The organism is Rhodococcus sp. IEGM 27 (assembly GCF_033142305.1).
Classification (GTDB): domain Bacteria; phylum Actinomycetota; class Actinomycetes; order Mycobacteriales; family Mycobacteriaceae; genus Rhodococcus_F; species Rhodococcus_F oxybenzonivorans.
Genome location: NZ_JAWLSG010000005.1, coordinates 57672 through 110170, shown reverse-complemented (window position 1 = coordinate 110170; position 52499 = coordinate 57672). Strand labels below are relative to the sequence as shown.

Genomic DNA, 52499 nt, shown 5'->3' with positions numbered 1-52499 from the left:
GCCGCGGTGCCCGGACGGACCTGGTGAAGTAGCGCCACCCGACGACGATCGCCCCCGCCTCGCGAAGACGTGGGAGCTGTCGTGTCAGTCCCCGCTTGCATCGTCCTGCTGGCCCGGATCGGTCGGGAAGGGACGCCCCAGCCGGTCCACCAATCTTCGCCGGTACAGCTCCCAACGCACGAAGTCGTTGAGGTTCGGGTCGTCCGGCCGCGTCGTCATGTCCGGTTGGACGCTACAGGCAGCAGATGAGTCCCACCCTCTGAATGTTGCCCGTAACGAACCGGGCGGTCGGTGCGATTCCACAGGGAACTCTCAGCATTTCTTTACTCCAACCAAAGGATTCACGCTCGATGACGCAGCCCCCGCCCCCTCAGCAGCCCTATGGTCAGCAGCCGGGCCCCGGCCAGTACCCACAGCAACAGCCGCCCAAGAAGCGGAAGAAGTGGCCGTGGATTCTGCTGGCGATCGTCGTTCTATTCGTCATCATTGCGGTCGCGACGTCGGGCGGCGAGGACAAGGGCGAGACGACCGCAGGAACGTCCGCCTCTCCCGCGGCGCCGGGGGTTGCGCCGGCGGAAGGTGGGAACACGATTCCCCCGTTGGCACCGGCAGCCCCGAGCGGCGAGGGTAAGAGCATCGTCTACGAGGTCATCTCAGACTCTGGCGAGCTGAACAACGTCACCTGGTTCGATGAGAACTCGGCCATTCAGCAGCAGTCCACGGTCCCCGCGCCGTGGACGCTGACGGTCAACAACCCGTCGACGTTCGTCATCGCGGGAGTCGGAGCGCAGACGACAGGCACGTCGGTTACATGCCGCGTGATAGTCGACGGTGAGGTTGAGGACGAGCAGACCGCCACCGGCCAATATGCCGTCGTCAACTGCAACGCTGGGCTGTGAGCGGCAGCTGACACGCTAAAACGCCCCCACCTCACGAAGAGGTGGGGGCGTTGTCACGTAACGAGCTGGTCGGCGACGGCGACATCACCGGTACCGGGTCGAGGCCGAGGTGGTGATACCCGTGATCGGATTCGGGCCCGACGTGTACTTCTGGTTCCCGTTCCTGTGGCCGATAGTGCAGTGGTGGAACTCCTGGCACTGAAAGGACCGAATGATGCAACTGCAGATGTGGATCTGGCAGCAGCTCGGCGACCACGTTTGGTACATCCCGATCCCCGGCTTCCGGGAATGGATGGGTTTCGGATAGGTGGTATCACCCGGAGAGGAGATTGAGATCGACAGCTTCATTCATCTGGCCGGAGACAGCTGGAACTTCTGGTCCCCATTTCCACCCGCAGTAACTCGCTGGCTGATCGGGTAATGGACCAGCTTTTGCGTGCGGGAATCATCCCCGGCGGCAGCTGAGGAGCGAGCGAAACCGAGGTTGAATGCCAGCCTCCCGGGTTCACTCGCGCACCGTAGCTATTGGTCACCACCAGGCCCTTGCCAACCGGGTTGGACTGGCTGCCCTTTCGTGGGCATGAGAAAGCCGCGTCGACGGATGTGTCGACTCGGCAGAGGGGTATTTTGCTTACACCGGTGTGACGGTCAGATACGTCGCTGTGGTGACGGTCCGGTTCCCAGTCACAGACGACGCGCCCTGCGCTTCGACCGTGATCACGTCGCCGGTTGCGACTGCCAAGCTTCCGGTGATCGATGCGACAGTTGCCCCGGAACCGATCGTGACCGGGGTCAGTACCTCGACGCCGCTCTTGCAGACGTGGGCGGTGAAGTTCAGGGTCGAACCCGAACGCTCCACGTGCGCATCGATGGACACGTTGCCGGTGCCGTTCATAACGAGGCCGTCATTGACGATGGACGTGGCCGGGCGGTCAGCTCGAGCAGTCCATCCGACGATCTTCGTGTAGACGTTTTGTCCGACAACCTGGGTGCCGCTCTTATCCATGCCCATCGACTGGGGCGCGGCCGGTCGCATGTCGGCACTCGCCGAGCCCGAGCCAGAGAATGCAGCCGTGAGCGCGGGGCGCACCGTGGCCGATGCCGATCCGCTGCCGCTCAGTGCTGCGGTGATCTTCTCGACCTCGACAACCGTCGCGGACGCCGATCCGCTACCCGAGAAGGCCGCGATCGACGCGGATGCGAAGGGTGCGGCCAGCTGCCCGTCGCCGCTGAACTGAGCCGCGATGAACTCGACCGCCACGATGGCTGCCGACGCCGAGCCCTCGCCCGAGAAGTTCGCCGAGATCGGGAACTCCCCACCGACCACTCCGACGACCGCCGTTGCCGAACCCTCGCCAGTGAAGTCGGCCGGCACGCTCGCGATGGCGAAGACCTGGGCGACGAACTCGCCCTCGCCCGAGTACTGAGCAGCCAGTGCGGGACTCACGGCCGCCGCCAGCTGACCCTCTCCCGCGAAGCTCGCAGGAAGAACCGCAACCATGGTCGCGGACGCCGTACCCGACCCGGCGAAGTCTGCCGCGAAGGCCTTTACGCCGCCGAATGCGGACATTAGCGCCGTCGCCGTGCCGGAGCCGGTGAACGCGGCATGCACCCTCGCGATTGCGAACACTGCCATCGCGAGCTGGCCGGAGCCGCTGAACGCGGCGAACCCTGCAACGATCGGCGTCGGAGCAGGCGGAAACTCGACCACGGCCGAGTCGACGGCGGGGAAGTCGACTACGGCCGCGTCGGCGTGAGGGAAGACGGCTGCGCCCACATCCGGTGCAGGGAAGTCCTCCCTGCCGTCGATGAGCATCCGGGGCTCCCTATGTCTGGGTGTAGGTCGGGGTGATCTTCAGCTGGCCAGGCGCGCCGAGTTGAGTGCTGACCACGGCCACGGTGTCGATGAACGTGCCGCCGGTCGCAGCGGTCCAGAGTCCCGCCGCGGTGAATGATCCGGCCGGCGCGTCAATCGTCACCTCCGTGCCGGTGACCGTGCCACCTGAGGCGGTGCCCCAAGTGGTCTGCTTGCGGGCGTATCCGCCGCCCGAGGCCTCATTGGCACCCGTGGTGCCGGGCGCCCCGGTATGCACGCTGATCCATGCACCGAGCGCGGCGTACCTGTCCGCTAGTGCATTCTTGGTCGATGTAACAGCAATGGACACAACTTGCTCCTGTCATGAGAAATTCCCGCGCCGAATCGGCTGCGGGGCTAGAAGATTCGAGAGGGAACGGGTTAGACGCCTTACCGACGAGCAGAGCCTTCGTACCAGTTGAAGTTCACGAACTCGTCGCCGTTGTCGCCGTCCGGGTACTTGATCTTCATGACGTACCTCATGCCGTTCGGGATCAGGTCCGCGTCGGTGGATTCCACCTTGAACGACACCGTGTCCCCGAGAACGACGCCGTCCCAGGTGGTGCCGTTGTCCCATACGACGGAGACTTCCGTGCCGACATTGAGCGCGCCTTTGGTGTTGGTGCGCCGCCAGATCCAGTCCTGCCCCGTCGAGAGGAAAATGTAGTCGACCTTCGGTATCCATCCGAGGCTCATAGCCGCTTCCTTTCCGTGTGCTCTCGCTCCTGGATCTTCAGGAGCACGAGAATCCGGTACAGCACCGTGAGCACGAGGAGCAAGAGAACGACGTCGCGGATCTCGGTTCTGTACGGGTAGTTCCCGAGCCACCAGACACTCATGATCTGCGTGCCCAGTAGGGCGAGTGCCGCCGACGTGTACATCAGCGCCTTGCCCGCCTGTGTGACACGCCAGTTCGATCGGGTGGCATACAGAATCGAGAAGGTCCACGCGAGCACTGTCATGGAGGTGATGAGGATGCGCGCCTCGGTCTCCGCGTCATAGACCGAGATGACCACCAGGCCAAGCAGAAAGGCAAGAATCATGTTCACTCTCACGCGTGCCTCCTCTTCCGCATGGCGATGGCTCGTTCAGCAGATTCGCCGAAGCCGTTTACCGCCACCAGCACTCGATGCTTGCGGCCCAGCTCGGCGATTTCTGGGTCGCGGCTCTTGACTTCCTCGAGTGTTCGTTCCGCCTCTTCGCGACCAGCCTTGGCGTCGCGCTTCTGCTTCCACCACCCCCGCATCAGGTCTCGCCTCCCTCACCGAGACGTTTGATCTCCTCGCCGATGTGCAGACTCGTTTTCGACTGCTCGAGCAGCTCGGCGTTCTGATCGAGAGCCTTGTTCGCCGTAGACCGCCAAGCGTCGATCTCCTTGTTCTTGTCGTCGATGATCGACTTGTGCAGCCACCTGGGCATCAGGACCCCGAAGAGCACGAGACAAAAGGCCAGCCCGACCAGCGTCCACGGCGACGCGAGATCCTCGGGCTGGAACCCGGTCGGCACGCGCCTACTCCGCGCGGGGAGTAGCTGCCAGGATCGGCAGGTACTTGCGGAGTACGTCGTCGACGCCGGGGAGCGCGAGGAACCGCGTCACGCCGGCCACAATCGGAAGAGCCGCCGCGGCTGCGCCGGTCTGCGCCTCTGACGATGAGTCGCCCAGCCACGCTGCGACGTACGGGAGGATCGCAATCAGGAAAGCGACGACGGTGCGCAGGGTCGCGCGCCACGGGTACTGCGACTGAGTAGCCGTGTCCGGTGCGGAGTGCTGCCCCATCACTTGCCCCCTTCGATCCGTGCGAGGACAGCCTTCGCTCCGGCGTCACCCCGGGCGGCCTCGCGGCGGACGAGGTCGATCGCGGCCTTCACGCCGTTGAGCGCTTCACGCTCGGTCGACTCCTCGTGAATGCGGGCGTCGATGTTGAGAACCATTCCGGCCAAGGTGTCGACCGGCTCATCGTTGGTGCGGTACTTCGATCGCGATGGCAGCTTCTGCGTCAGTTCGGTGTAGATGCGTCGCTGCTCGGCATCGGAAAGTGCCATGAGAAAGCCCTCCTCGGGAGTGGTGTTTCCGGCAGCCTTGGCGAGCAAGACGTCCCAGGGGAATCCGGGGCCGGGGTCGGTGTGGTCAGTGGAGTGCCAGGCGTCGACGGTGTCGGCATGGCCGCCGACGCCCTTCTGCCCTGCTCGCATCTGCGCGCCGCTGAGCTTGACGAGCGGGATGCCGTAGCGGTCATGCCAGTCGCGGAGCACGCGGGCGCCTGCGTCGAGTTGGCGGCCCTGCGCGAGCCATTCGGCGCGGGTCTGTGATGCGCGGCCCTTGAAGCACAGGTGCAGGCCGCGCTCGTTCGCAGGTGACCCTGCTGCCCAAGGCACGTAGTTGTCGTCGTTCGACCGGCCGATCCGTCCGTCGCGGCCGACGACAAGGGTGTAGGACGCCTGCGCGCGTTCCTGTGCGAGCCACCCGAGGAGGTCCTCGACCTTCCCGTTGGGGTCGCCCTCGTCGGTGTGGACGATCGCGAGCGTGCAGTTCGCAGGGTTGCGTGGGCCTGAGTCGTTCGGTGAGAGCAGTGTGACGTCAGCCTGTAGCTGTCCCACTGGTGTACCTCCTGTTGCGGGTGGTGCCGAGCTGGCGAGCCACAGAACGGGGTCGAGGCGGTCGGGTCCCGGCTGGACCCAGATGTAGCGATGCACCTCGAAGTGCAGGTGCGGGGCAACGCCGCCGTTGGTGTTCGAGTCGGGATTGATTCGCGCGATGCGCTGCCCGGCCTCGACGCGCTGGCCCTGGCGGACCTCGGGGATCACGTGGCCGTAGACCGTCGTCCCGGATCCGTCTGCTGTCGGGTGATCGAGGACGACCCACTCGCCGAAGCCGGATGCCGGACCGACCATCACGACGGAGCCACCCTGCGCGGCGAAAACCGGGTGGCCGCCCGATCCGCCGTTGCGTCCGAAGTCTGTTCCCCAGTGGAAACCGCCAGCGCGGTTGCCGAATCCGCTGGTGACATAGAAGTCGGCAGCAACGGGACTGACACGCCGGGCCATCAGCCGGCCTCCTCGATGGGGCCGAGGAACCCAGCGATCTCCACCGGAGCGCCGCCCTCAGTGGTCGTTTCGATCGTCACGAACTGTTCGCCTGTACCGTCGGCGCCGCGGGTCGCGATGAACGTGACACCGGGCAACTCCGTAAAACTGAAATTGACTGACTCAGCCATAATTCGGGCTCCTATCCCATAAGTGCGCCAGAGAAGTTGGTGTTGTATCCGGCGGGGTTGCCGACGAGCGACATGCTGTTCGAGCTGGATTGTTTCCACCCGCACGGCTGCAGGTAGTAATTGGCGGGGCAGTACACCACCCAGCTCGCCCCGAAGTTCCTCGCAACGATCGACGTGCCAGATTCGTACGAATCGGTGTCGGGGCCGACCTGCCCGACCTTGATCATCGCCATCGCCCCGGGGTCGGTCCCACCGAGCAGACCGACCGAGGCATTCGCGGTGGCGGTGTTGGTGGTCGCGTGCACGGTCACCGTGTACCAACCAGCCTTGGTGGTCTTGATCCGCCCCAGACCCAAGTTGTCGACGATCACGTTCGCCTTGCGGTCCTCGACGTCGAACGTGTTGGACCCGAACGCGGTACCGCTGGAGGTCCACGAGGTGCCTGTCGAGCTTCCGGTGGCGTTGCGGTACAGGTTCCAGCCGGTGCCCAGGGTTTCCGGGACGGTGATGTCGGCCATCGCGAAGGAGCCGAGTGCGGGAGACCGACCGCCGACGAAGATGTTGTCGTCGTACTCGACGCGGAACCCGGTGCTGCGGTTCGACGCGCCGACGGGGTGGGAGACGGTGGCGTCGGTGTAGGCGGCGACCTGCTTGCCGCCGACGAACGCCCGGTATGTGGAGCCGGTGGCCCGGATTTCGACTTGGGTGCCGTTGGCGACGGTGATCCCGGAGGTCACCGATACCCAGTCGTTGAAGGTGATCGATCCACCCGAGCGGGTGGCGCGACCCAGATACACCTTGTTCTTGAACACGTTGAGGTACACCCAGGCGGTCTGCTCGGCGTTCATCCGCACGTGCAGGCCCAGCTCGTGGCCAGCGGCCTCGAGTAGGGAGCCGACGACGACGGCGACGGACATGTCGTTGCCGAGGGCGAGGGTGTTGCAGGCGGCCCACACACTGCCCGGCGCGGCTTGGCCGACGACGGCCTGGTTGTTCTCGATGCCGAGGCCGGTGCCGGCCGGGTCCACCACGGTCCAGTCGGTGCCCAGGGTGGTCGTGTTCGGGCGGTCGAAGGTGTCGACGAAGTAGACGCCGGTCCCGTTCTCGCCGCCGAGGGCGGCGTTGATCGCGGCGATCGCGGAGGCGTTCTCGATGCCGACGGTCTCCATGCCGAGGAGGTGGTCGAAGATGTCGGTGAATGCGCCGGTCCCGGGGTTGGTGCCGGTTACCGCCCCCTTGAGGCCGTCGAGGAACGAACCGAGGTTGGCGAATCCGCCGAACAGCAACCCCAGAATGCCCTCCGTGCCGAGCGCGTCGGCGAGATCGCCGACATCGTCCCAGCCGGTGTTCGGTCCGCCGGGAACAAAGTTGTCGGGCGAGGTCACGTGTACTCCTCCGGCGGCTCAGTGGTGCTGGGTTCCTCCATTGCTTCCCGGAGCAGGTCAACCTGAGCCGAGCCGGGGAGCGCGGCGAGCTGCGCACGGATATGCGAGTAGGGATCAGCGCGTTTCGGTTCGGGCATCTTCTTCGAGCGCCACTGCCCTGGGTTGTGTGGGTGGATCGGCCCGGTGGCCGGTGGGTCGTACCGGTCGAGTGACTCCTCGACGGGCCGGAACCCCAGCCGCTCGAGGTGCCGACAGAAGGAATTGATCTCGTCGGGCTCGAACGTGACGGGCGGGGATCCGGCACCGTTCATCGGCGGATGCATCAGCGCGTAGGCGTAGGGGTGCATGGTGGTCGGCAGCGCCGCCTGTAGTTCTTCGGGTGTCACAGATATCTCCTGGTCTAGACAGCGCTGCTGTGCTGGCGCAACGCGCTACTGACGGCTTCGAGTCCGCGCAGCGCGCGGGTGCCGGCCAATTCCTCGGAGCGGTAGTCGCCGACGTTGATCTCCCACGGCTGGTCGGGATTGGCGCGGTCCCACGACTGGCGGACGGATGCGATGTGTGAGAGCCAGATCCGGTCACCGATCTCGAATCCGCAGCGATGCCCGTCGTCGATATGCAGACCGACACGGTACGGTGCCGCGTCGTCGACCTCGGCGGCGAACGAGACGTAGCCGCGCGCCTTGTGCAGTCCGACTCGGATCGTCTGCAACCCGGACGGCGAGATGGCGACGCCGCCGCCGGCCTCGAACCCGCCCTTGTGCGAGTACGGCCCCATCCGCTCCTTGCGCTGATGGTCAATCCCGATGGCCCAGGCCAGAATGACGTCCTCGACGGCCTTGTCGAAGATGCCCAGCGTGAGCCATGGCAGGCCGATTGCGCTGCCGAGCAACCCCAGGAGGATGTTCGACACGAGCTTTGCACCCTGGTTGATGGCGTCGGGTGAGCGTCCACCCGTCATGATCGAGTGCTCAATCGGCTTGTGGATCACCATCTTCGACTTCAGCCCGCGGTGCTGGCCGCGGCGGAAGATGGCGAATGGTCCGTTCGGGTCGGTGTTGTTCGGGTCGTCGTTCGGGTCGGCGATCGTGACGGTATCCGAGGTGCCGTCGGAGCCGAAGATCCGCAGCAGGTCGAGGATCGGGTCGAGGATCGTTCCGGTGACGCCGGGGATCATGGCCCGCTTCTTGACGTCGAACACGAACGTCGGCCGATCGAGGATGAAGTGGGTCGGGCACGGCTGCGGATCTCCGGGTTCCCACAGGTCGCCGGTGAGTTGCAGTCCGCCGTCCTCGAGCGTCGGGTGGACCAGATCCCAGAAGTCGTCCATCCGTGCGCCAAGCGCGGTCCACGGTCCGACACCATCGCGTGACTCGATGTACGGGATCATCACCATCGGCCACTTCGCGTTGTCGAAGTTCGCCTGCCAGTTCGCCGCGTCCCAGATATCGAAGAACGGAATCCACAGCGGTTGCTGCTGTCGCAGCAGGTTCCGATGCGCGTAACCCTTGATCACCTTGATCGAGTTGCCCGCCTGGAAGTCGATCTTCGGCGCCTGGACACTCAGCGGCGCGAACGTGTTTGGCCAGCACTGCCAGTGTTTCGCCTCGTCGAGGATATGTCGGGCCAGCGGCCGCACGATCGCCTCGCCGTGCTCGTCCTCGTCGTACTCGATGTCGTAGACCTTGAAGCAGGCCTTCTTCCACGGAGAGCGGAACACCAGGAACATGTCGTGATCGAGGGACAGTCCGTCGATCAGCCACGCCGCGAGGTCGTCGCGGCCGTCGATGCCGACCGACGCCTCACCGACCTCGTTGCACATGGTCTCCCACGAGCCGTCGTATTCGCCCTCGACTTCGCCGACGAGGGCAAGATACTTGTCGTGGATCGTGACCCGGGTCCGCAGGAGCGCGAGCGCCGCCTCCTCGTACTCCTGGGCGTCGATCGTCGCAAGGTCAGCGTCGAGGTTGTAGCTCACAGGCGATCACCCCCAGGGCATCTCGTGGTAGCGCGGCAGGTGGATGCGAAGCTCGGCGGGAACCGCAGAACCCTGCACCTCGACCGGGATCTCGGTGGGCGGGGTCCGCGGTGGGATCTCGTGCATGAAGTTCACGCCACGCATGGCCTTCCACACCTCGAATCCGGCGCCGGCCGCCCTGATGGTTTGGAAGTCCTGTCGGGTTTGGACCCGCCAGCCCGTTGTCTGCGGCTTGAGTGGCACCGTGCGGTCCGAGATGCCGTCCGGCAGGATCCACTTCGTGGCCGGTGTGCCTTCGAACTTCATCCACAACGGCACATCGGTCGGGTTGTCGACGACCACCGTGCCCGTGTGCGACCCAACACCAGGTTCCCACTTGATCACGTCGGTCTTCGACGTCAAGTACGGCCAGCACGCGACCACGACCATCTCGATGCTGATGCGGGTGGTCTGCATCGACATCCGGCCAACGATCTTCGGGTCCCGGTCGAGCCGGAGCCTGATCGACCGGGGACCGGAACCGGTCTTGGTGATGACCTCGTTGTCGTAGTCGAACGACCACACCGCCATCCAGTCGGCGAACGCCATCTCGAAGTCAGAGCGGGTGCGGCCCTCGATCCTCACCTGGAAGTCGAGGAGGCGCTCCTCGATCTTCGTGACCTTCGGTGTAGAACCGTGCTGGTACGCCCGGGAGGTGCGGGTCGGGGTGCGGGGTGCCGGGACCCAGAGGCCTGCCAGGCCGTCCTCGATCCACACATCCCGCGCCCTCCCCCGCGTCGGACCGCCGAGCGTGTACGGCGGCGTCCCGTTCCACCCGACCATGATGATCGAGTCGTTCACCAACGCCTCCTGGACTCGGGGGCCTTGCCGTGGCCGCGGTCACGCTGGTTGATCATGATCTGGATCTCCCGTCTCGTTTCCGGGTCAAGGCGACCGTGGACATTCCAGGTGTCACCGCCCACACCGACCGGTGCGTACTCGAGCGCTCCCCGGTCCGCACCGGTGAGCACGTCACCCGGTGCGGTCGCCGCCGACTGGACCCGGTCGAGCATCGGGACCAGCGACTCGAACGCCTCGGTCTGCCGCGGTGAGAGAACCCGCTCGGGCCGGATGACGTCCTTGAGCAGGTAGCCCTTGCCCGAGGCGATTCCGCCCTGGTCGTAGTAACCGTTCTTCTCCCAGAACGTCTTCGCGCGGATCGGGTCGCCGTACCGGTCGCGGATGTACTTCGCTCCCGCGACGCCCTGGGTGTACGGGTCTTCGCTCTCGTCAGGCAGGTACTCGTCCTTCGTCGAGCCGAGGAACTGGAAGAACCCGAAAGCCCCAGATGATGGGTTACGCGCATCCTTCCGCCACCCCGATTCCTTCTGGACGATCCAGTCGGTCGCTGCCCACTGCTCGCCCTCGTTCCAGCCGTACGGCGCGAACGCACGCTTCACGGCGTCGACGACGGACTCCGGTTCGGCCTGCACCTCGACCGCGGGCGGAGCTTCCACCCCGGCCGGGGCGGCCGGGGCAGACCCGGCTGTGCCAGAATCGACAGCCGGGGCCTCGGCAGGCTTCTCGTCGTACGTGGCCTCGTCCCGTGGCGCCGCCGCATCCGAGCGGCTGCGGCCCGTCTCGTCGACGAGCTGCATCCCCTCGAACTGTGACGAGAACCCCGCCATGCCGAGCAGGTCGTTGCCCCACTCTGCGACCAGCGAGGTCCCGATCTGCGCACCGACACCGCCCCAGTCGATCTCACCGGCGTACTTACCCGCTTCGGCGAGATTCGCCTGCATGAACTGCATCAGGTCCTCAACAGTGCGGACCTGATCCCAGTTCAGTACGGCCTCGGGCTTGCCGGTTTCGTTGCGGACGATGGAGAGCCCATTCGGGATCCATCCGCCCTGATCGCGGAACAGTCCGCCGATGCCCTTGGCCTTGTCCCAGACCGACCCGAGCAGATCGCCCAGGCCGGTGACCTTGTCGGCCAGGAACGACGACGTCATGTCGCGGCCCTTGTCGAGGAACGCAGGAGGGACACCACGCGACTCGGGCGGAGGTGTCCCGATCGCGGCACCGATACCGGCCTTGATCGGGTTCAGGAAGAAGTCGAAGATGTCCGAGATCTTCGACTGCACGAACGACTTCTTCCCGTCCGGGGACGGTCCGCCACCGCCGCCACCGGGGCCCGCCGGCTTGAATGCGCCGTCGGCTCCGATAGCGAGGTGGAACAGGCCCGGGTGTTTGCCGGCGAACTGCGGGTCGTCGGCGCCTGCCGCGGGTCCGCCGTAGGCGACGTACCCGTGAGAGCCACCGGATTCGACGTTGACCGTCGAGTACCCGCCGACACCGGTCAGGGTGCCCGCGGTGTGTCCACCGCCCGGGCCGCCCGGGTTGTCGTGCACACCGACCGAGAAGCCCTCGCCGAGACCGGGCGCCCACGGCTGGCCGCCGGGGAACGACCCGGTCGCCCACTTCCGCGATCCGTCGCCACCGTTGATGATGGCGTCGGCGATCATCGACATGAAGCCCGAGCAGTCCTCGAACCCCCACGTGTACGGGTTGCCGTTGCGCATCTTCGCCGCGCGGTGGCCGTTCTCGAGCTGCGTCTGCCACATCGGGCGGATCTCGCCGCCGTCCTTGTAGGCCGGGAGTAGCCAGTCGAACATGCCCTGCGGGTCGACGTTGCCATACCCCTGCGCCGCCACGCTGGCGCCGTAGGCGTTGAGGTTGTCGCGGCCGACCTGCCGAACGATCTGCCCGCCATCCCATTCGAACGGGATGCCGCGCAGGATCATGTCGCGGATCGCGTAGATCGCGTTGTGGCCGCCCGCCGCCTGAACCTCCTTGGTGGTGACCATGTGCTCGCCGTTCGAGCCCCACATCAGCACGTCGTCTGACGTGCCGCTGCCGGGTCCGAAGATCGGTCCACCGGTCGCCCGTTCAGGGATGCCGGCGAGCGGTTGGGCTGCGTCGAGGCCGAGGAGGCCTGCGGCCTTGTTCCAGGCCTTGAGGATGCCCTCGTTCCAGACCGTGTTGATCATGAAGTTGATCGGCTTCGCGAGGATGCCTTTGAGGCTGTCCCACTTGTCGCTGATACCCCTCACGACCTCCGAGAAGAAGTCCCCGACCCTGCCGAGTGCGCCCTTCATCGCCTCCCACGCGGGACTGATGACGTTCTCCCACACCCACGCGATTCCGGCGCCGAGGGCGTCCCAGGTGGGCTTGATCAGCGAGGTCCACACCCAGGCGAAGAAGTCGCCGAGCGCCCGCAGGCCGACCTTCATGGCCTCCCAGACGGGCTGGGCGACGGTGTTCCACAGCCAGTTCAGGACTGCGCCGACCATGTCGATGTAGAGCTTGATGCCCTCCCACAGCAGCAGGAACGCGGCGATCACGACGGCGATGGCGATCTTGATGCCGCCAAAGATCGGCTTCACCACGTTCTCGTACAGCCACACGAAGATCGCACCGATTGCCTGGAAGATCGGCTGGATGAACGCCCACGCCGCGGAGATCGCGGCCTTGATCGCGTTCCATACCGTCTCCCAGATCCGCTTACCGGTCTCGGTCTGGGTGAAGAAGTAGATCAGCGCCCCGACGAGTGCGGCGATCGCGATCACGATGAGCGCTATGGGGTTTGCGCTCATCGCCGCGTTGAATGCCCACTGCGCCGCGGTGCCGATAGCCAGCGCTACTCGGTGCGCTGCCAGGGCGACCGTGTTGCGGCGGATGCTGGCGGTCGAGCGCCCGGTCGCAGCGATGAACACGCCCTGCGCGACCGAGGAGATGAACATGATCGCGTTCCACGCGGTGACCGCCGCCATGATGACCTTCACCGCCATGACGGTCGCCAGAAGCAGCGGCGCGAACGGGACCAGCTTCTCGATGATGGTCGCCAGGTGCGGCGCCGCCGCCGCGAGGACGTCCGCCCACGGCCGGAACGCCTCCACGAGGCCGGGCAGCACGGGAGCCAGGTCGGCCAGGGCCTGCCCCAGCGCGGGCATCAATACCCGCGCCATGTCCATCAGCCCGGGAATGGAGTCCCGGATCGCCTGCCCCAACGCCGAGAACCCGGGTGCCAGCCCGGTCGCGGCTTCCGCACCGAACCCACGCAACAGCGAGAACAGTGGACCGGCAACGCTGCCGATGTTCTCGAACGTCTGCCGGATCCCGTCGAACGTCGATCTGAGGTCCTCGGCGCTGATGTTCCGCAGCTTCTCGCCGAGGTCCAGCAGCCACTCGTTGATTCCAGCTCCGCTACTGGCGAAGGTCTGCGCCGCGGTTCCGAGCACACTGATCAGCCCGGAGAACACGGAACCCAAACCGTTCTCGCCCTGAGCGAGACTTCCGAAGAAGCGGTTCGATCCGTCGATCATTCGCTCCCAGCCCGCCACGGCGGCCGGGCTGGAGATCGACGTCGCGATCTGCGACCCGATGTTGCCCAGGGTGGTAGCGAGTCCACCGAGGCTCGGCGTGAGCCGGGTGATCAGTCCGCCGAGAATGCCGAACGAGCCGATCATCGCGCCGCTGAAACGGTCGGTGACTTCTTCGCGCAGGTCCTTGAACGCCTGCAGAAGCGGTGCGAGCCGCTGCCCGATCATCGCGGCGAACGGGTCATCTCCCGACGCTGCCGACTGCTGCGCGTCCGCCATGCTCTGGTAGGCGTCCGCCACAGCCTCCGCGGCGTCGATGTTGGCCTGCGCCACATCCCTCTGCGTCTGCGCGGCATCGGCCTGGGCCTCGCGCAACTGCTCCTGGGCGTCGACCTCGCGGCCCTTGGCTTCGACGACCTTGTCAGAGCCTTCGATGCCCTTGGCCTGCGCTTCGGCGATCTCGGCGCGCTGCTCCTTGTTCGAGGCCTTGATTTCCTCGAGAGCCTGCTCCGCCTCTTCAACGCCGAGCTCCGCCCGCCAGATATCGAGGGGATCCGAGTCACGATTGCCCTTGGTTTCGGCGAGGTTCTTCCTGGCCTCGGCCAGGGATAGGGTTGCGCTCTTCTCGTCGAGGGCCAGGCCCTTGAGGGTCCGCGCGTAGCCGTCGGCGTCGCGCTTGGCCTCCTTCCGCGCCCGGTTCACGTCGTCCTGCGCGTCCTTGACCGCCTTCTGCGCGTCGACGACGCGCTTCTCTGCGTCGACGATCTGGCGGGCGCCCTGCTCGGCGGTGCGGGCCTGCGACTTCTTGGCGCTTTCGACGGCCTTCATCGCCGATGCGCCCTGCGAGGACGCGGTGTTGGCAGCCTTCTGCGCCTTGTCCCACGCCTTGGCGCCATCGGACAGTCCGGCGAACGCCATCTTCGCCACGCCGATGGCCGGGCCCAGGATGCCCGCCGCTGCTGCAGCGACGGTTCCCATCGCTGCAGCGACGGCCGTCAGGCCCGCTACCAGCGGACCGGTGGCGAACGATGCGACGACGGAACCGAGCGCCGAGATCGCACCCAATGCGACTGCGGACCCGACGGTCACCATTCCCAGCGCCTTGCCGATGCGCGTTAGGGTGCCGATCAGCTTCGACACTGCGGCCATGACCAGCAGCGCCGAGGTGACCCGGCCGATATCCCGGGCGAGGATGTTCGCGGCCGCGGCGGCCAGTCTCAGCAGACCAGCGAGCTTGGCGACGCCCGCACCGGTCATCACCTTCAGCAGCGACGAGCTGACGAGCAGGCCCGCGCTGAAAGACTTCAGTACCCGTGCGGCCAAACCGATACCGGCGGCCGCCATCCCCACATTCCGGATGACCGACCGTGCCGCGTCGTTGGCGACCGTGAAACCCACTGCCGCCATCCGCATTCCAGTGCCAATAGCGGAGACGAACCCCGCCGCGAAACTGCGGCCCTCTTCGCTGCCGCGGGCGTTCGAGTTCATCGTGGCGCTCATGCCGTCGACGAACCGGGAGCCGACCGTGCGGCCGCCCTCCTCGAAACCTGCAGAGAGGCGCTGCAGCAGCGATGCGCTGTCGGCCTCGGCGCGCTTGCTGTCGATCCGAGCCTCGATGCGTGCAACGCGGGTGCCCGCCGTCGAACGCTTCGACTCCGCAGCATGCAACGCATCGGCCGCGGACTGACTGTTGCGCTTGGCCTTGGCGACCTTGCCTTCGGCAGCGGCGAGTCTGCCCGCGTCGGTGACGCCTCGATTACGGAGGGCCTGCAGTTCCCGCTCGGCCGCGACGACGTCCTTGGTCGCCGCAACCTCGCGGCGGCGTGCGTCGGCCGCGCCTTTGGCGGCGCGATCGAGATCCGACTTCGCCTTCGCGAGCTGGCGCTGGTCGACCCGAACATCGATCTCGTGGCTGACCGGGTTGCGCTTGATCGCGGTCCGGACCCGTTTGAAGTATCCGCTCATCGACGGAAGAACGTTGACGAAGGCCTGCCCACCCTGCACGTCAGCCACTGATCACACCTCCTGAGGTTGAATGCGCCGCGTGTAACGGCTGCCGAGCAGCTGCGACGAGATGTCGTCGTGCTCGACGAGCGCCTGGTATTCCTCAGCGCGGTCACGCGCGGTCTGCGGCCGCGGACGACGCGCCGGCGGTTTACCGCCCTTGCCTTTGAACTTCGGGCTCGCGCCCCACACGCCGTGCACGATCTGCGCCATCGCCTCGACCGCCTCGGTGAGAAGCTCACGATCGTGGGTCCACCCCACGAGAGAGGGCCGTTTCGATGGCTTGGGCAGCTCGCCGCGCTGCTCCATCTCGAGTCGCTGCATGGCACGCTCGTCGTCGTCGGCGATCGCGGCGTAGTACCAGCCGCCCTCCGGCAGTGCGGGCAACAGCCGGAGCAGCCGATTCCAGGGGTTGCTCAGATGATCGCGGACCCAGTCGTAGAGCCGTTCATCGCCGGGCATGGCGAACAGGTCCTTCTCGATCGCCTCGCCGTAGCGGTCGATCTCGTGGACCAGGTACGCCCATCCGGCGTCCGGTGGGATGAGGATCCCGAAGTGCTCGCGGATGTCGTCGACAAGGTCGGCGAGTTCGGAGATCGGCCGGCGCGCGTAGTGGTCGGCAATGGTATCGGCCAGTTCATCGCCGACGAGGAGGTCGAGCTGGTCGTGGACGGAGGCAGTGGTGTCGAGGTCGGCGATGTCAGCCGCTTCGGGAGCCTCGATGACGAGCTCGGGCCCGTCGTCGTCCAGGTGCACGACGAACGGGCCGGCGGCCTCATCGAGGAGGGTCTCGAAGTAGGAGGCCGCCGACCCGTTGTCATCGGTCATCGGTCAGCGACGACGCCCGGCGCGGCGCCGATCGCGACTACGCCGGTCGGCCCGGTTCACCGCCTGCTCCGTGTCGAACAGTCCGAAGTGCCGGGACAGGTCACGCGCGAGGTCGATCAGCGTGTCCGGGTGCTGCGGCCCGAGGAAGTCGGCGACGTCGTCGAACTGGTCACCGAGGAACAGCTTGAGGACACGCCGGGACGTGTTGGCCTCCTCGATGTCCATAACAGTGTCGGAGTCCGGCTCCGGAACAAGGAAGGTCGGCGATTCGCCGATCTGGAACTTGAACGGCTCCTTGGGCTCACGCTGCTCGCCGCCGTATCTACGGACGTTCGGGTCGTCGAACTGGGTCACGTTGTCGAGGTCCTTGCTCACTGTGCGCCTCCGGTGGTACGTCGGGTGATCTTGGTCTTGGGCGCCTCGGCGGGTGCGTCGTCAGTCGGCTTCTCACTCGACTCCGCAGCGGGCTCGGGCACTGGTGCGGTGGGCGTTGGAGCCGGTTCGGGCTCGGCGGGCACCGGCACGTGCTCGGGCTCCGGTGCGGGCGCGTACCCGGCCGCGACCAGTTGCCGGTGCTCGACGTACGAGCTGGGCGTGTAGAGGTGACCCTTCGGCGACACCAGTGGTGTCGGTGTCCAATCGGCCTTGTTGATGGTGCGCATCTGTCCCACGGCGGGATCTCCTTCGGTGACGGTCGGTGTGGCGGTCTGGATGCACTGGGCAGGCGGTCGACCGCCGATCCCCGCCTGCCCAGTGCGTTCTCGGGCCCGGCGCGAGGGCCGGGCATCGGTCAGGCAGCGATGACGATCGACAGCGGCTTCTGCACGCTGCCCGGGGTCACGCTGTCCACGACCTGGACGGTGAAGTTCGACGTCCCCGCGGCGGTCGGGGTGCCGGAGATGACACCGGTCGACGCGTTCAGGGTCAGACCGGCCGGCAGAGAGCCGGTCACGACCGACCAGGTCTTCGTGCCGGTGCCGCCGGTGACCGTCAGGGTCTGCGAGTAGGCCACGCTGACGGTTCCGCCGGGCAGCGACGCGGTGGTGATTGTCAGTGCGCTGCGCTTGAACCCGGCGTCCTCGAGGACGCGGTTCCAGCCGGGACCACCGAAGTAGTGCCGCACCGATACACCGTGCTCGGTGTCGACCGTCGCGTTGACGGTCGTCGGCCACGTCAGCGATCCCTCGCCGTCAGAGATGGTCTGCTCGCCCATCTCGGAAATTTCGCCCGCGTAGAGCAGGCGGCCGAGGTAGATTCGGTCTTCGCCGGTGTTGAACTGGGTCAGCGCCAGGTAGCGCTGCTGCCGGATCGCGGTGATGGCCGGCTGATCGAACGCGATCTCACCGGTCTCCGGGTCGGCGATCATCTGCGACAGGTCGACGCCGAGGTTGTTCTCGATGTTGTACCGGTTCGCTTCCAGTCCGGTGAACTGGATTCCGGCGATGTCGGAGATGAAGTCCGACCGGACCGGGTTGGAGTAGCCGATCGCGCTGATGTCGGACTTCTCGAGTTCCCGGGTCAGGGTGATCGCGTCGTCCTTGAGCAGGAGGCCGAAGTCCCATGCCCCTTCGGGAAGTTCGGCGAGCTGGGAGTTCGACCCTTCGGTGATGTATTCGATCGGGTCGATGTCCATGCCCATGCCGTAGATGTGGGCGCGGTTCGGCTTGAGGATGAGTTCGCGCTGGTGACGCGAGACTTCGAGCTGTCCAATGTCGGTGACCATGATGCCTCCTGGGCATGAGGAAGGCCCACGACGCGAAATGTCGTGGACCTCGGGTATTTGGGTTGTTCGGTGTGAAGCTCAGCGCCGCCAGGGCTTCTGCAGACTGAGCGCGTAGTACGCGACCTCGCGGCGTGCGTCCGGGTTCTCGTACGGCTCGGACTCCGGAGGTGTGTCGACGCGGCATGAGTCGATGCAGATCGGCTTCGGTTCATCCTCTACCGAGATCCCCTGACCGGCTATGTGTTCCATCCGGTTCGCGACCTGCCGGGCAAGCTTCGATGCACCCCGTGGGTCGGGGTGGTGGCAGGTGATCTGCACGCGCGGGTAGTCGCTGATGCCGTCGTTCCCGCCGCCGACCCGATTGATCTGGATCCCGGTGTCCCCCTCTGTGGGTGGCTCGGTATCCGTCTCTCCGGCCGGGGCGAGGTACACCATCAGCACTTCCTGGATATCAGGGAACAGTGTCTCGTCGATCTCGACAGCCATCAGCCACCACCCTTTCGGTTGATCGCGTTGATTGCGGCCTGGAGGCCGTGAACCGCCGACGAGCGCCTGGTGCCGAACTCCGCGGCGATCGGGTTGCCGCGACCAGCACGCGGGACGACGATGCGAGTCGCAGGCCGACCATCCCACCCCCTGCCATCTTCCAGGTGTGCCGAGCGCGCCATTTCGCCGCTGCCTCCACGCGCTTTCACGTGCCGCTGGAATGCCTTCAGCCCGACTCGGGCGTTCTGTCGGACGATCATCCGGAACTGATTCGAGTTCATCAGCGCCTTCGCGTCTTTCGACGTGAACCTGAACGTCCCTGGTTTCGGATCAGCCATTGCTCACCCACCTTTCGAGATAGCCCCACACGTGATCGGCTAAGCCTTCGTCGTCGTACCAGGTCTGCAGATCGCCATCGACATGCAACCGGGGCCCGATTCCATCGACCGCGAGGACGTTCTCGGTGGACTCGGGGAAGCCCGGAGGGGCGAACAGCACCCACCGGGTGTGCCGTTCGATCGGCACACCCTCGACGGAGTCGACCGGCTGCACCGAGCAGCCCGGGTACTCGGCCCCGGGCTGCTCGGTCATCACGCCACGTTTCCCCCGGACCCGCTCGATCACGCGGACGGTCTGGCTTCCGAGTTCATCCACAGCGTCCTCCGAAGTAATACGAGGGGCCGCCACTGTGTGAGATCCCGAGGAGTTGGTAGTGCGAGTCCTCGAAAGTCAGCAGCGCGCCGGGGTTGGCGAGGGTGCCGGACCGGGTCACGCCTCCCACGGTTTTCGAGTAGGAGACGTGACCGAGGTACTTCTCGCTTGCCATCGCGGTACGGACGACGTGGATCACGACGATCCGCGCGGCGGGGTCGTCGTCGGCGATGTCCGGCTTCCGATCGCGGATCCAGTTCGACGCCGCGGCGATCAGATCCGCTGCGTCCTCCACGCCGCCTGGCGGTCGGACGCGGCCGCGGAAGATGTCGTCCGTTGTGACGAAGTCCGCCATGGCACACCCCCTCAGTCCAGCTCGGCGATGAGTTCGCGCTTGTCGAGCGCCTCAGCGTCGTCGCGGTTCATGCCGCGTGCGACGGCGTACTCGACCCAGATCGGCTTGGCAGCCGTCTGCTTGGGGCGCTCCACTTCCGCGACCGCGATGGGAGAGTCGGGCTGCGGCGAGGCTGAGCCTTCCGCCGGTGCAGCGGTATCGGCCTCCGCGCCGGTAACCACCGGCGTGCCGTCGTCGCCCGATTCGGGAGCTTCGTCGCCAGCGGCGTCGTCTCCATCCTCGTCGTCGGCCGCTTCCTGCTCGACTGGTGCGATGGCGCCAATCCGCAGGAGTCGCTCCACGTGCTCGTCCGGCACGTCGACCACGGCGCCGCGGCGGTGTCGGACGTATCCGACCGGCGGTCCGACGGGCTCCTCCCAGAAGCTCGCGACGATCTCGTGCCGCGCCATCAGGCGGAGATCCCCGTGATGGTGAAGACGGCACCCGGGTTGTCGACGCCGAGGATGCGCTTACGGAACGCATCCGAGCGCCACGACATGTTCGGTCCGCCCGCGCCGGAGTTGCCGCCCTCCTCGTAGACGGGCGTCATCTGCAGCGGGAAGGTGTCGGAGTAGAACCCGGCGACACCGGTCTCGAGGACGATCACCTTGGTGGGGTCCATCCATCGCGACCGCAGCACCTGCAGGCCGCAGATGGTCTGCGGGAGAGTGCCCTTGTACAGCGGGTTCTCGGACGCGACGTCGCCGATGTACTTCGACTGGATCTTGTCGTTGCGAATCAGGGTGGTGATCGCACGCGGGTGGGCGAGGATCGCGTTCGGGGAGTAGCCGAAGTTCTTCGTCTCGTCTCCGGCGAACCCGGCGGCCTCGATCTCCTCGATCGCGTCGAAGAGGTCCTTCGCAGGGTCGCCGGTCGAACCTGTCCACGCCGCGGCAGCGGGCGCACTCGGAGTGTTCGCGGCATTGAACGCGGCCAGCGCAGCGTTCACACCGGAGCGGATCATGGTGCGCTGCAGCGCGGTGATCTGCTGCGAGACCCGGTCGACCTTGTTCTCGTGCCGCATCTCGTAGGAGATGCGGACCGCCTTGGCGGTCTTCTGGCCGATTACGCTGCGGACCTTGCCGTCGCCGATCGTCGAGACCGGGATCTCGGCGAACTCGGCGACTTCCTCGGCGTCCTCGTCGAGGTACGGGTCGGCAGCCTCACGGAATGCGACGACACCGGATTCGTTCGTACCGCCGTTGCGGAACAGGGCGGCCTCGACGAACGCGCCGTCGAGGTAGTTGATGACGCGCTGCGGGATCCAGGTCGGGTCCTTGAGCATCGAGTCGACAGTGAGCGTGTCACCGTCGTAAGCGGACGTGATGTTCCTGGGCATGAGTCAGAGCCTCTCGTTCAGGCGGCGGCCGGGACGAAGGGCCCGGCGAGCTGGGTGCGGACAGTGGCATCGCCGGTCGCCGACGCCTTGACGGCGATACCGACGCACTGGGTGCCGGTCTTCGCCACCGTGCCTCCGGCGGCCACGTACACGGGCTCACCGGTGGCGAACGCGACTGCGGTGGCCTTGGTCAGAGGCAGTGCGCCGACGGTGTGCACCGCGAGGGCACTGGGCAGTCCGTGCGACAGGTCGTTGTCGGTGCGGGCCGCGGCCGGGGCACCGGACTGTGCGACTGCTCCGTACGGCAGATCAGCTGCGCCGCACGGAGCGATTCCGGTGGCGCCGAGCTTGACGACGTGGAACTTGTCGACAGCGGTGGCGACCTTCTGGGTGATCGGGCCGGGGCCGAATGTGGGGTTGGACATGGTGGGTGCCTCCTCAGAAGTGGTCGCCGGCGCCGAGACCGACCCGGTCGGCAACGGCGGTCAGGGCGGTGGTGTGGTCGTCGTTCTTGACGGCGTCACCGTCGTGCCCGACCTCGGCGACGGGAATGACGTTGGCGGGCATCGCGTCGATCAGCGCGCGGGTTTCTGCCGGTGCGGCGGCGAGCAGCTTCTCGTAGTGCTCGGACTTCGACGGCGGGAACTTACCCGCCTTGATCGCGGTGTCGATGTACGAGCGGGTTTCGGCGGCTTCCTGCCGGGTCCGGAACTCGCGCCCTGCGGCGACTTCCGCCTGCATAGCGGCGAACTGGTCGGCGTCGACGGTGACGACACCGGCGCGCGCCTCGATGCCGGAACCGCTGCGGTCCTCGGCCTGCTCGGCGAGCACCTCATCCAGCGCGGCGACCACGATCTCGTCCGTGGCATCGGCCGCGGTGCCGAGGCGCTGCGCGAGGATTTCCTTGAGGGTGGGCATGTCGCCCTCCTTCCTGTTGGTGACCTCTACCGCCTCGGCAGAGGGAATCCGCGGAGCCGGGGCGTGGTCCCGGCCCGCGAAGCGGAAATGCGACAGGTTGAATGCCGCATTGGGTGCACCGCCGTCAGGTGCGCTGGTACCGACCCTGTCGGCGAGACCAGCGGCGACGGCTTCCTCAGCGGTGAACCAGGTTTCGGCGGCCACGAGTGCCCGCCATTCGTCGAACTCGCCACCGGCACGACGGGCGTACAGCGAGGTGATCGAGTCCGTCATCTTGTCGAGGCGATCGGCCTCGGACCGCAGGTAGTCCGCGGAGCCGGAGGTGTACAGCCAGGCCTCGTGGATCATCATCTGCGAGCCCTCGCCCATGACGATCTCGTCGCCGGCCATCGCGATCACCGACGCCGCCGAGGCGGCGAGTCCGTCGACGCGAACGGTGACGGTCGCCGAGTGCGCGCGCAGGGCGTTCATGATCGCGATGCCATCGAAGGCGTCGCCGCCGGGAGAGTTGAGCCGGACGACGATCTCGTCGGTGTCGAGTTCCTTGATCTGGTTGGCGATCGACTGTGCGTCGGTCTCCATCCAGTAGCTACCGATGACGTCGTAGATCATGATCTCGGTAGCCGATCCGGCTTCCGATCTGATCCGGCACCACTCGCGCGATCGACTCGGTACCCCGAGCTCGTTGCGGATGGTCATGGTTATCTCCTTTGTGGCTCGGCCGGCAGTCGAGCGCCGGAGAGGTATCCCGAGCGCAGCAGTGCCTGCACCTCGTAGAGGGCGCTCGGGTTGGGGTTCGGGAAATCCTTGGCGGGCAGGTCGAGCCAGCGCCGCACCTGTTCCTCGAGCGAGCGGTCGGGGATGATCACGCCCGCGTCGACGAGGGTGCGCAGTGCGGTGGCGATCCCCACCGAGGATTCGCCGATCTCGTCGAACACGATCTGCGGCGCCGCGACCGTCTCACCGAAGTTCCAGTCGACGAGGTCCTCGACGATGTACCGGTTCGCGGCGTCGCGGACCATCTCGGCGACGGACTTCACCGCGGTGGTGAACAGGTCGGCCTGTGTCGACGCCAGGGCGTAGGAGCCGCCCTGGCCGTCGAGGTTCAGGAAGTGCGCCAGAGCGACGCGGCCGATCTGGGCGTCGTGGTAGTCGATCGCCGGGCGTGGGTCTGGGAGTTCCCCGGTCACGCCCATCAGCGCGAACTTCGACTCGAACGGCAGCGAGGCACCGGCGGTGTCGCCCGCCCGGTAGGCGTTCGCCATCCGGCGACCCTTCTCGACGTCTTCCGGAGTGGCGCCATCAGGGTTGGTGTACACCGGCACGCCCATGCCGTTGCGCTCGATCGTCAGGGCCTCGAGCTTGAGGAGGCGGTCCTTGAGCATCCAGTTCTTGTAGGCGGCGCGCAGGATCGACTCGCCGCCCCAGTTGCTGCCCTCGCGCTCGTGCACATACGCCACGAGACGGTCGACCGGAATGACGATCCGGCCCGCGTCAGAGGCGCGCACCGACCACGTCGCGGCGGGTGGGCGCTGCTCGATCCCGACGAGCCCACCGTCGCGCGCAACATGGATGTCGGCGAGCGTGCTGGGCATCCGCGGTGCGAGCTTGCGTAGCCGGTAGCGGCGCGCCTGCTCGTCGAAGTCCACGACCTGCTCGAAGTACATTGCACCGAACGGCAGTGCGAGCAGCGCCATCCGCAGGTGCTCGGGCCACGAGAACCGCCGCTGGCGGCGCGGCTTCGCGGTTTCACCTTCAGCGCCGACGACCGGCAGCCCGAGCTGCTCGCCGATATCGGCGACAACCTCCGGGTCCGCCCCGGCCGGATCCAGACGCCACTGTGTCGCAAGGATCGGCAGCGTCACCGCCTTGAGCACGGTCCGCACCTGTGCATCCTGGCGGCGCATCGCGTCGAACGTCTTGAGGCACTGCGGCCACCGGAGTTCGAACGCCTCCTCGGGGTCGATCTCCCGATACCCCGCGTCGGGATTCGCGACGACATAGCCGACCTCGCCCGGCGACGGAGCCTCAACAGAGCTCACCATGACACCTCCATCAAGTCACCCATCACTGATTCGCCGCTCGGGGTGGGCTCGAAGCCCACTTCCTGCGGCGGCACTACCGGTTTCGACCCGAACTTGCCCAACCCCCACAGCGCGTTGGACGCGGCGACGAGCTGGCAGATGGTGCCCGAGGTCTTCCGCGCCCATGCGACGCCACCGGCGTCACCGATCTCCCGCAACTTCGCGGCGTCCAGCCCAGCGGCCATCCGCTCGTCGTCGTCGTGCGAGACGAGCGCTTCGTCGACCGCGGTGAGGAACCCACCCGTCGACGCCATCACGTCGGAGACGCGCATCATCTCGGGCTCGATGCCCGCGTTGATCAGCGGCTGCTCGAGTACCTGCGCCGTCGACTTCGGGTCGATGATGATCGCGACCGGATCACCCGCCTCGACGCACGCGACAAGGAACTTCACGACGGTGCGAGTGTCCGCGCTGCCGTGATACCCGACCTGCAGGTGCGCTCCCCCGACAGTCTTGGCGGCGACCACGATCGAGCACGTGCGGTCACGACTCTCACGCTCGGTGGACATGTCCACCGCCAGGCATGTCACACCGGTGAACTGCGGTTCGCCGCTGTACAGCCCGGACCAAGTGTCCTTGCCGACGACCGGCTTCTCTTCGTCCTCGGCGTCGTCCGGCCAGATGCCCATTGCCTCACGGCGCCACGAGTCCTCGTCGGGGATGTTCTCCCGCATCCGCAGCATCGCCTCCAGCGGCGTGCGGTGCGGATACGACGGGTTGAACGTGGCGAACTTCGACTGATCGTCGGGGTCGGTGTCCGGGTCGGCGGAGATTTCGACGTAGACCTGGTCTCGGGTGAGCTTGGAGATCGCCTTCTTCCGCTTCGACCCGAACGCCTCACCGTCGTCGGTGGGCCGCGGTGGCGTCCCGATGAAGAACACCAGACCGCCGTGCGGGTGCTTCGCGGCGTTCGTTGCCGGCACCATGTCTTCGAGCGCCTTCACGCCGAGGATCTGCGCCTCGTCGAACACCTCGACGTCGATCGCGTCCATGCCGCGGCCGAAGCCCTGCTCGCGGGCACCGAACATGATGATCGACCCGTTCGCGAAACGGATCTCCTGCTCGCCATTCGCCGTCCGGATCCCGTTCGCCGCGATGTGCGGCCACACCTTCTGACGCCGCACCATCGACTGCATCGACCGGAACGTGTTCGTCGTCGTCCGATTGTGGTGCGACGTCCAGATCACCCGCAGGCCCGGGAACTCCAGGCACATGCCGATGATCAGGTTGCCGACCGTGTACGTCTTGCCGACCTGCCGAGGGATCGACGCCACCACGCCACCGATCGACGCGGCATACTTCCCGGACTCGCGGCACCCGAGCGAGATCTGCCCGAACCCTTGCTGCCACCGGTCGAACGAGATACCCACGTCCTGCAGTCGCTGGTACACCCGTGGGAACTGAGAGGTGACGATCCCGTCCGGGATGATCAGATGCCGAGCGACGTCGGAGAGCTTCCGCTCAGATGGCCGAAGCGTCGTACCGGTCATCGACCGTTCCCGTCAGCATCGGATGATCCGGCTGGATCTCGCGCAGCGCGGACTCCAGCTCCCGCAGTCGGCCGGGCGCCGCGTCGTCCTCACGGGCGTCGATCGCCTCGATCTCGTTCGCGATGTCCTGCAGCCGCTTCGTCAGCGACGCCAAGTCACGCGGCGGGCAGTTCCCATTCGTGACCGTATCCGCAATCCGATCGCGCATCGCCACCAACAGATCCCGATGCGAACCGGACTTCGCTGCCTGGGCAACTGACAGCGGCTTCGCGGGTGGCACAACCTCGTCGTCGGCGACTGCACGCAGTGGCGGCTTCTTCGTGGTCATGCGGCATCACCTCCCGTCGCGGGGTGGGCGTGGTGGAAAAAACGCCAGAGAGAGATTCCTGACTGGGATGCGTTGCGGTCAGGAGTCGCCCCCTTCCCAGATTTTGGGTAGGGGGTGTGGCACCGTGAGCGTCCAGCGTTTTAACAGGTCAGACGCCCGCAGGCAGGTCTGGCCATGGGAAGGCCTGCGGTCGGGGTCGGTCACGGAGTGCTGGTCGCTGGTGGTCGCGGCTGCCGTCTTGGCGTGATCGGTTACAGCTACTGTGCAGCAGCCGGTCAGCCTTCGTGCCGCCGCGTGAGCGCGCATGTGAGTGGTCGGCGTCGAGCGGTCCGTTGTCCATGTTCCGGGCCGAGTCTCGGTACATCGGGAGTCCACACCACCAGCACGGCGCGCCGTCGACATGAGCTCGGAGCAGTCGCTCACGTTGCTTCTGATGATCCCAGCCGAGTCCTCGTTGTGTGGTGGTGTTCGACTTCGAGGGCATCAGCCGTCCTTGCCACGTGGTAGTTGATCGATGAGCGTGTTGACGCGGGCAGTGAGGATCGCTTCTGCGGTTCGGTTGCCCTGGGCTCGGGCGGTCTTGAGTTGCTGCTGGACGTCGTAGATCTGGTCAGTGAGCGTCGGCATCGCGCCCTCCTCAGCGTGTGAAGTACATCCGGAAGGTGCCGACGACTGTCCAGCGGCGCAGTGCCCGGTTCATCGCTTGCCCCAGCGGGATCGGGGCTCGGGTGCCACTGTGTCGCCGTAGATGTGGATGTGGATCACCGGCTGCGGAGGCACGGCCGGCACCTCCTCGACTGCGTCAGCCAGTCGGCGCAATACCTTGGCCGTGATGCTCGTGATTGATCCGACGACGTCCATCCGGCCTCCTCAAGTTTGGTTCGCTCGGCAGCTGCGTTGTGGTTGGGGAACATCGGCAGCTTGGATTCCGTCACCCCAGGAGTTGCAGGACCCGTTGTGGGGCACGGTGACTTACACCGAGCGAAGTAGTTGCGCGTTGATGCTCGTTGCGGTCGCGCTCACGAAGAGCCAATGCGGGGATGCAACGGAGATCCAGGCGCGCCCCTGGACGTCTAGTGGGTCACACGTGCACATGGTGTCGGTCAGGTGTGCACACCATCGCGAACGGCGGATAACCGTTTAAGAGCGGTAGAGCCGGTCGTACCCTCTGTTCCCCTGGCCGGAATCGAACCGGCGCGTTTACCCAACTCGCAACTCGAGATGGAGCGGAAGGGCGGACATTCCACCGCCATCAGGAAAGAGGTCTCACCGACGTGCTGAACGGGCTTTATCGGTGAGACAACTATGGTCGCGAGTCAGTTTCCTGACCCACGACCATCGAAGCGAAGCTTACCACGTGGTGTGGACTTAGCGCGCTACTGCTGGTTCGCCACCAAGCGCAGCACTTGTATCCCTGTCACCAAAGTGCGCAGCAAGCATCTTACGAATCTCGATAGCAGCTTCGGCAACACCGGAATCCACTGTGCCGGGATTGAAGATTGGATTCCCCTTACCGTAAGGAAGTTTGACCGTCTGCTTAACCTCAACGTCTTCGATCTTGACGTGGATGGTTACGAAGTTCTCATTCATCACGCTCATGCCACTCTCTTCTTTCGTTGACGTGCCGGGTAACTCAGGTGTGCGTCGAGGACATCTCCGAGGCGGTAGACGGGTAAGTCTCCATCGGGGGTCGGGACGACGCGAATGGGCTCGAGGGTGGTGTTCTTCCGCAGCGTCTTGATACGGCGGGCCGTGAGGCCGGCGTACTCGTCACCGAGTTCGCAGCGCATCCGCTCGATGGCCGTGGCGTTGAGTTCGGCGTCACGAGCCTGGTCGACGCTTCCCGCGTAGGGCTTCGGCTCACTGGTCTTCGCAATTCGCCGCGCCTTACGCACCGCGGACTCGATGCTCCGTGGTGCGTCCTCTGAGCCCTCGGTGAGCGCCAGGGCGATGATGTTGCGGTCCAGCCACTTCGCCACTCCATCAAGAGTCGCGCCGCCGTCGTACTCCATGCCGCGTGTCTCACAGACGTGGCGAGCCCATCCCCATAGCTCGTTCAGCAGTTCGTCGGCAGCGTCCTGGGCGCTGGTGTCCCACAGAAGGGGCTGACCGTCGTGCCCCGAATCCACCTTCGGGTCGAAGCTGATGCGCGTCGCGTAGCCGTCATTGGCTGCGATCAGGGCAGCGAGGTTGGCGGCAATCTCGGGGACTTCGCGGAGTAGTTCGAGGAGCTTCCGCTGTCCGTAGCGGTCAACGAAGAATCCGTCGACGTTGTCGTTCATGGTCGTGGGTCCTCCAATCGCAGCTTCGATAGCGGGACGGCGACGGATTTTGCGTCGGGGCGGTGGAGTTCGGCGTAGGCGATGGGGTGCCGTCGGATGGCGCCGACGGTCCAGTACTTGCCTTCGTGGTAGGCGGTCTTCATGCGAGGTCTCCGTCTTCTGCGAGGTAGGCGATGGCGGCGAGGTCGCCGGCGAGTTGTGTGAGCCGGTCGGGCCGGTGTCCGGACCAGTGCTCGGTGCCGGTGGCGAGGCGTGCGATGACGACGGGGGTTTCGAGGTGGCCGAGCTTCTTGAGGTCGGCTGCCGCGTCCGGGTCCTGGGCGAGGTCAACGCTGGTGTACTCGACACCGAGGTCGTCGAGCTTGCGCTTGGTGGCCCGGCAGGGCATGCAGGCCGGTGAGCTGTAGACAGTGACGCTCATGCGGGTAACTCCTTGGGCTCGTCGCTGCACGTGATTTCGAGCCAGAGCTCGGGTGTACGGCTGGGCTGGTGGATGATCGGTTCGGGTTTGGCCATGTGCTGTGGGATGTCATCAGCGACGAGGCCGTAGCCGGGGTGTTTGGTGGTGCCGGCGGCGAGTGCGTCGCAGATCGGTTTGAGGGTGGCGATGAGGTTGTCGGTGTCGCGTCGCCGTTTGTCGCGGGGTCGGTAGTGCAGCTGGATGACCGCGTGGCCGACGTTCAGGGGCAACCTGGCATGACGGGCTAGGCGGACGACGTCTGAGCGGATCTGGGCGATTTCACGGTTCTTCGCGAACACCGCCCCAGCTGAGGCTCCCCGGTCGTTCATCGACAGCGGCGGGGAGTCCCAGGGCAGCCTGATCGTGTGAGTGGTCACTGGTCCCCCACCTGCCGGTCGATGCCGGCCACGTAGTCGGGTCGTGGTGCGCGCGGTGGACGGCCGTCGCTGGGTGTGGTGTCGGGCAGTTGCGCGGTGTCGGGCCATTCGACGAGTCGGACGCGGTCGAGGCACGGGATCTTGCGCTCGTACCCGTCGGCGGTGACGCACCTTCGCCCGATTTCGGCGTGGCAGTGCGGGCACTTGACGGTGGCCGCGAATTCGTAGGGGTTCATGGTCGACCCCTGTGGATAACTGGGGTGCGGCCGCGCGAAGCGGCGGCGATCTGGTGACCCCGAGCAATGAATCCGGCCCGAAAATCGCGCGCGTTGCTTACGTAAGAAGAAGAGATTTTCCGCAAGTAGTTATCTACGTAAGTCCGTTCGTTCGTACGTAGGGTAGTGCCATTGTCAAATGGAAATGACAAACGCGGTTTTGCCATCGATTTGCTATGCGTTTTGCCATATGGCAAAACTGGTGTCATTCGCCCCATCGCGAGTCCGCCCCCTTCTTCCCGGCCGCTGACCGGGCTTCGTGTAATGCCTGCTGAGCGAACCCAACAGCCTGTTTCGTGCCGTAGTTCTTGATCCGGTAGTTGTTCGGCGGCTCGGCCTCCCAGAGACCCACCGCGACGAGCAATTTCGCCTCGGCCGGGTTGCAGTGAATGAACGGCAGAACTGCTTTCTTGATCAATCCGTCTGTGCCGTTATCGGCCGCGTAGAGGTAGGAAGAGACGTAAACGAACGCCGCCCCTTTGCCTTTTGGTCCCATTCCGATGAGGTCGAGGATCTTGTCGTGGGTTGGCAGATTGGTGTCTGTGCGAGCCCATGGAAGTCCCACCTATTGGGCCCTCCTGTCTGGTGGTCGGGTTGCCTGTGCCGCGAGGACAGCCCGCAGGGCGGCCCGCCAGCGGTCACGGGGAGGCTGGCTGATCTGGGCGCTCTGTCCGCTGCCACCGCAGGGCGCGGGAGGGCAAGGCTGCATCGGAGGACGTTTGCCGCTGGGCTCGCTCATTCCGCCCTCCCGCGAAGGGCCGCATATGCGGCGATCGCCTGCTGAGGGCAGACGCCGTTGCCGATCGCCTTGAGCTGATGCGAGCGGCTGATCCCGATCGCCGGGTCTGTGACGTGGCCGGCCGGAAGCCCCATCATCCACTCAGCGAAGGCCGCCGAGAGGCGAGGCTTCCCGTTACTGTTCAGCTCAGTCGGCGCGGGGGCTGGGCGGGTCAGTCGTTCCCAACGTCGAACAGCGGGGGCATAGGCTCCCCACTGAATTCGGCTATGACCGTCCGCAGATCCGGACCCCCAGTGCCGTGCTTCCCCGGTCCGTTGGCGTCCGTAGTTCTCGGCGTCGGGAAGTACTGCGACACTGCTGAGATCGCCGGACTCTTCCGATTCGCCTGGGCTGGATTGTCCCGCGCCTTGCTCGCGTCCGAGGCTGTGATCGTCGGAAGGAACCGCTCCACTGCCCCGGCTAAGCGCTCGTCGCTGTCCGGCCTCGCTCGCCCATTCCGTATCCGGCCGTCGCGTTGCGCGGCCCCCTTCGTGTCGCTCGCGGTCGGTGTGGGCAGGAAGTCCAGCACCACACCCGGCAACAATTTCTCGTCCGAGCGGGCCCCGCCCCTGCGCTCGTTCGTCCCCGTCGCATTCCCCACTGTCGGTGTCGGCAGATGTACGCCGATCACCTCCGCAAGGCTCCCCATGCCTGCTGCCACATGACGTGCCGCGCCCGGTGACCCCATTGACGCCTTCGGGTCGGCCGCCCGAGGGGTCGGTAACCAGGATGAAGAGGCGTTCGCGGTGATGGGGGGCACCGACGTCGGAAGCTCGAAGGCTCGTCCACCGGACATCGAGCCCGTCTTCGGCCAGGTCTCCGAGTACTCGATCGAACCCCATAGACCGGTGTCCGGCCACATTCTCCAGGAGCGTGTATCGGGGTCGTAGGTGGCGAATTGCGTCCCGGACGTAGGGCCAGAGGTGTCGATCATCGTCGGTTCCTTTGCGTTGGCCGGCGGCCGAGAAGGGTTGGCACGGGTAGCCGCCGGTGAGGATGTCGACGGGGGGCATGGTGTCCCAGTCAATCTGCGTCACGTCGCGGTGGTTGGGCACGGTCGGCCAGTGGTGGTCGAGAATCTTCGACGGGGCCTCATCCCACTCGCAGAACCAGGCCCGCTGCGCACCGGGGAACACGACGTCGACCGCCATGCCGAGGCCTTCGTACCCACTGAACAGTGAACCCACGCGCATTACTGGTCTCCCCCGATGCACGCGATGGACCGTATCGACGCTCATTCCCTCACCTCGTTAATGCGATCACTGAGCCACTCGGTGTAGGTGCGAGTGCTGCCGGGGTAGCGGCGAAGGTGGTACGAGTCGTGCTCGCCGGTGAGGTAGCCGCGGACGCCGCCGATCGCCGCGCTGTACGCACGCCAGACCTCGGGGACGTTGCGCCAGTCGCGGATGGTGGCCTGCCAGCGCCTCTCTCGCACCCGACGGATGAGGTCCCAGCCCCACTCGCGCGGGTCGACGAGCGAGAAGGCCGCCGACTGGTCGGCCAGCGTGCGCAGGGGCGAGTTCGCCGGGCAGCTGGTGATGACGTCGGCCGGGTCGGCGCAGTGCCAGAAAGGCCCAGCGCCAGTGCCAGAGAACGACCGACTTCCGGCGATACCCCATCCCGGCGCGCCGGATGCGGTGGCGCCATAGGGACGCAACGGGTCGGAGATCAGTCCGGTCGCACGCACGTCCAGGTCGGGATGCTTCCAGGCGCTGATCTCCGCAGCAACGTTTCCAGCAAGCGCAGCGCCGCCCGAGTAGCCCAGCAGGACGACGGGATACGGATCACGGGCGATGTAGTCGAGCAGCATCGCCCGGCCGGACCGCAGGGACGTGTCGAAGGACGACCCGAGCGGCACCGGTACTCCGCCGTACTGCGCCGACCACGGCACCTCGACGACGCGGAACCGCTTCGGGTCGAGGTGCTTCGTGACGTTGGCGAGCATCGACGCCTCACCCATCGGCTCACCGATACCACGGCAGCGGAGGACGGTGATCATCGCTTCCTCCAGTCGCTCGCGTGTGGGCAGCTGACGAAGTGGGCAATGTAGAGCGGTCGGCCCGCCGTATTGAGTGCGGCTCGCTGCGCCTTCAAGATGACGTTCGCGTGCAGCACCCCGTCCTCGAGGTAGAGGGCGATGTTGCCGTTCTCGCTCGGCTCCGGATCGATCGGCATCGGCGTCGGCTGCTTCGTCTTCGCCCACACGATCGGGGCCCGGCACGAGCGGCATGGCTCAGTTGGCCGCAGGCTGTGGTCAGGCATCACTCACCGTCCTTGAGAGCGTCGCGAAGCTGGCCGACCGCGGGCGGGACTGGCAGCGGATCTGCCCACCGCAATGCCCCGTGCTCCCACCTGTCGGCGAGAGCGTGCGCCCGGGCCACCTTCGCCTCGGCGGCCGCGAGCTTGTCGGTGAGGTCCACGACCATCGCGTTCGAGCGCGAGTCGATCCGGGCCGCGACGTCAGCGACCTGCCGGGACTGGATGTGGGTGTTCTTCTCCTCCAGTTCTCGGACGCGAGCGACGAGCGCCGGGATGAGAGTGCGTGCCTTGGCGATCAACTCGGCGTCCTCGCTCGTGACCCCATTCGACCGATTCGAGGTTGCCGTCTTCGGAAGGCCCGTCGAATACCGGATACGCGAACAGAACACCATCTGCGCCGCTGAGAAGAATGTTGTCCCCGAGGCCTGCCTTCTTCCATTCCCACGGTCCGGGTGACGTTGCATCGACGAGCGCCTGGATGGCGTCGAGGTCGATCGGTTCGGAGCTCATGCCAGCCTCTTTTCGAATCCGTTTGCGAGCCAGTCGAATGCGAGGACTGCGCCCATCCCCGCCCCCGCCGCCGTGAGGGCGACGGCGAGGGCGAGGGACGCGAGGGTGCGGGTCACGCGGGATCACCGAGTGCGAGCTGGATGCCGTCCGGTGTGACGACGTCGAGCGTTGACGAGAGCGTGAGGACTGGTGCCCATCCGATCGGGACCATGACCTCGAAGGCGATGTGTGTCCCCTCGTACTTCTCGCGGAATTCCGGCAGCGCGTCGTGGAAAGCGATCGACAATCCGACTACTGGCGCGTTGGTTGTGTCGCTCATGCGGGTTCACCGGCCTGCTCTTCGCCGGTCTCGAGGAAGCGGATCGTCGAGGCGACCTCGGCGGACGTCAGATCCTTGACCGCGGTGATGTCGCGACCTTCGCGGGCGGAGAGGAATGCCTTCCTCTCTTCGGCGTTCTTGATGCCTGCCTTGGTAAGCGCAGCGGTGAGACCCTTCAGCTCCTCCGCGGTGGCCGGGCGCGGCCCGGTTGGCTCGGTATCCTTCGGCTGGTCCTCCGCTGGTCGCTCGTCGGGCTGATCCTTCGCCGGAGCCTCGGTTGGTCGGCCACTCTCGATGTCGGCGGCGGTGACGCGGCTCGGCGGGAACGCTTCCTCGCGCGTGATCTCCCGGTTCTTGATCGAGTTGAAGGTGATGCCGAGTTCTCCGAGGTCCTGCTCGGTCCATTCGTCGGATGGTCGGCCGATCTTGAACTCGAGCTGCTTGCGGCTGACCCCGATTCCGTCGAAGTGACCGATGCTGTTAGCGACGCGGGTGGCGAGCGGGATTCCGCCGCCGTCCTGCAGGGTTGCGTGGCAGCGTTCGGAGGCTTCTTCGACGAACCAGGCTGGGAGGACCGCGAAGATTGCCTCACGGACGCGGCGGGCGCCGGCGTTGGCGTTGTTCTCGTAGATGTCCCGCATTTCGGTGAGCTGGCGGATGCCCTTCTTCGTGTCTCGCTTGTGCGGGACGATGAAGGTGATCGCGTTGCGCGCGTTCGTTTCGAGATCCCAGGCGAACGCCTGCATTTCCGACTCGCCCTTGTCGTCGTCGCGGCGGAGCTCGGCGACGCCGTACTGGATGTTGCCCCAGCAGCGGGCGAGCTCGCGGGCGAGGTGGATCGACGGGCCGGACACGGTCTCACCGCCGCGGGGGAACGAGAAGAACGCCCTGTCGGCGACGGACTTCTGCGCGGTGCTGTCGCGCATCTCCTCGACGGCGATGGGCTTGCTGCGACGGTTCTGCTGGGCGACGAGGACGGCGGCCTGGACCTCGGCGATGGCGCGGGACTGCTCGATCGCGGTGGCTTGGCTGACCTGTGTGCGTGCACCGGCGGGCTGGAACGCGGGCTGGTAGCGGGCAGGGCTGTTCGTCATGTGTGACTCCGTTCAGATGGGGGTGTGGTTCGGCGGGCACCGGTCACCACGGGAGTGAGTTCTCGTGCTGTCGCCGCCACCATGCGGGCAGGCTGACGAGGTGGACGTCGTCGCTGTAGTCCGGCCACAGACCGGTCTCCATGCAGGCAGCGAAGAGGTCGATGGCCTTGCGGTTGAGCTGTCGTCCGACCGCGATGTCGTCGGAGTGCAGCTCGATGACCGAGACGAGGTAGGGCGGGTTCTTGTCCTGGACGACGAACAGGAATATGGGGTCGTCGGCGATGCCGAGTTCGATGAGACCATCTCGGTACCAGGGGTCCTGCTGGGCGTAGCCGAAGTCCGCGGCCGATTTGGCGAACTTGTCCGGGTTCGCGGAGGTGCTCGACTTGTAGTCGACGATTACGACGCGGCCGTCGATGGTGAGGTTCGGGAGCCAGTCCGGCCGGCACCTCAGACGGGCGCCGGTAGCGGGGTCGTCCCAGTACATCGATAGCTCGGGGGTGCCGGACTCGAGGAGGGCTGCGGCGTGCCGGTTGCGGCGGATCGCGGCGGCCATGGCGTGAACCTGCTCGACCTCTTTGGTGAGCAGGGGTGTCTTGCCCTCGGCGTAGATCGCGTCCCGCTCCGCCTTCGCGGCCTTGGTCGTCCAGTTGTCGGCCTTAACCTCGACGATCTCTTCCCCGACGCCGAGCACGAGAGTGTGCGCAGCGTGGCCTAGGTCGAATGCCTTCGTCGATTCACGAGGATGGTCCTGCGCGTAGCGGAACTGGGCTGGTGTAGACGGCGGCAGCAGGGCCCGGGCTCCAGACGACGACAGTGACGTCTTGTCTCCGTGGTAGACGTAATCGGGAATGTCGGCGTAGACGCCGATCTGGTCGGGTGCGAGCAGATCGCTCACGCAACACCGCCTTTCGTGTGGTGGTCTGGTCGCAACGTGACCTGGTAGCAGGTGTTGCACATCCCCTTCGCGCCAACGGTCTTCACACCGGGTGGTCGGGATCGGAGATCGGACCCGTTGCGGTTCACCATCTGGTGGTTGCAGACGGCGCAACGCTGCGCGACCTCGGTGTCGACGTCGATCAGCCCGAGCATTGCCAGCAGATTGCGGGCGTCGTCGGCATCCGTTGCGGAGTTGCACACGGTGAGTCGGGCGCGTTGCGCAACGGCACTGTCAGGGTCCGCAACGTCGAGGATCGCGGCCTGGCCATCGTCATGCGGCACGAGCGGTCACCTCCGCTCGGTACTTCGCGATGCCCCACACGATCGCGTGGCAAGCCATCAGGTAGTGGTGGTCATAGTCCGTCAGGTCCCACTCCCAGACGTCGGCGAACTCGAACTCCTCGTCGGGGAAGTAGTTCCGGTACCGGAAGTTGTTAAGGACGTGCCGGGCGTCATCCAGGCTGTACGCGTACGCGCTGTCGAGAACGTCAGCACGGATCGTCTTCCACAGTTCGACCTTGTCCGTGTAGGCGTGGCGGTTGTCCATGAAGTACTCGACGACCTGCTGTTTGAACTTCTCTTCCGAGAAGGAAATGGCAGGGTTATCGCCGCGGATCTTCTCTGCCCAGTAGCCCGGGTTGATACCACCGCGGGCACCTGCATGGACCGTGAAGAACTCGAACATGTCGTCCATGCGGGCGAACTGGTACGAATGCACGTCGCCGGTCACGACGAGGTTGTGCGGCCACGTGATCAGGTCGAACCAGAAGATCGACGAGCCCGGGGTCTGGAACCGGATGTGCCGGTACAGGCCGTCGTCCTTCAGCACCGTCATCTCGTGCTTCTCGACGTACGTGGCGAACATCTTCTTGGCGTCGCTCATGGCGTGACCCCGTTCTCTCGGTCGACCTTGGCGTCGCGGGCGTCGTCGGCCCGCGCGCCCCAGTCGAGTTCGCCGCCGTCCGGGCCGCGCTCCTCGGCCAGCTGCTTCTCAAGTTGGTCGGCGGCGCGGAGCAATGCCGCGGCCACCTTGCGCGCGTCGTCCGGGCTGTCGATCCAGTCGACATCGATCTGGATTTCGTCTGCCTCGATGTGGACGAGGGCATAGTCGCCGGCGAAGTGCTCCTCCGGGAGATCCACCACCGCATACCGCGCGATCACGGCATCAGCGATCGGCCCCCAGTACTTCTCGTTGAACTGGACGAACAGTGACTTGTTATCCCCGGCGTTCTTCAAGAGCTTGGTGAGCTCGTCTCGGATCGTCATGCCGTCACCAGCAATCCGTAGCCGATGAAGGCGAAGACTCCGCCGAGGATCAGACACAGGGCCCAGCCCATCCAGGATCGCCACTCGAACGTGAGCCAGTCTTCGAGCTTGTCCCAACTACTTGGCTCGGGTGCTTCGTCGATCGCGGCGGCGAGCCCGGCGAATAGGTCGGGTGTCGCCGGGTACGGCTTCGTGAGTTCTGTTGCCTCGGTGGCAGCCTGGTCAAACTCGGTGTCAGACACCGCGGGCCCGGGCTGCTGTAGCCAGGTCGCGCGGAGGTCGCGGTCGAGCTGGTCGTGGATCGGGGTCGACAAGTAGTGGTCGTGCAGATCGTCGCCGTCGATGCGGGCGTCGAACGTTGCGGTCATGGCAGTCTCGTTTCAATCATGTTGGGGATGAACGGAGTGGATTGCTTGGGTGTGCGACATCAGACCGCGCTCGAACTCGGCGACGAACTCGTCCGCAAGGCGGCTGTGATGGTCGACGAGGACACGGGCCCGCTCGGTGTGCGGGACATCGGCGAGGGTGGAATCCAGGTCACTCATGGGCGCACCGTGATCTCGTCGCCGTAGACCACGTCGGTGGCTCCATCGGAGTACGTCACCAGCCACATGCCGCCGCCGCGGCGCAACGCATTCGCGACGGACGCAGACGCGGTACCGAAACCCACGGAGGCAGGGGCAACCTTCTCTATCTGCACGGCCGTGCGCACCGTCGTCACACGCAGCGTCGTCATCGGGACTCACCACCGTCCGGCGGAATGGTCGTGGAGGACGCGTCTTCGCATACGGTGGTGACGCCAGAATCAACACTCAGAGGGGAAACCGGATGGCAGCCGACGCTCGACTTGATGATCTCGCTCGCAGAATCGACGCGGTTCCTGACTCGCTCACCGGAGTGAAGTCGATCTACCAGGCCTTCCATACCCTCGCGTCGAACAACTCGCGACCCTCCACCGCCAAAGAGATGATCGACGCCATGACCAAGGGGCTCGACGAACTTGACGAGCGACTCGCCTCCAGCGAGAGCGACGCGAAGTAGGACCACAAGTTCCTCACGCACGATGGCACGCACGTCGTCGCGCGTGAGGGGCTTCGGCTCCGACCGGCTCGGCAGAACCGCCAGCCCCTGCTCCGCCAGTCGACGCAGGTACGCGTCGTTTACGCTTCCCCCAACAGAAGGAGGAGGCGCATCGTGGCCCGCATCATATTCAATGGCGTCACTTACGACATCAGCCAAACCAGACTCGATGCGACCCGCGAGCTGCTCCAGCGATTCGCCGAGGGCAAGAGCATGGGTGTCGTCATGTCCCTCACCCACGACGGCGCACGACACCACCTGTTCATCACCCCGGGCGCGCCCATCACGCTCATCGAGTAGGGCGGCGGCGTCGTCCTCGGGGCGGTGCACCTCCTCGTGCGCGTCGATCTCCTGACGCAGCTCGTACTCATTCTCAGCGGTCTCCGGGTGCGATCCGCCGATCCCGAAACCACACTCGGTGCATTCGTAGAGGATCATGCGGACCACCTCGCGGCATCAGCCATGAGGGATTCCATGAACTCGGCGACGTCGGATGCACGCCAGTGCAGCGCGGAGGTGATGCCCTCCCCTGCCTTGAACCCCTTGGAGTACAGGGGGTGCGGGCCGTGCGCCGCCATCCAGCTTTGGGTGCGCATCTTCCGGATCGTCTGCGGCGAATGCCCCGTGCGGTCCGAGACTTCCCGGATGTTGAGAGACCGGTCGCTCATGACGCACCGCCTTCGGCGGCAGTCGCGGAGGGCCACTGACGACCCTCCGCGGCCTGCCCGTCTCCTACGCTGTGATCGCCACAATCAACAGCAGAAGGAGAAGAATCGTGGACGATGTCCTGGCCTGGCTCGGCGCAATCGGAGGTGTTCTCGGCGGCGGCGCTGGGCTGACCTTCGGGATCCTGGCGCTCAAACAGTCGAAGGCGTCGAACAAGGTCGCCGAGGATGCCCGCGATATCGCGCAGCGTGGCGAGCAACTCGGCACGGAGGCCAATGAGCTCGCCCGAGAGTCGAACGGCATCGCTGTAGATGCGCGTCAACTCGCTGAAGAAGCGAACACGATCTCCAAGCGGGGCGAGCTGCGTGAGACCGAACGACACGATGTCCACTGGGAAGGCGACTGGGTAGCACCTGGGCGCTACGTCCTGAGGAACATGGGTGACGATGAAGCGTTCGATGTACGTGCCGTCGTGACTGTAGACGGGGAGCAGGCAGAGTCTCGGGCAAACTCTGTACCCGGGAGGGGAGGCCAACTCCTGTTCGAGCTGCCGCGAGCGGCCCAGGAACTCCGCCGCGAGATCCGTGAGCGCCGCGCCCGCATGCGAACTCCCGACCCATACGGAATCGACCATGCGGCGTCGTTGAACGCCCACATCCATACTTTCACCGAACGGGTGGTGTGGAAATCCGCACTCGGTCAGCAGCATGTCCACGAGCCGAAGCACTCCCTCGGCACGCTTGGTGACCTGGACTGATGATTCGCTGTAGATGTTGAGAGAACGGTCGCTCATGCTGCATCACTCAGCGTGAGCTGACCCGATCCGCCGAGGAGCTCGTGCAGCTTGGCGATTCCCTTGACCGTGACGCGGAGCGTCGGCGCCGGCAACTCGTACTCGCCGGACTTGGAGTTCAGGAACGGGCGCGCTGGTCGCTCGCACAGTCGCCCTGTGTCGACCTGCTCCTGCCGGGCCTCCCAGCCGCCACGTGAATTCCGCGAGCGGAAGATCCACCGCTTGCTATGCATGAAGTCGAACAGTCGATCACGACCAATCCGAATGTTCGTATCCTGCGAGAGGATCTTCGCTGCCTCGGCGACGCTGTAATTTCCCTTCGCATCGGCGAGGTTTTTCCACGCTCGCGCCGGTGCCTCGAGCTCGGCGATCTGCTGGTCCTTCGCCTTCAACGTCGCGGCCGCCTCAAGCAGGGCCGTGGCCATCAGCTCCGGGCCGGTGAGGGCTGGGGTTGCCGTCTCGGCCTCGCGTGTCTTGATCGCGAAGTAGGCCTGGGCGGCAGCGACCTCTGGCTTGCGCGGGTCGCCGTTCATCGCGACGAGGTAGCAAGCAAAGCGGCTCAGGTGGTAGTCGACACGTGGTCGGCCGCCCGACTTTTCGGTGACGGCAACGAAAAGGTCAGAGACGTCGTGTCCCTGGTTCAGGGCCGACCTCTCGGCCCTGTCAATCACCGCCTCGAAGTTTCGCCAGTCGGCGCCGTAGCCGAGCGGCGACATGAGAGCGCGCGCGGACCATCTGTTCCCGGCCAGCATCAACTCGTCGAACGGCGAGCGTGCCGTAGTCTGAATCTCTGACATTGGATCTCCTATCTGTGTCGTGGCCGTCAGCTGTTGCCTCAGCTGGCGGCCTTTTCGTTTGTTGCCGGACCGGCTCTCACGCCGGAACCTTCCGATGATTGACGTTTCGCCGCGCATTGTTGGAAATTTCGGGCACAAAGAAGACGTCGAGCGGGACATCCAGCGCCTCGCAGATGAGTTCGGCTGTCCTGGGGTTGTTCACGGATTGAGTCCGGGCCCCGACGAGGTTGTCGATCGTGCCGGGAGCGCACTCGGCGTACTTTGCGAGACGACGATTCGAGAATCCCTTGCGATCCATGCGGTCGATAAGTGCGTCCCGTGCTACGAGTTGCATTCTCATGCCACTGGGCCACCTCCTTCGGTTGGAGCGGTGTCGGCGCGTGTCTGTCTTGACCCTCATATCCTCACCCCTGGTTAGGCAGTTTGTCAATCGTTACGCGTCAAAGTATTACCCAACGTTAGGCAGTTAGGCAAGCGCTAACTTCGAATGAATCCGCTGGACTGGGGCTACGGGAATTCTTTTCGCCACGTGTTCTTAGGTGCCACCTGCGCGTTTGTTCGAACGGTAAGGTTGCGCAGTGCCTAAGATTTCCAATTGGACGAGACGCCTAGTGGCAAGCGACGGTGATTCCCGTGAGTGATGAGCAGACGCTGGCCGGCCTGATTGCCGACCGCAAAGGAACGCGGTCCTACGACAGATTGTCGCGGGACTGCGGGGGCGTCCCGACGTCCAAGCGGCTGCACCAACTCGCGACAGTGACACCGAAGAATTTCCCCGACCCGGACACCATCCGCGGCTTGGCGGCAGGACTGGGTGTCACCGTCACGGACATCGTCATGGCATCGGCTCGCTCTCTAGGGCTTTCCGTCTACACCGGAAATGACCCGAGCGCGCTATCCATCGGCGGGGCCGGCGAGTTGCCTGACTCGGCGAAAGAAACCCTGACAACCGTGGCGCGCGAGTTCATCAAGCTCACATCCCAACACCAGACGGATGGAGAAGCAGATGCGCAAGTCACGGAATCGCGGACGGAAGAGGGCAGCCCGAAGCGCGGCAGCGCAGGCCGCAAGACGCGCAGCCCAGGAGCCCCCATGAAGCCTACCGGAAACGTCCAGGTCGAAGACTTGACAGTGGACGATCAAGGCGTGAGCCCTGACGACGCGGGGAAGCAGGACGATTACGCACTGGCTCGCCGCGAGGGTGAAACCGAGGAGCGCCGCCGGCGGCGGATCGAAGGGGAACCGTGGGATCAGGCCGATCCGGACGGGCCGGAGACCGGAGCGTAAGCGCGCCTCTACGTTTGGCGACCTGAGCCATGTCCAGTTACCGACCAGTAACTCGCTTTTCGAACATCTGTTCGAGTAGATTGTGGGCCTACCACAGGACACCGACACGTTTGGACGGGGCGCATGGTTCACCGATGGCATCCATGGAGGCATCTTCAAAGGTGCTATCCGCACCTCGAAGTCACCTTCCCGAGCTGCCTGAGGTTCGGATGCCTCGGCGAGTGGACCGACGACGGTATCGAGATCGATGCAACGTCGAACCAGCGCGAGCGTCGGTGCACCCTGACCCATGAGATCGTGCACATCGAGCGCGGGCCGGTGCCCAACGATCCGCACCTTGCCGTCAAAGAGGAACGCGTCGTCGAATGCATCACGGCGCGTAGGCTGATCAGCCTCGAGACGCTCATCGACGCCCTCGTATGGAATCGGCTACGGGTAGACGACGAGATGGCCGAGGAGTTATGGGTCGACCTGCCGACATTGCAGCACCGAGTCCGCGACTTGACTGACAGTGAACGCCGGTACATCGATCAGGAACTCGAACGCAGGGCATGATCAACGAGAAACCCTCGCGCTCATAGGTGGTGAGCGCGAGGGTCGAGGCGAAACCCGAACAGTTTCAGCAAGGAGTCTAGTCGTGACGAACGACGATCCCGCGGCGGTGGCCTGATGGCCCGCCCGCCAATGCCTCTCGGCACGTGGGGGCACATCAAACGCACCAAGGTGGACAAGGGCCGGTGGTACGCCGACGGCCGGTACCGAGCCCAGAACGGGCGGACCCGGCGGATGCGCCGCTACTCCCCCGAGGGTGTCTTCGACCGCGAGGGGGCGGCGGCCGAGCGGATCCTGATCGAGGCGATGAAGTCGGCGTGCGAATCGACGGGTGATCTCGACGGCACGACCACGATCGACGAGTTGTGGACCGCGTACCGGGTGGAGCTCGTCGAGTCAGGCAGAGCGCCGCGCACCTTGACTCGGTACGACGACGTGGCGAAGTTCATCGGGGCGCAGCTCGGCGGGCTGCGGCTGCAGGAGGTATCGACGCAGCGGCTCGAGACGTTCCTCCGGTCGGTCGCCGAGGTGAACGGTGCCGGCAACGCGAAATCGACTCGGTCGGTGCTGTCGGGGATGTTCTCGATGGCGACGCGGCTGGGTGTGGTGAAGGCGAATCCGGTACGGGACACGAAGCCGCCGACGTCGAAGTCGACGAAGCAGCCGCGATCTCTCGAACCGGAGCAGTTGGCGAAGCTGCTGGTGGATCTGCGGCAGTCGACGATCCCCTGCCCTGCGGTCGGCAAGGGCGGCGTGCCGGTGCCGTCGAAGTATCGGGTGCCGACGGTCGCCGAGTACTGCGCGAGCGTGGACCTGGTCGACGTCATCACGATGTTCGCGGCGACCGGGGTCCGGATGTCGGAGCTGATCGGCATGTCGTGGCCGGGCCTGGATCTGCAGGCGAAGACGATCGCGCTGTCGGAGAAGGCGACGCGGGTGCCTGGTAAGGGGATCGTGTTGGTCAGCCGCGATGACGACCCGAAGAACACGCACCGGACGTTGGCATTGCCGGACTTCGCGGTGACGATGCTGCGGGCCCGGAAGCTGGCGATGCCACCGAACGCCCATCAGGTGCTGTTCCCGTCCTCCACGGGGACGATCAGGGACGCGGACGCCCTGAACGTGCAGTGGCGGCGGGTGCGGGCCGCACTCGGGTTGGACTGGGTCACGGCGCACACGTTCCGGCGCACCGTGGCGTCACTGCTGGACGAGTCGAAGATGGGCCCGCGGATCACGGCGGACCAGCTCGGGCACGCGAGTCCGTCGATGACGATGGACAAGTACATGTCGAGAGGAAAGGTCCGGCCCGAGGTAGCGGCGATCCTCGATGCCGCAGTCAAAGTGGAGAGTAAGTGGAGAGCGGACGATTCAACGGGGTCTTAGTGTCCGGATTTACCTGGGAGAACAGTGAATTGAACCTGCGACTCTCTTGGTCGCAGGTTCGAATCCTGCCGGGGGCACTTATGACACAAGTGCGCCGCCGCATAGGCACAACATCCGGTTTCCCGCCGTCGCGGGAAACCGGATGTGGCTTGTGCACCGAGCACGATCGAACCCCCGATCCGCGGCGTTTCCCTCCGCATCGCGCTGCCCAGTAGGCGCGCGACGCCGTAGGAACAGGCGCGAATCGATGTCTCTGTTCACCCGAAAGGGCCGCAGGCGCCGGGTAGGTATTTCATCCCGCTTCCGAACCCAGCGCCCGATACTCGCGCGTAGCAAACAGACCGTCTAGTCTGTTGTTGCACCGTCCCACCCGACAGGACGGATGCTCGGGAACCCGTCACCTGCCTCCGCGAGTGGCGGGTTTCCCTGATTCGCGTCCTACCCAACGACGTCCTACGCAACAATTTGAGCCGCAGGCTGCGGATACAGGGCCTCGAGTTCCCCGGCGAGTGCTGCTTTCACAGTACGGCTGACATCGTCGGCCAGCACCTCCGTGGCGCCCGACTCCATGCCGTCGAACGCCAACCGGGCAACCTCGGGTGCCGAGATCTTGGGGACGTCGAGGCCCGCGGTCATGTCGGTGTCCATGTACCCCAGGTGCAGCCCGACCACCTGAATGTTCTGTTCCGCAAGCTCCAGGCGCATCGCGTTGGTGGCACTCCACATCGCCGCCTTGGAGACGCTGTACGACCCACCCACCGCCAGCCACGACAGCACCGAGTGGACGTTGAGCACCGCACCACCACCGTTGGCGGCGATGATGGGGGCCAACGTCCTGGTCACATTCAGGGGGCCGAAGAGGTTGGTTTCGAGTTCGCGGCGCATCTTACCGAGGTCACCGGTGAGCGGTGACTCGCCGAGCAAAATTCCGGCATTGTTGATCAGCACACCAATGTCGCCCACATATTGCGCTGCAGCATGAACGGATTCGGGATCGGTCACATCCAGGGTCACCGGCACCACCTGGGGGTGGTCGACGATCGTCGACGCGTCGCGTGCGGTCGCGTAGACAGTTCGCGCCCCGCGCGAGAGCGCCTCGGCGACGAAAGCGCGGCCGAGGCCGCGGTTGGCCCCGGTGACGAGGACAGATCGGTCGTGAATCTTGGTCATGACGACCCCTTCGAGTAAGTCTGAATATCCAACTGACAGTGCCCGGTCAGCGTATTCGCCATGAGTTGGAAAACACAACCCTCTATGATGGAGACATGAACGAGGGTCGAGCCGATCGAACGACGCCGAAGATGGCCATGGACCGCATGCCGCTGGCGCCGCGCCCCTGCGCGATCGCCGCCACCATGGAACTCATCGGCGACCGCTGGTCCATGCTCGTCATCCGCGAACTGAGCTACGAAGTGCATCGCTTCGACAAGATCGCCGGCTACATCGGCGTCTCGCGTGACATCCTCACCGCACGCCTTCGCAAGCTGGAAGAGGTAGGCGTCATCGAACGTCGGCAGTATTCCGAGCGGCCCCCCAGGTTCGAGTACCACCTGACCCGGGCTGGGGAGGAGCTTCGGCCGCTCCTGCTGTCGCTGTTCGAGTGGGGTAGCAAGTGGGCGGTGGAGGATCCGGCCTCCGAGCTACTGCACGACTGCGGACATGTGCTCGAACTCGAACATCGCTGCCGGCATTGCGGCGGCGAGGTCGACCAAGCCACCGTCGCGATGCGGGCTCGTTCACACACCGGAACCACCTGATCGCGGCGCCGGCACCTGCACCTTCTCACCGACGTCTATAGTTCGCCTAAATGTAAGGTAAAGAAAGCCTCACAGCGACAGACGGGTGGATGTGGGTGTCAACGCGCGACCGAGTAGCCGAAATCTATGAACAGGTCCGCCTACGCAATGCGGGCGAACCGGAGTTCCATCAGGCGGCGGCAGAAGTGTTCGAGTCGCTTCAGATCGTTCTCGACCATCACCCGCACTACGCGGATTCCGGGCTGATCGAGCGCCTGTGCGAGCCCGAACGACAAATCATCTTCCGAGTGCCCTGGGTGGACGACGCCGGAAGTGTGCACGTCAATCGCGGATTTCGGGTGCAGTACAACAGTGTGCTCGGCCCCTACAAGGGCGGTCTCCGCTTCCACCCGAGCGTGAATCTCGGAATCGTGAAGTTCCTCGGTTTCGAACAAATCTTCAAGAACGCACTCACCGGACTCCCGATCGGCGGTGGCAAAGGGGGTTCCGACTTCGACCCCAAGGGCCGTTCGGACGCCGAGATCATGCGTTTCTGCCAGTCCTTCATGACCGAACTGCACCGCCACATCGGCGAGTACGTCGACGTCCCTGCCGGTGACATCGGTGTCGGTGGACGCGAGATCGGCTATCTGTTCGGTCAGTACAAACGCCTCACCAATTCCTACGAGTCGGGTGTCCTCACCGGCAAAGGCCTCACCTGGGGCGGTTCACAGGTGCGGCGCGAGGCCACCGGTTACGGAGTGGCCTACTTCGTCGCCGAGATGTTGCACGCATCACGCACCTCGTTGGACGGGAAGACGGTGGTGATCTCCGGCTCCGGAAACGTCGCCATCCATGCCATCGAGAAGATCCACCAGCTCGGCGGCGTCGCGGTTGCGTGCTCGGATTCGTCGGGATATGTCGTCGACGAGGAGGGCCTCGACGTCGGTCTCCTGAAGGAGATCAAGGAGGTGCGGCGCGGGCGCATCGGCGAATACGCCGATACCGTGCCGCACGCGAGATTCGTTCCGAGCGGATCGATCTGGGACGTCCGGTGTGATGTCGCACTTCCCTGCGCCACCCAGAACGAACTCGACGAAGCAGCTGCCAAGACTTTGGTGGCCAATGGCGTCCAGGCTGTTGCCGAAGGCGCGAACATGCCGACCACCCCTCAGGGAGTGCAGGTGTTTCGCGACGCCGGCGTGGCCTTCGCACCAGGCAAGGCCGCCAACGCCGGCGGTGTCGCAACGTCGGCACTCGAGATGCAGCAGAACGCGTCCCGCGACTCGTGGAGCTTCGAGTACACCGACGAGCGACTGGCCGGGATCATGCGCGGCATCCACGACCGCACCGTCGCCACCGCCGACGAGTACGGGATGCCCGGCGATTACGTCCATGGCGCGAACATCGCCGGCTTCGTCAAGGTGGCCGACGCGATGATCTCACTCGGCGTCATCTGACCGAGCGGTCCCGAGACGACAGGAGGGCACGGCCGTATCGGCCGTGCCCTCTCGTCTCGTCATCAGTCGATCGGCTTGTCGTCCAAGCCTTCATCCTCGCGGGCCTTCTTCGCGGCCTCCCGCATCTCGATTCCGTCCGACACCCAGTCACCGATCTCCCGGGTGACGTCGCGAACCGCGCCGGCGATGATGGTCGCGATGTGTCCCACGTGCGTGGCCGCGGATTCCGTCAGTTCCTGCACGGTGTCCTTGCGCCGTTCGAACTTCCCCACCATGTGTTTCGCCTCTCAGGCTGCAGTCTTCTGCCGCTCGACGATAACACCGGGAGGGGTGTCGGACGAGAGGAGGCCGGGCGGGAGCGCCAGCTTGAAGATCTTCCCCCACACGGAGCCGATCTGCTTGAAGAAGCCACCGGTGTTGTAGGGAAGTCCGTGCTTCTCGCACAGCGCCTTCACCTGGGGGGCGAGCTCCGGGTAGCGGTGGGCCGGCAGGTCCGGGAACAGGTGATGCTCGATCTGGTGCGAGAGGTTGCCCGACATGATGTGGAACAGCGGGCTGCCCTCGATGTTGGCGCTGCCGAGCATCTGCCGCACGTACCACTCGCCGCGGGTCTCCTCCGCGGTCTCGTCCTCGGTGAAACTCTGTACACCGCTCGGGAAGTGGCCGCAGAAGATGATCGAGTACGCCCACACGTTGCGGATCAGGTTGGCGGTGACGTTGCCGAGCAGCGTGGGAATGAACAACGGTCCGGTCAGTGCAGGGAAGATCGCGTAGTCCTTGAGCACCTGGCGCCCGGCCTTGTTCCACCACCCTTTGAGTAGCGGCTTGACGTCGTGCCACTTCCGCTTGCCCTGAATGACGTTCTCGGCCTCGAGATCGTGCAACATGACGCCCCACTCGAACAGCATCATCAACAGGAAGGCGTAGACGGGGTTGCCGAGGTAGTACGGATTCCACTTCTGGGCCTCGTCGATCCGCAAGATGCCGTAACCGATGTCCCGGTCGCGCCCCAGGATGTTCGTGTACGTGTGATGCATGTAGTTGTGGGAGTGCTTCCATTGGTCGGCCGGGCACACGGTGTCCCATTCGAAGACCCGCGAGTTCAGTCCCGGTTCACGCATCCAGTCGTACTGGCCGTGCATGACGTTGTGGCCGATTTCCATGTTGTCGAGGATCTTTGAGATCCCCAGGGCACCGACGCCCGCGATCCAGGCGGGCGGAAAGAATCCGAGGTACATCAGCCCGCGGCCGGCGACCTCGAAGCCCCTCTGGGCCTTGATGATCTTGTAGATGTACTCGCGATCCTCGGCGCCGAGATCGGCAACCGTGCGATCACGAAGTGCGTCGAGTTCCCGGCCGATTTCCTCGACCTGGTCGTGTGTGAGCACGACCGGGGCTGTCGAACGTGTGTCGTCCGAGCCGTCGACGAACGGCAGGAACGAGAGTGAGAGTCCAAACATGTCGGTCTCCAAGTGTGTGATGTCGAGTGAGTCAGATGTCGAGGGCGACGTCGCCGACAGGGACCGAGACACACAACTGAATGGCCTTGTCCGGATCGGTGTCGGTGTCGCCGGTACGTACGTTCTTGGTGCATCCCGATTTCTTCACCGCGGTGCAGGAGAAGCAGATGCCCATCCGGCAGCCGTACTCGGGATGAAGTCCGGCGGCCTCGGCCTGTTCCAGCAGGGTCCCACCGGAGTTGTCGGCGGTGACTCCACTGGCCGTGAAGGACAGCTCACCACCGGCCTCACCCTCGACCGGCGTCGCGGCGGGAGCGAACTCTTCGGTGTGGAGACGGTCCTCGATGCCGAGTTCGCGGTACACCTCCCGAACACCACGCATCAGGCCGGGCGGACCGCAGAGAAAGGTCTCGGCCTCGGCGTACCAGGGCGCCACCGCATCGAGATGCTTCTGCCCGAAGAAGCCGTGCAGATGTCCGCCGGTCTCCTGATCGGTGTACGCCAGCACGAGGTTGACGTTGGGGTTGGCATCGGCAAGCTCGCGGAGCTCGTCCAGATAGGCGACGTCGCTTTCGGTGTACGCGTAGTGCAGAAAAGTCACGCTTCCCGCGTGCTTCTCCTCGACGAGAGTGCGAAGCATCGAGAGGACCGGGGTGATCCCGCTGCCACCACTCACGAGGAGAACTCGGCGCGGCCGGGTGATCGGCAGAACGAATTCCCCGGCCGCCTGCGACAGGTCGAGGATCAGTCCGGGCCGGGCGTTTTCGTGAAGATACTGCGACACGAGGCCGTCGGGGTGCGCCTTGATCGTCAACTCGATGGTGCCGTCCGGGGACGACTGAGCGTTGGCCGGCGAGTAGCAACGAGTGTGGCGAACTCCGTCGATCACTACTCCTACCTGCACAAACTGTCCGGCGCGGAATCCGCGCCACTGACGGGTCGGGCGCAGCGTGAGCGTGACAGTGTCCGCGGTCGACCGATCGACCGCGAGCACCTCGGCTCGCAGATCACGCACGGTGACCATCGGCGTGACGAGTTCGAGGTAACGGTCGAGCTGATGCGGAGTGGCCATCGCCTCGAACAACGACAGCAGCGAGAACCTGCGTCCCTCCGCCGGACGACTGGTGTGAGCAACTGACACGGCAGCCTCCTCCATTTGAGTGCACGGTTGTACACTGACAATAGTGTGACAGGTGCAGACAGGTAGTTGTCAATCGGAATGTGACGGCAGGCACACACTCGAGTGCCGTCACCTCGCACAGATCGGAAAAACATGACGGACGAGCAGTACGGTCACCCCGTGGTTACGGGCGGTGCGGCAGCCGACGTCCTCGTGATCGACGCTCCCGCCGCCACGAATAGACTCGGTGCCGTGAGCCAGTCGACCGGTGCGGAACCCGAGAGCAGGGCAGCACGTAAAGAGCGCACCCGGAAGGCCCTCTTGGACGGCACCCTCGACCTCATGGCGGACCGGAGCTTCGCGGGTGTGAGTCTGCGGGAGATTGCCCGCCATGCAGGAATCGTGCCCACTGCGTTCTATCGGCACTTCGCGTCCATCGAGGAACTCGGCGTCGTTCTCGTCGAGGAGAGCATGCGAATGCTGCGACAGATGCTGCGCGATGCCCGCCGCAACCCGAGTACCAAGAGCGCGGGCGCGTCTCTCGACATCCTCGTCCGCCAAGTCCGCACTCACGAGGCACAGTTCCGCTTCCTCAGTCGGGAGCGCTACGGCGGTGTTCCCGAGATCCGCCGCGCCATCGCCACCGAGATGCGACTGTTCGTCAGCGAGCTGACCGTGGATCTCACGCGAATCGGCGGCCTCGAGTCGTGGGACGCCGACGACCTCGAGATGGCGGCCGACCTGATCGTCTCCACGATGTTCGCCGTCGTCGTCGACCTCCTCGAAGCCGACCGTCCCGGCGTGCGTACCGAAGCCGAGGTGGTCGCCCGCGCCGAACGCCAGCTACGGCTCATCATGCTCGGCATGACGGCGTGGAATCCTCGGAGGAGTTGACCCTGCCGCCGTACGGTGGGGGCATGCTGCCAACCTCCGAACACGTGTCCATCCCCATTGGCGACCTGACCTTCGACGTCACCGTCAACGGCCCTTCCGACGGCGAAGCAGCCGTTCTCCTGCACGGGTTTCCGGAAAGCGCTGCGTCGTGGACGCCGGTCTCCGCCCTCCTCGCACAGTCCGGGATGCGAACCTATGCACCGAATCAGCGTGGATATTCGGCTGGTGCGCGGCCAGAGGGTACCGACGCCTACCGCATCGACCACCTCGTCGGGGACGTCATCGCTCTCCTGGACGCACTCGGCCTCGAGACGGCGCATCTCGTAGGCCATGACTGGGGCGCCGTCGTTGCGTGGGTCGTGGCGGCGCGACACCCCGGCCGCATCACCTCACTCACGACCGTTTCGGTGCCTCATCCGGGCGCCTTCGGCTGGGCGCTGCGCGAGGACGCCGACCAGAAAGAACGGTCGTCCTACATTCGCCTGCTGCGGATGGAGGGCAAGGCCGAACATGTGCTCCTGCGCGAGAACGCGCAGTCGCTGCGGGCGATGTTCGGCGATGTCGTCCCGCCCGAACTCGTCGACCGGCATGTCGCACTTCTCACCGAGCCAGGGGCGCTCACCGGAGCCCTGAACTGGTACCGGGCAATGACAAGAGATTTCGACCAGACCCCCGCCGTCACCGTCCCCACCACCTACGTCTGGAGTACCGGCGACACAGCGTTGGGCCGCGCCGGAGCTGAGAAGTGCGGCGAGTTCGTGGACGCACCATACGAGTTCGTCGTCCTCGACGACGCGACGCATTGGATCCCCGAGCAGTGCCCCGACGACCTCGCCAAGGCGATACTTCAGCGGGCCGGAATGGCCACTGGCTGATAATCGCCTCGGGAGCTGACGCGGGAGGCGTCAGCTCCGCTCCGGAGCACGCACCACGGTCAGGGTCGCCAGTCCGAGGGCCAGCACGATCAGCAGACCGAGGATCCCGGCCCGGTCCGCGCCGAACCACCACGCGAAGAGTCCGAACAGCGTCGGCGACAGGAACGACACCGCGCGTCCGGTCGTCGCGTACAGACCGAACATCTGCCCTTCGCGGCCGGGCGGCGTTATTCTCGCGAGGAACGTGCGCGACGAGGACTGCGCGGGTCCCACGAAAAGGCACAACAGGAGACCGAAGATCCAGAACATCCCCGGTCCGGACACAAACGTCAAGATGATGCCGACGACGATCATCGCGGCCAGCGACGCCGCGATGACCGTCTTGGGACCCACCCGGTCGTCGAAGCGGCCTGCCGTGAGTGCGCCGACGGCGGAGACGATATTTGCCGCGACACCGAACAGCAGCACATCGCCGGCACTGATGCCGTAGACATTGACGGCGAGGACCGCACCGAACGTGAACACCCCGGCCAGTCCGTCGCGGAAGAGCGCACTGGCGCCGAGGAAGTACACGGTGCGGCGGTCGGCAGACCAGAGGCTGCGTAGATCTCGCCAGAGAATCCGATACGACTCCACGAAACCGGCCTTGTCGGCGCCCGGATCGACCTGGGGCCGCGGCAGTTCGGGAACCTTCAGTAGAACAGGTATCGCGAAGACGGCGAACCAGATCGCCGCGAGCAGCGCCACCATCCGGATGTTCAGGCCACCGTCCGTGGTGAACCCCAGTGCTCCGCGGGTGTCCCCGTCACCGGCGATAAAGCCGAAGTAGCACACCAGAAGAAGCACGATGCCGCCGAAATAGCCCATTGCCCAACCGAAGCCGGACACCCGACCTATATTCGACGGCGTCGACACCTGCCGCAACATGGCGTTGTACGGCACACCGGCGAGCTCGAAGATCACCGAACCGGCAGCGAGCAACGCCAGACCGAGCCAGAGGTACTCGACCGAGTCGCGGACGAAGAACATGCCGGCCATGCAAGCCACGGTCGCGAAGGTGAGGACACCGAGCGCGCGCTTGCGCCGGCCTGCGGCGTCGAATCGCTGCCCGGTGACCGGCGCCAGCACCGCGATGAGGAATCCGGCGATCCCCAGCGACCACCCGAGCCAGGTGCTGGCGGAGATCGATCCTTCGAGGTCCTCCCCCACTGCGTCGGTGAGGTAAACGGAAAAGACGAACGTGAGGATCACCGCATTGAAGGCGGCCGACCCCCAGTCCCACAGACCCCACGCGACGACCTGTTTGCGCGTCGCGGCCTCACCGATCCCGGCGGGCGGGCGAACTTCGGTGCTCATGTCGCGAGCCTATGTGAGCGAACGGGTCGTTCGTGCTCTCCGACGCAACGTCCCACTCGCACCGAGCAGATTGTGTGCACTTAGTTGCATAGGCACTTCGTTGCATACATACTTTCTTCGTGGCACTCGAACATGCGCTTCTCGTCTCCCTCACCGAACATTCCGGATCGGGGTATGAATTGGCGCGCCGATTCGACAAATCGATCGGCTTCTTCCAGAGCGCCACCCACCAGCAGATCTATCGGCTGCTCAAGCGCATGGACGAAGCCGGGTGGGTGGATGCCGAAGTCGTAGCGCAGGACAGCAGGCCGGACAAGAAGGTGTATCGGGTCAGCGCGGCAGGTCGCGCCGAGTTGCAGCGTTGGATCGCCGAGCCCACCGAACCGAATCACCTGCGTAACGAGCTTGCGGTCAAGATCCGCGCCGCCCAGCAAGGCGACATTCCCGCACTGGCCGCCGAAGTCGCCCGGCACCGCGACGGCCACGCTGCCCGGCTCGAGATCTACCGCATGATCGAAAAACGTGACTTCCCGGCACCGGACC

At 65.4% G+C, this 52499-nt stretch carries 72 protein-coding genes (2 of these 72 cut by a window edge); 11 read left to right on the top strand and 61 right to left on the bottom strand.

What is annotated here, in order from left to right; genetic code table 11:
• Positions 1-32, top strand: the end of a protein-coding gene (locus R4P95_RS18500; RefSeq protein ID WP_317746318.1) for a hypothetical protein. 205 nt of this gene lie to the left of the window's left edge; only the last 32 of its 237 coding nucleotides appear in the window; its start codon lies off the left edge, out of view; it ends in the stop codon at positions 30-32.
• A gap of 52 nt (positions 33-84) precedes the next feature.
• Here R4P95_RS18500 and R4P95_RS18495 read toward each other — a convergent pair whose 3' ends face one another.
• A complete protein-coding gene (locus tag R4P95_RS18495; RefSeq protein ID WP_317746319.1) occupies positions 85-219 on the bottom strand; it encodes a hypothetical protein in 135 nt (44 codons plus the stop codon).
• Positions 220-350: 131 nt separating this feature from the next.
• Here R4P95_RS18495 and R4P95_RS18490 point away from each other — a divergent pair, with 131 nt between their 5' ends.
• Positions 351-899, top strand: a complete 549-nt coding sequence (locus tag R4P95_RS18490) for an MmpS family transport accessory protein (RefSeq protein ID WP_317746320.1) — start codon at positions 351-353, stop codon at positions 897-899.
• Positions 900-1530: 631 nt separating this feature from the next.
• Here the strand turns inward: R4P95_RS18490 and R4P95_RS18485 are convergent.
• The 53 genes from R4P95_RS18485 to R4P95_RS18225 all read right to left on the bottom strand — a co-directional run bounded on the left by R4P95_RS18485 (position 1531) and on the right by R4P95_RS18225 (position 38245).
• The gene (locus R4P95_RS18485; protein WP_317746321.1) at positions 1531-2715 is read right to left on the bottom strand and encodes a hypothetical protein; all 1185 of its coding nucleotides are present in this window, start codon (positions 2713-2715) and stop codon (positions 1531-1533) included.
• Positions 2716-2725: 10 nt separating this feature from the next.
• Positions 2726-3064 (bottom strand): hypothetical protein, encoded by a 339-nt coding sequence (locus tag R4P95_RS18480; protein WP_317746322.1) that lies wholly within the window; start codon positions 3062-3064, stop codon positions 2726-2728.
• A gap of 80 nt (positions 3065-3144) precedes the next feature.
• The gene (locus R4P95_RS18475) at positions 3145-3450 is read right to left on the bottom strand and encodes a hypothetical protein (RefSeq protein ID WP_317746323.1); all 306 of its coding nucleotides are present in this window, start codon (positions 3448-3450) and stop codon (positions 3145-3147) included.
• Positions 3447-3809: a hypothetical protein gene (locus tag R4P95_RS18470; protein ID WP_317746324.1), complete on the bottom strand. Its 363-nt coding sequence runs from the start codon at positions 3807-3809 to the stop codon at positions 3447-3449. Before R4P95_RS18470 ends, R4P95_RS18475 begins: the two co-directional genes overlap by 4 nt.
• Complete coding sequence (locus R4P95_RS18465) at positions 3806-4000, bottom strand: hypothetical protein (RefSeq protein ID WP_317746325.1); 195 nt, start codon at positions 3998-4000, stop codon at positions 3806-3808. Before R4P95_RS18465 ends, R4P95_RS18470 begins: the two co-directional genes overlap by 4 nt.
• Positions 4000-4260, bottom strand: coding sequence for a hypothetical protein (locus tag R4P95_RS18460; protein WP_317746326.1), 261 nt, complete (start codon positions 4258-4260; stop codon positions 4000-4002). Before R4P95_RS18460 ends, R4P95_RS18465 begins: the two co-directional genes overlap by 1 nt.
• Before the next feature lie 4 nt (positions 4261-4264).
• Positions 4265-4531: a hypothetical protein gene (locus R4P95_RS18455; RefSeq protein ID WP_317746327.1), complete on the bottom strand. Its 267-nt coding sequence runs from the start codon at positions 4529-4531 to the stop codon at positions 4265-4267.
• Positions 4531-5799 (bottom strand): peptidoglycan DD-metalloendopeptidase family protein, encoded by a 1269-nt coding sequence (locus R4P95_RS18450; protein ID WP_317746328.1) that lies wholly within the window; start codon positions 5797-5799, stop codon positions 4531-4533. Before R4P95_RS18450 ends, R4P95_RS18455 begins: the two co-directional genes overlap by 1 nt.
• Complete coding sequence (locus R4P95_RS18445; protein ID WP_317746329.1) at positions 5799-5969, bottom strand: hypothetical protein; 171 nt, start codon at positions 5967-5969, stop codon at positions 5799-5801. The genes R4P95_RS18450 and R4P95_RS18445 overlap by 1 nt, the downstream gene beginning before the upstream one ends.
• Before the next feature lie 11 nt (positions 5970-5980).
• Positions 5981-7354, bottom strand: a complete 1374-nt coding sequence (locus tag R4P95_RS18440; protein ID WP_317746330.1) for a hypothetical protein — start codon at positions 7352-7354, stop codon at positions 5981-5983.
• A complete protein-coding gene (locus R4P95_RS18435) occupies positions 7351-7740 on the bottom strand; it encodes a hypothetical protein (RefSeq protein ID WP_317746331.1) in 390 nt (129 codons plus the stop codon). The genes R4P95_RS18440 and R4P95_RS18435 overlap by 4 nt, the downstream gene beginning before the upstream one ends.
• A gap of 14 nt (positions 7741-7754) precedes the next feature.
• Positions 7755-9332 carry a hypothetical protein gene (locus tag R4P95_RS18430; protein WP_317746332.1) on the bottom strand — a complete coding sequence of 526 codons (1578 nt, stop codon included), beginning with the start codon at positions 9330-9332 and terminating at the stop codon, positions 7755-7757.
• Between the two features lie 6 nt (positions 9333-9338).
• Positions 9339-10172, bottom strand: a complete 834-nt coding sequence (locus R4P95_RS18425; RefSeq protein ID WP_317746333.1) for a hypothetical protein — start codon at positions 10170-10172, stop codon at positions 9339-9341.
• Positions 10169-15706, bottom strand: coding sequence for a transglycosylase SLT domain-containing protein (locus R4P95_RS18420; protein WP_317746334.1), 5538 nt, complete (start codon positions 15704-15706; stop codon positions 10169-10171). Before R4P95_RS18420 ends, R4P95_RS18425 begins: the two co-directional genes overlap by 4 nt.
• A gap of 3 nt (positions 15707-15709) precedes the next feature.
• Entirely contained in the window at positions 15710-16525 is an 816-nt protein-coding gene (locus tag R4P95_RS18415; RefSeq protein ID WP_317746335.1) for a hypothetical protein, read from the bottom strand.
• A 3-nt stretch (positions 16526-16528) separates the two neighbouring features.
• The gene (locus R4P95_RS18410; RefSeq protein ID WP_317746336.1) at positions 16529-16900 is read right to left on the bottom strand and encodes a hypothetical protein; all 372 of its coding nucleotides are present in this window, start codon (positions 16898-16900) and stop codon (positions 16529-16531) included.
• Positions 16897-17196 (bottom strand): hypothetical protein, encoded by a 300-nt coding sequence (locus R4P95_RS18405; RefSeq protein WP_397517783.1) that lies wholly within the window; start codon positions 17194-17196, stop codon positions 16897-16899. Before R4P95_RS18405 ends, R4P95_RS18410 begins: the two co-directional genes overlap by 4 nt.
• 119 nt (positions 17197-17315) lie before the next feature.
• Positions 17316-18248: an Ig domain-containing protein gene (locus R4P95_RS18400; RefSeq protein ID WP_317746337.1), complete on the bottom strand. Its 933-nt coding sequence runs from the start codon at positions 18246-18248 to the stop codon at positions 17316-17318.
• A gap of 78 nt (positions 18249-18326) precedes the next feature.
• A complete protein-coding gene (locus R4P95_RS18395) occupies positions 18327-18734 on the bottom strand; it encodes a hypothetical protein (protein WP_317746338.1) in 408 nt (135 codons plus the stop codon).
• The gene (locus tag R4P95_RS18390) at positions 18734-19072 is read right to left on the bottom strand and encodes a hypothetical protein (protein WP_317746339.1); all 339 of its coding nucleotides are present in this window, start codon (positions 19070-19072) and stop codon (positions 18734-18736) included. Before R4P95_RS18390 ends, R4P95_RS18395 begins: the two co-directional genes overlap by 1 nt.
• The gene (locus tag R4P95_RS18385; RefSeq protein ID WP_317746340.1) at positions 19065-19388 is read right to left on the bottom strand and encodes a hypothetical protein; all 324 of its coding nucleotides are present in this window, start codon (positions 19386-19388) and stop codon (positions 19065-19067) included. Before R4P95_RS18385 ends, R4P95_RS18390 begins: the two co-directional genes overlap by 8 nt.
• Complete coding sequence (locus R4P95_RS18380; RefSeq protein WP_317746341.1) at positions 19381-19740, bottom strand: hypothetical protein; 360 nt, start codon at positions 19738-19740, stop codon at positions 19381-19383. The genes R4P95_RS18385 and R4P95_RS18380 overlap by 8 nt, the downstream gene beginning before the upstream one ends.
• An 11-nt stretch (positions 19741-19751) precedes the next feature.
• A complete protein-coding gene (locus R4P95_RS18375; RefSeq protein ID WP_317746342.1) occupies positions 19752-20189 on the bottom strand; it encodes a hypothetical protein in 438 nt (145 codons plus the stop codon).
• Complete coding sequence (locus R4P95_RS18370) at positions 20189-21118, bottom strand: hypothetical protein (RefSeq protein ID WP_317746343.1); 930 nt, start codon at positions 21116-21118, stop codon at positions 20189-20191. The genes R4P95_RS18375 and R4P95_RS18370 overlap by 1 nt, the downstream gene beginning before the upstream one ends.
• 17 nt (positions 21119-21135) lie before the next feature.
• A complete protein-coding gene (locus R4P95_RS18365) occupies positions 21136-21543 on the bottom strand; it encodes a capsid cement protein (RefSeq protein ID WP_317746344.1) in 408 nt (135 codons plus the stop codon).
• Positions 21544-21556: 13 nt separating this feature from the next.
• Complete coding sequence (locus tag R4P95_RS18360) at positions 21557-22735, bottom strand: head maturation protease, ClpP-related (RefSeq protein ID WP_317746346.1); 1179 nt, start codon at positions 22733-22735, stop codon at positions 21557-21559.
• A 2-nt stretch (positions 22736-22737) separates the two neighbouring features.
• Positions 22738-24081, bottom strand: coding sequence for a hypothetical protein (locus R4P95_RS18355; protein WP_317746348.1), 1344 nt, complete (start codon positions 24079-24081; stop codon positions 22738-22740).
• The gene (locus R4P95_RS18350; protein ID WP_317746349.1) at positions 24075-25610 is read right to left on the bottom strand and encodes a terminase; all 1536 of its coding nucleotides are present in this window, start codon (positions 25608-25610) and stop codon (positions 24075-24077) included. Before R4P95_RS18350 ends, R4P95_RS18355 begins: the two co-directional genes overlap by 7 nt.
• A complete protein-coding gene (locus tag R4P95_RS18345) occupies positions 25582-25938 on the bottom strand; it encodes a hypothetical protein (RefSeq protein ID WP_317746350.1) in 357 nt (118 codons plus the stop codon). The genes R4P95_RS18350 and R4P95_RS18345 overlap by 29 nt, the downstream gene beginning before the upstream one ends.
• Positions 25939-26421: 483 nt before the next feature.
• The gene (locus R4P95_RS18340; RefSeq protein WP_317746351.1) at positions 26422-26565 is read right to left on the bottom strand and encodes a hypothetical protein; all 144 of its coding nucleotides are present in this window, start codon (positions 26563-26565) and stop codon (positions 26422-26424) included.
• A 69-nt stretch (positions 26566-26634) separates the two neighbouring features.
• Positions 26635-26799, bottom strand: a complete 165-nt coding sequence (locus tag R4P95_RS18335) for a hypothetical protein (protein WP_317746352.1) — start codon at positions 26797-26799, stop codon at positions 26635-26637.
• 507 nt (positions 26800-27306) lie between these two features.
• Entirely contained in the window at positions 27307-27537 is a 231-nt protein-coding gene (locus R4P95_RS18330; RefSeq protein ID WP_317746353.1) for a hypothetical protein, read from the bottom strand.
• Positions 27534-28220, bottom strand: a complete 687-nt coding sequence (locus tag R4P95_RS18325; protein ID WP_317746354.1) for a hypothetical protein — start codon at positions 28218-28220, stop codon at positions 27534-27536. Before R4P95_RS18325 ends, R4P95_RS18330 begins: the two co-directional genes overlap by 4 nt.
• Complete coding sequence (locus tag R4P95_RS18320) at positions 28217-28363, bottom strand: hypothetical protein (RefSeq protein WP_317746355.1); 147 nt, start codon at positions 28361-28363, stop codon at positions 28217-28219. The genes R4P95_RS18325 and R4P95_RS18320 overlap by 4 nt, the downstream gene beginning before the upstream one ends.
• Positions 28360-28641, bottom strand: a complete 282-nt coding sequence (locus R4P95_RS18315) for a glutaredoxin domain-containing protein (protein ID WP_317746356.1) — start codon at positions 28639-28641, stop codon at positions 28360-28362. Before R4P95_RS18315 ends, R4P95_RS18320 begins: the two co-directional genes overlap by 4 nt.
• Positions 28638-29057 (bottom strand): hypothetical protein, encoded by a 420-nt coding sequence (locus R4P95_RS18310; protein ID WP_213573295.1) that lies wholly within the window; start codon positions 29055-29057, stop codon positions 28638-28640. The genes R4P95_RS18315 and R4P95_RS18310 overlap by 4 nt, the downstream gene beginning before the upstream one ends.
• Positions 29054-29293: a hypothetical protein gene (locus tag R4P95_RS18305; RefSeq protein ID WP_317746357.1), complete on the bottom strand. Its 240-nt coding sequence runs from the start codon at positions 29291-29293 to the stop codon at positions 29054-29056. The genes R4P95_RS18310 and R4P95_RS18305 overlap by 4 nt, the downstream gene beginning before the upstream one ends.
• A gap of 244 nt (positions 29294-29537) precedes the next feature.
• Positions 29538-29897, bottom strand: coding sequence for a hypothetical protein (locus R4P95_RS18300; RefSeq protein ID WP_317746358.1), 360 nt, complete (start codon positions 29895-29897; stop codon positions 29538-29540).
• A gap of 170 nt (positions 29898-30067) precedes the next feature.
• Entirely contained in the window at positions 30068-31303 is a 1236-nt protein-coding gene (locus R4P95_RS18295) for a DNA cytosine methyltransferase (RefSeq protein WP_317840479.1), read from the bottom strand.
• A gap of 41 nt (positions 31304-31344) precedes the next feature.
• Positions 31345-32109, bottom strand: a complete 765-nt coding sequence (locus R4P95_RS18290; RefSeq protein WP_317746361.1) for a hypothetical protein — start codon at positions 32107-32109, stop codon at positions 31345-31347.
• The gene (locus R4P95_RS18285) at positions 32106-32285 is read right to left on the bottom strand and encodes a hypothetical protein (RefSeq protein ID WP_317746362.1); all 180 of its coding nucleotides are present in this window, start codon (positions 32283-32285) and stop codon (positions 32106-32108) included. The genes R4P95_RS18290 and R4P95_RS18285 overlap by 4 nt, the downstream gene beginning before the upstream one ends.
• 86 nt (positions 32286-32371) lie before the next feature.
• A complete protein-coding gene (locus R4P95_RS18280; protein WP_317746363.1) occupies positions 32372-32668 on the bottom strand; it encodes a hypothetical protein in 297 nt (98 codons plus the stop codon).
• Between the two features lie 323 nt (positions 32669-32991).
• Positions 32992-33198 carry a hypothetical protein gene (locus R4P95_RS18275; RefSeq protein ID WP_317746364.1) on the bottom strand — a complete coding sequence of 69 codons (207 nt, stop codon included), beginning with the start codon at positions 33196-33198 and terminating at the stop codon, positions 32992-32994.
• On the bottom strand, positions 33195-34292 hold the full coding sequence (locus R4P95_RS18270) for a hypothetical protein (RefSeq protein ID WP_317746365.1): 1098 nt from the start codon (positions 34290-34292) through the stop codon (positions 33195-33197). The genes R4P95_RS18275 and R4P95_RS18270 overlap by 4 nt, the downstream gene beginning before the upstream one ends.
• A 43-nt stretch (positions 34293-34335) precedes the next feature.
• A complete protein-coding gene (locus tag R4P95_RS18265) occupies positions 34336-35190 on the bottom strand; it encodes a PD-(D/E)XK nuclease-like domain-containing protein (protein ID WP_317746366.1) in 855 nt (284 codons plus the stop codon).
• Entirely contained in the window at positions 35187-35513 is a 327-nt protein-coding gene (locus tag R4P95_RS18260; RefSeq protein ID WP_317746367.1) for a hypothetical protein, read from the bottom strand. The genes R4P95_RS18265 and R4P95_RS18260 overlap by 4 nt, the downstream gene beginning before the upstream one ends.
• The gene (locus tag R4P95_RS18255; protein ID WP_317746368.1) at positions 35503-36114 is read right to left on the bottom strand and encodes a hypothetical protein; all 612 of its coding nucleotides are present in this window, start codon (positions 36112-36114) and stop codon (positions 35503-35505) included. The genes R4P95_RS18260 and R4P95_RS18255 overlap by 11 nt, the downstream gene beginning before the upstream one ends.
• Positions 36111-36497: a hypothetical protein gene (locus tag R4P95_RS18250; protein ID WP_317746369.1), complete on the bottom strand. Its 387-nt coding sequence runs from the start codon at positions 36495-36497 to the stop codon at positions 36111-36113. Before R4P95_RS18250 ends, R4P95_RS18255 begins: the two co-directional genes overlap by 4 nt.
• Positions 36494-36865, bottom strand: coding sequence for a hypothetical protein (locus R4P95_RS18245; RefSeq protein WP_317746370.1), 372 nt, complete (start codon positions 36863-36865; stop codon positions 36494-36496). Before R4P95_RS18245 ends, R4P95_RS18250 begins: the two co-directional genes overlap by 4 nt.
• Before the next feature lie 12 nt (positions 36866-36877).
• A complete protein-coding gene (locus R4P95_RS18240; RefSeq protein WP_317746371.1) occupies positions 36878-37042 on the bottom strand; it encodes a hypothetical protein in 165 nt (54 codons plus the stop codon).
• Complete coding sequence (locus R4P95_RS18235) at positions 37039-37233, bottom strand: hypothetical protein (protein ID WP_317746372.1); 195 nt, start codon at positions 37231-37233, stop codon at positions 37039-37041. Before R4P95_RS18235 ends, R4P95_RS18240 begins: the two co-directional genes overlap by 4 nt.
• Positions 37230-38015 carry a hypothetical protein gene (locus R4P95_RS18230; protein ID WP_317746373.1) on the bottom strand — a complete coding sequence of 262 codons (786 nt, stop codon included), beginning with the start codon at positions 38013-38015 and terminating at the stop codon, positions 37230-37232. Before R4P95_RS18230 ends, R4P95_RS18235 begins: the two co-directional genes overlap by 4 nt.
• Positions 38012-38245 (bottom strand): hypothetical protein, encoded by a 234-nt coding sequence (locus tag R4P95_RS18225; RefSeq protein ID WP_317746374.1) that lies wholly within the window; start codon positions 38243-38245, stop codon positions 38012-38014. Before R4P95_RS18225 ends, R4P95_RS18230 begins: the two co-directional genes overlap by 4 nt.
• Positions 38246-38352: 107 nt before the next feature.
• Between R4P95_RS18225 and R4P95_RS18220 the strand changes: the two genes are divergently transcribed.
• The gene (locus tag R4P95_RS18220) at positions 38353-39000 is read left to right on the top strand and encodes a hypothetical protein (protein WP_317746375.1); all 648 of its coding nucleotides are present in this window, start codon (positions 38353-38355) and stop codon (positions 38998-39000) included.
• 32 nt (positions 39001-39032) lie between these two features.
• Here R4P95_RS18220 and R4P95_RS18215 read toward each other — a convergent pair whose 3' ends face one another.
• Positions 39033-39752 carry a phage antirepressor KilAC domain-containing protein gene (locus R4P95_RS18215; RefSeq protein WP_317746376.1) on the bottom strand — a complete coding sequence of 240 codons (720 nt, stop codon included), beginning with the start codon at positions 39750-39752 and terminating at the stop codon, positions 39033-39035.
• 157 nt (positions 39753-39909) lie between these two features.
• Positions 39910-40173 carry a hypothetical protein gene (locus R4P95_RS18210; protein ID WP_213573315.1) on the bottom strand — a complete coding sequence of 88 codons (264 nt, stop codon included), beginning with the start codon at positions 40171-40173 and terminating at the stop codon, positions 39910-39912.
• Positions 40174-40466: 293 nt separating this feature from the next.
• Between R4P95_RS18210 and R4P95_RS18205 the strand changes: the two genes are divergently transcribed.
• The 3 genes from R4P95_RS18205 (at position 40467) to R4P95_RS18195 (ending at position 43055) form a co-directional block, all read left to right on the top strand.
• Entirely contained in the window at positions 40467-41120 is a 654-nt protein-coding gene (locus R4P95_RS18205) for a hypothetical protein (protein ID WP_317746377.1), read from the top strand.
• A gap of 297 nt (positions 41121-41417) precedes the next feature.
• Positions 41418-41675: a hypothetical protein gene (locus R4P95_RS18200; RefSeq protein ID WP_317746378.1), complete on the top strand. Its 258-nt coding sequence runs from the start codon at positions 41418-41420 to the stop codon at positions 41673-41675.
• A 114-nt stretch (positions 41676-41789) separates the two neighbouring features.
• A complete protein-coding gene (locus R4P95_RS18195; RefSeq protein ID WP_317746379.1) occupies positions 41790-43055 on the top strand; it encodes a site-specific integrase in 1266 nt (421 codons plus the stop codon).
• A 453-nt stretch (positions 43056-43508) separates the two neighbouring features.
• On the opposite strand, the gene R4P95_RS18190 is transcribed toward R4P95_RS18195, so the two are convergent.
• Positions 43509-44225 (bottom strand): SDR family oxidoreductase, encoded by a 717-nt coding sequence (locus tag R4P95_RS18190; RefSeq protein WP_317746380.1) that lies wholly within the window; start codon positions 44223-44225, stop codon positions 43509-43511.
• A 95-nt stretch (positions 44226-44320) separates the two neighbouring features.
• Between R4P95_RS18190 and R4P95_RS18185 the strand changes: the two genes are divergently transcribed.
• Entirely contained in the window at positions 44321-44812 is a 492-nt protein-coding gene (locus R4P95_RS18185) for a helix-turn-helix domain-containing protein (RefSeq protein ID WP_317746381.1), read from the top strand.
• A 95-nt stretch (positions 44813-44907) separates the two neighbouring features.
• Positions 44908-46251, top strand: a complete 1344-nt coding sequence (gene gdhA, locus R4P95_RS18180) for an NADP-specific glutamate dehydrogenase (protein ID WP_213572625.1) — start codon at positions 44908-44910, stop codon at positions 46249-46251.
• A gap of 62 nt (positions 46252-46313) precedes the next feature.
• Here gdhA and R4P95_RS18175 read toward each other — a convergent pair whose 3' ends face one another.
• From R4P95_RS18175 to R4P95_RS18165, 3 genes are read right to left on the bottom strand one after another with little or no spacing between them, the layout of a single operon-like run.
• Complete coding sequence (locus tag R4P95_RS18175) at positions 46314-46526, bottom strand: hypothetical protein (protein WP_109328805.1); 213 nt, start codon at positions 46524-46526, stop codon at positions 46314-46316.
• Between the two features lie 12 nt (positions 46527-46538).
• Positions 46539-47711: a fatty acid desaturase family protein gene (locus R4P95_RS18170; protein ID WP_109328803.1), complete on the bottom strand. Its 1173-nt coding sequence runs from the start codon at positions 47709-47711 to the stop codon at positions 46539-46541.
• Positions 47712-47742: 31 nt separating this feature from the next.
• Entirely contained in the window at positions 47743-48852 is a 1110-nt protein-coding gene (locus R4P95_RS18165) for a ferredoxin reductase (protein ID WP_317746383.1), read from the bottom strand.
• A gap of 132 nt (positions 48853-48984) precedes the next feature.
• On the opposite strand from R4P95_RS18165, the gene R4P95_RS18160 reads away from it, so the two are divergent.
• Entirely contained in the window at positions 48985-49725 is a 741-nt protein-coding gene (locus tag R4P95_RS18160; protein WP_213572628.1) for a TetR family transcriptional regulator, read from the top strand.
• A gap of 23 nt (positions 49726-49748) precedes the next feature.
• The gene (locus tag R4P95_RS18155; protein ID WP_317746384.1) at positions 49749-50600 is read left to right on the top strand and encodes an alpha/beta hydrolase; all 852 of its coding nucleotides are present in this window, start codon (positions 49749-49751) and stop codon (positions 50598-50600) included.
• A gap of 30 nt (positions 50601-50630) precedes the next feature.
• On the opposite strand, the gene R4P95_RS18150 is transcribed toward R4P95_RS18155, so the two are convergent.
• Entirely contained in the window at positions 50631-51956 is a 1326-nt protein-coding gene (locus tag R4P95_RS18150) for an MFS transporter (RefSeq protein ID WP_317746385.1), read from the bottom strand.
• 119 nt (positions 51957-52075) lie between these two features.
• On the opposite strand from R4P95_RS18150, the gene R4P95_RS18145 reads away from it, so the two are divergent.
• Positions 52076-52499 carry the 5' portion of a PadR family transcriptional regulator gene (locus tag R4P95_RS18145; RefSeq protein ID WP_109328795.1) on the top strand. It continues 110 nt past the right edge of the window, so only the first 424 of its 534 coding nucleotides appear in the window; its start codon is at positions 52076-52078; the stop codon falls past the right edge of the window.

Excerpts from the sequence above, each read along its gene's own strand:
- R4P95_RS18195 (WP_317746379.1), top strand. The coding sequence starts at position 41,790 with ATGGCCCGCCCGCCAATGCCTCTCGGCACGTGGGGGCACATCAAACGC.
- R4P95_RS18340 (WP_317746351.1), bottom strand. The coding sequence starts at position 26,565 with ATGCCGACGCTCACTGACCAGATCTACGACGTCCAGCAGCAACTCAAG.
- R4P95_RS18325 (WP_317746354.1), bottom strand. The coding sequence starts at position 28,220 with ATGAACGACAACGTCGACGGATTCTTCGTTGACCGCTACGGACAGCGG.
- R4P95_RS18235 (WP_317746372.1), bottom strand. The coding sequence starts at position 37,233 with ATGACGACGCTGCGTGTGACGACGGTGCGCACGGCCGTGCAGATAGAG.
- R4P95_RS18285 (WP_317746362.1), bottom strand. The coding sequence starts at position 32,285 with ATGCCGATCGATCCGGAGCCGAGCGAGAACGGCAACATCGCCCTCTAC.
- R4P95_RS18390 (WP_317746339.1), bottom strand. The coding sequence starts at position 19,072 with ATGGCTGATCCGAAACCAGGGACGTTCAGGTTCACGTCGAAAGACGCG.
- R4P95_RS18290 (WP_317746361.1), bottom strand. The coding sequence starts at position 32,109 with ATGATCACCGTCCTCCGCTGCCGTGGTATCGGTGAGCCGATGGGTGAG.
- R4P95_RS18395 (WP_317746338.1), bottom strand. The coding sequence starts at position 18,734 with ATGGCTGTCGAGATCGACGAGACACTGTTCCCTGATATCCAGGAAGTG.
- R4P95_RS18305 (WP_317746357.1), bottom strand. The coding sequence starts at position 29,293 with ATGAACCCCTACGAATTCGCGGCCACCGTCAAGTGCCCGCACTGCCAC.
- R4P95_RS18185 (WP_317746381.1), top strand. The coding sequence starts at position 44,321 with ATGAACGAGGGTCGAGCCGATCGAACGACGCCGAAGATGGCCATGGAC.
- R4P95_RS18335 (WP_317746352.1), bottom strand. The coding sequence starts at position 26,799 with ATGGACGTCGTCGGATCAATCACGAGCATCACGGCCAAGGTATTGCGC.
- R4P95_RS18450 (WP_317746328.1), bottom strand. The coding sequence starts at position 5,799 with ATGGCCCGGCGTGTCAGTCCCGTTGCTGCCGACTTCTATGTCACCAGC.
- R4P95_RS18485 (WP_317746321.1), bottom strand. The coding sequence starts at position 2,715 with ATGCTCATCGACGGCAGGGAGGACTTCCCTGCACCGGATGTGGGCGCA.
- R4P95_RS18150 (WP_317746385.1), bottom strand. The coding sequence starts at position 51,956 with ATGAGCACCGAAGTTCGCCCGCCCGCCGGGATCGGTGAGGCCGCGACG.
- R4P95_RS18455 (WP_317746327.1), bottom strand. The coding sequence starts at position 4,531 with ATGGGGCAGCACTCCGCACCGGACACGGCTACTCAGTCGCAGTACCCG.
- R4P95_RS18255 (WP_317746368.1), bottom strand. The coding sequence starts at position 36,114 with ATGAGCGACGCCAAGAAGATGTTCGCCACGTACGTCGAGAAGCACGAG.
- R4P95_RS18170 (WP_109328803.1), bottom strand. The coding sequence starts at position 47,711 with ATGTTTGGACTCTCACTCTCGTTCCTGCCGTTCGTCGACGGCTCGGAC.
- R4P95_RS18225 (WP_317746374.1), bottom strand. The coding sequence starts at position 38,245 with ATGAGCGACCGGTCTCTCAACATCCGGGAAGTCTCGGACCGCACGGGG.
- R4P95_RS18315 (WP_317746356.1), bottom strand. The coding sequence starts at position 28,641 with ATGAGCGTCACTGTCTACAGCTCACCGGCCTGCATGCCCTGCCGGGCC.
- R4P95_RS18295 (WP_317840479.1), bottom strand. The coding sequence starts at position 31,303 with ATGCGCGTGGGTTCACTGTTCAGTGGGTACGAAGGCCTCGGCATGGCG.
- R4P95_RS18250 (WP_317746369.1), bottom strand. The coding sequence starts at position 36,497 with ATGACGATCCGAGACGAGCTCACCAAGCTCTTGAAGAACGCCGGGGAT.
- R4P95_RS18155 (WP_317746384.1), top strand. The coding sequence starts at position 49,749 with ATGCTGCCAACCTCCGAACACGTGTCCATCCCCATTGGCGACCTGACC.
- R4P95_RS18215 (WP_317746376.1), bottom strand. The coding sequence starts at position 39,752 with ATGTCGCCGCTCGGCTACGGCGCCGACTGGCGAAACTTCGAGGCGGTG.
- R4P95_RS18345 (WP_317746350.1), bottom strand. The coding sequence starts at position 25,938 with ATGACCACGAAGAAGCCGCCACTGCGTGCAGTCGCCGACGACGAGGTT.
- R4P95_RS18275 (WP_317746364.1), bottom strand. The coding sequence starts at position 33,198 with ATGAGCGACACAACCAACGCGCCAGTAGTCGGATTGTCGATCGCTTTC.
- R4P95_RS18370 (WP_317746343.1), bottom strand. The coding sequence starts at position 21,118 with ATGCCCAGGAACATCACGTCCGCTTACGACGGTGACACGCTCACTGTC.
- R4P95_RS18375 (WP_317746342.1), bottom strand. The coding sequence starts at position 20,189 with ATGGCGCGGCACGAGATCGTCGCGAGCTTCTGGGAGGAGCCCGTCGGA.
- R4P95_RS18230 (WP_317746373.1), bottom strand. The coding sequence starts at position 38,015 with ATGATCCTCTACGAATGCACCGAGTGTGGTTTCGGGATCGGCGGATCG.
- R4P95_RS18350 (WP_317746349.1), bottom strand. The coding sequence starts at position 25,610 with ATGACCGGTACGACGCTTCGGCCATCTGAGCGGAAGCTCTCCGACGTC.
- R4P95_RS18365 (WP_317746344.1), bottom strand. The coding sequence starts at position 21,543 with ATGTCCAACCCCACATTCGGCCCCGGCCCGATCACCCAGAAGGTCGCC.
- R4P95_RS18175 (WP_109328805.1), bottom strand. The coding sequence starts at position 46,526 with ATGGTGGGGAAGTTCGAACGGCGCAAGGACACCGTGCAGGAACTGACG.
- R4P95_RS18465 (WP_317746325.1), bottom strand. The coding sequence starts at position 4,000 with ATGCGGGGGTGGTGGAAGCAGAAGCGCGACGCCAAGGCTGGTCGCGAA.
- R4P95_RS18490 (WP_317746320.1), top strand. The coding sequence starts at position 351 with ATGACGCAGCCCCCGCCCCCTCAGCAGCCCTATGGTCAGCAGCCGGGC.
- R4P95_RS18445 (WP_317746329.1), bottom strand. The coding sequence starts at position 5,969 with ATGGCTGAGTCAGTCAATTTCAGTTTTACGGAGTTGCCCGGTGTCACG.
- R4P95_RS18320 (WP_317746355.1), bottom strand. The coding sequence starts at position 28,363 with ATGAAGACCGCCTACCACGAAGGCAAGTACTGGACCGTCGGCGCCATC.
- R4P95_RS18270 (WP_317746365.1), bottom strand. The coding sequence starts at position 34,292 with ATGACGAACAGCCCTGCCCGCTACCAGCCCGCGTTCCAGCCCGCCGGT.
- R4P95_RS18240 (WP_317746371.1), bottom strand. The coding sequence starts at position 37,042 with ATGAGTGACCTGGATTCCACCCTCGCCGATGTCCCGCACACCGAGCGG.
- R4P95_RS18210 (WP_213573315.1), bottom strand. The coding sequence starts at position 40,173 with ATGAGAATGCAACTCGTAGCACGGGACGCACTTATCGACCGCATGGAT.
- R4P95_RS18330 (WP_317746353.1), bottom strand. The coding sequence starts at position 27,537 with ATGAGCGTGATGAATGAGAACTTCGTAACCATCCACGTCAAGATCGAA.
- R4P95_RS18160 (WP_213572628.1), top strand. The coding sequence starts at position 48,985 with ATGACGGACGAGCAGTACGGTCACCCCGTGGTTACGGGCGGTGCGGCA.
- R4P95_RS18380 (WP_317746341.1), bottom strand. The coding sequence starts at position 19,740 with ATGGCGGACTTCGTCACAACGGACGACATCTTCCGCGGCCGCGTCCGA.
- R4P95_RS18475 (WP_317746323.1), bottom strand. The coding sequence starts at position 3,450 with ATGAGCCTCGGATGGATACCGAAGGTCGACTACATTTTCCTCTCGACG.
- R4P95_RS18190 (WP_317746380.1), bottom strand. The coding sequence starts at position 44,225 with ATGACCAAGATTCACGACCGATCTGTCCTCGTCACCGGGGCCAACCGC.
- R4P95_RS18245 (WP_317746370.1), bottom strand. The coding sequence starts at position 36,865 with ATGACCGCAACGTTCGACGCCCGCATCGACGGCGACGATCTGCACGAC.
- R4P95_RS18415 (WP_317746335.1), bottom strand. The coding sequence starts at position 16,525 with ATGACCGATGACAACGGGTCGGCGGCCTCCTACTTCGAGACCCTCCTC.
- R4P95_RS18495 (WP_317746319.1), bottom strand. The coding sequence starts at position 219 with ATGACGACGCGGCCGGACGACCCGAACCTCAACGACTTCGTGCGTTGG.
- R4P95_RS18360 (WP_317746346.1), bottom strand. The coding sequence starts at position 22,735 with ATGACCATCCGCAACGAGCTCGGGGTACCGAGTCGATCGCGCGAGTGG.
- R4P95_RS18400 (WP_317746337.1), bottom strand. The coding sequence starts at position 18,248 with ATGGTCACCGACATTGGACAGCTCGAAGTCTCGCGTCACCAGCGCGAA.
- R4P95_RS18355 (WP_317746348.1), bottom strand. The coding sequence starts at position 24,081 with ATGGTGAGCTCTGTTGAGGCTCCGTCGCCGGGCGAGGTCGGCTATGTC.